Origin of the sequence: Varibaculum cambriense DSM 15806, from assembly GCF_000420065.1 — a bacterium.
GTDB classification, from domain to species: domain Bacteria; phylum Actinomycetota; class Actinomycetes; order Actinomycetales; family Actinomycetaceae; genus Varibaculum; species Varibaculum cambriense.
The window spans coordinates 1-55821 of the sequence record NZ_ATUF01000002.1 but is presented as its reverse complement, the minus strand read 5'-3'; the positions used below and the strand labels follow the sequence as shown (position 1 = coordinate 55821).

General features: G+C 53.4%; 58 protein-coding genes, 4 tRNA genes, 2 pseudogenes and 1 riboswitch (1 of these 65 only partly in view). Of the genes and pseudogenes, 37 read left to right on the top strand and 27 right to left on the bottom strand.

What is annotated here, in order from left to right:
* On the top strand, positions 1–638 hold the 3' portion of the coding sequence (locus tag F605_RS0100375; protein WP_022863933.1) for an FAD-dependent oxidoreductase. It extends 457 nt beyond the left edge of the window; the window shows 638 of its 1095 coding nt (coding positions 458–1095); its start codon lies off the left edge, out of view; the stop codon is at positions 636–638.
* A 38-nt stretch (positions 639–676) separates the two neighbouring features.
* Positions 677–1090 (top strand): hypothetical protein, encoded by a 414-nt coding sequence (locus F605_RS08975; RefSeq protein WP_022863932.1) that lies wholly within the window; start codon positions 677–679, stop codon positions 1088–1090.
* Positions 1091–1106: 16 nt separating this feature from the next.
* Here the strand turns inward: F605_RS08975 and F605_RS0100365 are convergent, their stop codons facing one another.
* On the bottom strand, positions 1107–2042 hold the full coding sequence (locus F605_RS0100365) for an aldo/keto reductase (protein WP_022863931.1): 936 nt from the start codon (positions 2040–2042) through the stop codon (positions 1107–1109).
* Positions 2043–2284: 242 nt separating this feature from the next.
* Between F605_RS0100365 and F605_RS0100360 the strand changes: the two genes are divergently transcribed.
* Both F605_RS0100360 and F605_RS0100355 read left to right on the top strand, forming a co-directional pair.
* Positions 2285–3115, top strand: coding sequence for an undecaprenyl-diphosphate phosphatase (locus F605_RS0100360; protein ID WP_027723465.1), 831 nt, complete (start codon positions 2285–2287; stop codon positions 3113–3115).
* A gap of 16 nt (positions 3116–3131) precedes the next feature.
* Entirely contained in the window at positions 3132–3773 is a 642-nt protein-coding gene (locus F605_RS0100355) for an HAD family hydrolase (protein WP_022863929.1), read from the top strand.
* On the opposite strand, the gene F605_RS08970 is transcribed toward F605_RS0100355, so the two are convergent.
* Complete coding sequence (locus F605_RS08970) at positions 3765–4631, bottom strand: RecB family exonuclease (protein WP_022863928.1); 867 nt, start codon at positions 4629–4631, stop codon at positions 3765–3767. The genes F605_RS0100355 and F605_RS08970 overlap by 9 nt on opposite strands.
* 63 nt (positions 4632–4694) lie before the next feature.
* Between F605_RS08970 and F605_RS08965 the strand changes: the two genes are divergently transcribed.
* The 12 genes from F605_RS08965 to F605_RS0100290 all read left to right on the top strand — a co-directional run bounded on the left by F605_RS08965 (position 4695) and on the right by F605_RS0100290 (position 16722).
* The gene (locus tag F605_RS08965; protein ID WP_022863927.1) at positions 4695–5801 is read left to right on the top strand and encodes a tRNA (adenine-N1)-methyltransferase; all 1107 of its coding nucleotides are present in this window, start codon (positions 4695–4697) and stop codon (positions 5799–5801) included.
* A 77-nt stretch (positions 5802–5878) separates the two neighbouring features.
* Positions 5879–7420: a proteasome ATPase gene (gene arc / locus F605_RS0100340; RefSeq protein WP_022863926.1), complete on the top strand. Its 1542-nt coding sequence runs from the start codon at positions 5879–5881 to the stop codon at positions 7418–7420.
* 8 nt (positions 7421–7428) lie between these two features.
* On the top strand, positions 7429–9030 hold the full coding sequence (gene dop, locus F605_RS08960; protein WP_022863925.1) for a depupylase/deamidase Dop: 1602 nt from the start codon (positions 7429–7431) through the stop codon (positions 9028–9030).
* 27 nt (positions 9031–9057) lie between these two features.
* Positions 9058–9240, top strand: a complete 183-nt coding sequence (locus tag F605_RS0100330) for a ubiquitin-like protein Pup (protein ID WP_022863924.1) — start codon at positions 9058–9060, stop codon at positions 9238–9240.
* 3 nt (positions 9241–9243) lie between these two features.
* The gene (gene pafA, locus F605_RS0100325) at positions 9244–10626 is read left to right on the top strand and encodes a Pup--protein ligase (RefSeq protein WP_022863923.1); all 1383 of its coding nucleotides are present in this window, start codon (positions 9244–9246) and stop codon (positions 10624–10626) included.
* A 5-nt stretch (positions 10627–10631) separates the two neighbouring features.
* Positions 10632–11675 (top strand): hypothetical protein, encoded by a 1044-nt coding sequence (locus F605_RS0100320; RefSeq protein ID WP_022863922.1) that lies wholly within the window; start codon positions 10632–10634, stop codon positions 11673–11675.
* A 122-nt stretch (positions 11676–11797) separates the two neighbouring features.
* Positions 11798–12568: an imidazole glycerol phosphate synthase subunit HisF gene (gene hisF, locus F605_RS0100315; protein WP_027723464.1), complete on the top strand. Its 771-nt coding sequence runs from the start codon at positions 11798–11800 to the stop codon at positions 12566–12568.
* On the top strand, positions 12565–12942 hold the full coding sequence (gene hisI / locus F605_RS0100310; RefSeq protein WP_027723463.1) for a phosphoribosyl-AMP cyclohydrolase: 378 nt from the start codon (positions 12565–12567) through the stop codon (positions 12940–12942). Before hisF ends, hisI begins: the two co-directional genes overlap by 4 nt.
* 52 nt (positions 12943–12994) lie before the next feature.
* The gene (gene trpC / locus F605_RS0100305; protein ID WP_022863921.1) at positions 12995–13837 is read left to right on the top strand and encodes an indole-3-glycerol phosphate synthase TrpC; all 843 of its coding nucleotides are present in this window, start codon (positions 12995–12997) and stop codon (positions 13835–13837) included.
* 11 nt (positions 13838–13848) lie between these two features.
* Positions 13849–14730, top strand: a complete 882-nt coding sequence (gene lgt, locus F605_RS0100300) for a prolipoprotein diacylglyceryl transferase (protein ID WP_022863920.1) — start codon at positions 13849–13851, stop codon at positions 14728–14730.
* Between the two features lie 67 nt (positions 14731–14797).
* Positions 14798–16222 carry a pyruvate kinase gene (gene pyk, locus F605_RS0100295; RefSeq protein ID WP_022863919.1) on the top strand — a complete coding sequence of 475 codons (1425 nt, stop codon included), beginning with the start codon at positions 14798–14800 and terminating at the stop codon, positions 16220–16222.
* A 293-nt stretch (positions 16223–16515) separates the two neighbouring features.
* Positions 16516–16722, top strand: coding sequence for a hypothetical protein (locus F605_RS0100290; RefSeq protein ID WP_022863918.1), 207 nt, complete (start codon positions 16516–16518; stop codon positions 16720–16722).
* Positions 16723–16910: 188 nt separating this feature from the next.
* On the opposite strand, the gene F605_RS0100285 is transcribed toward F605_RS0100290, so the two are convergent.
* Positions 16911–17432 (bottom strand): nitroreductase family protein, encoded by a 522-nt coding sequence (locus F605_RS0100285; RefSeq protein ID WP_022863917.1) that lies wholly within the window; start codon positions 17430–17432, stop codon positions 16911–16913.
* Positions 17433–17530: 98 nt separating this feature from the next.
* Entirely contained in the window at positions 17531–17722 is a 192-nt protein-coding gene (locus tag F605_RS0100280; protein ID WP_022863916.1) for a hypothetical protein, read from the bottom strand.
* A 215-nt stretch (positions 17723–17937) separates the two neighbouring features.
* Here F605_RS0100280 and F605_RS0100275 point away from each other — a divergent pair, with 215 nt between their 5' ends.
* The 11 genes from F605_RS0100275 (at position 17938) to F605_RS0100225 (ending at position 28717) form a co-directional block, all read left to right on the top strand.
* Positions 17938–18456, top strand: coding sequence for a DUF4418 family protein (locus F605_RS0100275; RefSeq protein ID WP_022863915.1), 519 nt, complete (start codon positions 17938–17940; stop codon positions 18454–18456).
* Between the two features lie 6 nt (positions 18457–18462).
* On the top strand, positions 18463–19683 hold the full coding sequence (locus F605_RS0100270) for an ABC transporter permease (protein WP_022863914.1): 1221 nt from the start codon (positions 18463–18465) through the stop codon (positions 19681–19683).
* Positions 19684–20388, top strand: a complete 705-nt coding sequence (locus F605_RS0100265) for an ABC transporter ATP-binding protein (protein WP_022863913.1) — start codon at positions 19684–19686, stop codon at positions 20386–20388.
* 125 nt (positions 20389–20513) lie between these two features.
* Complete coding sequence (locus F605_RS0100260; protein ID WP_022863912.1) at positions 20514–22223, top strand: FTR1 family iron permease; 1710 nt, start codon at positions 20514–20516, stop codon at positions 22221–22223.
* Positions 22223–22867, top strand: coding sequence for an iron transporter (locus tag F605_RS0100255; protein WP_022863911.1), 645 nt, complete (start codon positions 22223–22225; stop codon positions 22865–22867). The genes F605_RS0100260 and F605_RS0100255 overlap by 1 nt, the downstream gene beginning before the upstream one ends.
* Before the next feature lie 10 nt (positions 22868–22877).
* Positions 22878–24152 (top strand): DUF2318 domain-containing protein, encoded by a 1275-nt coding sequence (locus F605_RS0100250; RefSeq protein ID WP_027723460.1) that lies wholly within the window; start codon positions 22878–22880, stop codon positions 24150–24152.
* A 21-nt stretch (positions 24153–24173) separates the two neighbouring features.
* Positions 24174–25475, top strand: a complete 1302-nt coding sequence (locus tag F605_RS0100245; RefSeq protein ID WP_022863909.1) for an ABC transporter permease — start codon at positions 24174–24176, stop codon at positions 25473–25475.
* A 6-nt stretch (positions 25476–25481) separates the two neighbouring features.
* Positions 25482–26645: an ABC transporter permease gene (locus F605_RS0100240; RefSeq protein ID WP_231725802.1), complete on the top strand. Its 1164-nt coding sequence runs from the start codon at positions 25482–25484 to the stop codon at positions 26643–26645.
* Between the two features lie 7 nt (positions 26646–26652).
* The gene (locus F605_RS0100235) at positions 26653–27393 is read left to right on the top strand and encodes an ABC transporter ATP-binding protein (protein WP_231725803.1); all 741 of its coding nucleotides are present in this window, start codon (positions 26653–26655) and stop codon (positions 27391–27393) included.
* Complete coding sequence (locus tag F605_RS0100230) at positions 27386–27814, top strand: FMN-binding protein (protein ID WP_022863906.1); 429 nt, start codon at positions 27386–27388, stop codon at positions 27812–27814. The genes F605_RS0100235 and F605_RS0100230 overlap by 8 nt, the downstream gene beginning before the upstream one ends.
* Before the next feature lie 6 nt (positions 27815–27820).
* Positions 27821–28717 carry an FAD:protein FMN transferase gene (locus F605_RS0100225; protein ID WP_022863905.1) on the top strand — a complete coding sequence of 299 codons (897 nt, stop codon included), beginning with the start codon at positions 27821–27823 and terminating at the stop codon, positions 28715–28717.
* A gap of 32 nt (positions 28718–28749) precedes the next feature.
* On the opposite strand, the pseudogene F605_RS11585 reads toward F605_RS0100225, so the two are convergent.
* Both F605_RS11585 and F605_RS0100220 read right to left on the bottom strand, forming a co-directional pair.
* Positions 28750–29079: pseudogene (locus F605_RS11585) on the bottom strand (AAA family ATPase); the annotation flags it as partial.
* A gap of 271 nt (positions 29080–29350) precedes the next feature.
* Positions 29351–29424 (bottom strand) — tRNA-Pro (locus F605_RS0100220).
* Positions 29425–29545: 121 nt separating this feature from the next.
* On the opposite strand from F605_RS0100220, the gene uvrB reads away from it, so the two are divergent.
* From uvrB to F605_RS0100205, 3 genes are all read left to right on the top strand, one after another.
* Positions 29546–31639 (top strand): excinuclease ABC subunit UvrB, encoded by a 2094-nt coding sequence (gene uvrB / locus F605_RS0100215; RefSeq protein WP_022863904.1) that lies wholly within the window; start codon positions 29546–29548, stop codon positions 31637–31639.
* Positions 31636–34176 (top strand): HAD-IC family P-type ATPase, encoded by a 2541-nt coding sequence (locus tag F605_RS08955; RefSeq protein WP_022863903.1) that lies wholly within the window; start codon positions 31636–31638, stop codon positions 34174–34176. Before uvrB ends, F605_RS08955 begins: the two co-directional genes overlap by 4 nt.
* A gap of 127 nt (positions 34177–34303) precedes the next feature.
* Positions 34304–35347 (top strand): TerC/Alx family metal homeostasis membrane protein, encoded by a 1044-nt coding sequence (locus tag F605_RS0100205; RefSeq protein ID WP_022863902.1) that lies wholly within the window; start codon positions 34304–34306, stop codon positions 35345–35347.
* A gap of 82 nt (positions 35348–35429) precedes the next feature.
* Here F605_RS0100205 and F605_RS0100200 read toward each other — a convergent pair whose 3' ends face one another.
* The 5 genes from F605_RS0100200 to F605_RS0100180 are packed head-to-tail and all read right to left on the bottom strand — an operon-like array spanning position 35430 to position 40040.
* On the bottom strand, positions 35430–36344 hold the full coding sequence (locus tag F605_RS0100200) for an ABC transporter substrate-binding protein (protein ID WP_022863901.1): 915 nt from the start codon (positions 36342–36344) through the stop codon (positions 35430–35432).
* Between the two features lie 9 nt (positions 36345–36353).
* Positions 36354–37145 (bottom strand): ABC transporter ATP-binding protein, encoded by a 792-nt coding sequence (locus F605_RS08950; protein ID WP_081639073.1) that lies wholly within the window; start codon positions 37143–37145, stop codon positions 36354–36356.
* Complete coding sequence (locus F605_RS0100190) at positions 37142–37891, bottom strand: ABC transporter permease (protein WP_027723457.1); 750 nt, start codon at positions 37889–37891, stop codon at positions 37142–37144. The genes F605_RS08950 and F605_RS0100190 overlap by 4 nt, the downstream gene beginning before the upstream one ends.
* Positions 37888–38919 carry an ABC transporter substrate-binding protein gene (locus F605_RS0100185; protein WP_022863900.1) on the bottom strand — a complete coding sequence of 344 codons (1032 nt, stop codon included), beginning with the start codon at positions 38917–38919 and terminating at the stop codon, positions 37888–37890. Before F605_RS0100185 ends, F605_RS0100190 begins: the two co-directional genes overlap by 4 nt.
* Entirely contained in the window at positions 38907–40040 is a 1134-nt protein-coding gene (locus F605_RS0100180; protein ID WP_022863899.1) for a phosphotransferase enzyme family protein, read from the bottom strand. The genes F605_RS0100185 and F605_RS0100180 overlap by 13 nt, the downstream gene beginning before the upstream one ends.
* Positions 40041–40058: 18 nt before the next feature.
* Positions 40059–40160: riboswitch (TPP riboswitch) on the bottom strand.
* Positions 40161–40225: 65 nt separating this feature from the next.
* Between F605_RS0100180 and F605_RS0100175 the strand changes: the two genes are divergently transcribed.
* A tRNA-Val gene (locus tag F605_RS0100175) sits at positions 40226–40300 on the top strand.
* A 7-nt stretch (positions 40301–40307) separates the two neighbouring features.
* Here F605_RS0100175 and F605_RS0100170 read toward each other — a convergent pair.
* From F605_RS0100170 to F605_RS08945, 5 genes are all read right to left on the bottom strand, one after another.
* Positions 40308–41585: a M18 family aminopeptidase gene (locus F605_RS0100170; RefSeq protein WP_022863898.1), complete on the bottom strand. Its 1278-nt coding sequence runs from the start codon at positions 41583–41585 to the stop codon at positions 40308–40310.
* Positions 41586–41674: 89 nt separating this feature from the next.
* Positions 41675–42730, bottom strand: coding sequence for a DUF6308 family protein (locus F605_RS0100165; RefSeq protein ID WP_022863897.1), 1056 nt, complete (start codon positions 42728–42730; stop codon positions 41675–41677).
* Between the two features lie 217 nt (positions 42731–42947).
* Positions 42948–43532 (bottom strand): serine O-acetyltransferase, encoded by a 585-nt coding sequence (gene cysE, locus F605_RS0100160; protein ID WP_022863896.1) that lies wholly within the window; start codon positions 43530–43532, stop codon positions 42948–42950.
* A gap of 8 nt (positions 43533–43540) precedes the next feature.
* Positions 43541–44476 (bottom strand): cysteine synthase A, encoded by a 936-nt coding sequence (gene cysK, locus F605_RS0100155; RefSeq protein ID WP_022863895.1) that lies wholly within the window; start codon positions 44474–44476, stop codon positions 43541–43543.
* Between the two features lie 387 nt (positions 44477–44863).
* Entirely contained in the window at positions 44864–45493 is a 630-nt protein-coding gene (locus F605_RS08945) for a YigZ family protein (RefSeq protein WP_022863894.1), read from the bottom strand.
* Positions 45494–45710: 217 nt separating this feature from the next.
* On the opposite strand from F605_RS08945, the gene rpmF reads away from it, so the two are divergent.
* Positions 45711–45893 (top strand): 50S ribosomal protein L32, encoded by a 183-nt coding sequence (gene rpmF, locus F605_RS0100145; RefSeq protein ID WP_022863893.1) that lies wholly within the window; start codon positions 45711–45713, stop codon positions 45891–45893.
* Between the two features lie 130 nt (positions 45894–46023).
* On the opposite strand, the gene F605_RS0100140 is transcribed toward rpmF, so the two are convergent.
* From F605_RS0100140 to F605_RS0100125, 4 genes are all read right to left on the bottom strand, one after another.
* On the bottom strand, positions 46024–46851 hold the full coding sequence (locus F605_RS0100140; RefSeq protein ID WP_022863892.1) for a hypothetical protein: 828 nt from the start codon (positions 46849–46851) through the stop codon (positions 46024–46026).
* Positions 46848–47657, bottom strand: a complete 810-nt coding sequence (locus F605_RS0100135; RefSeq protein ID WP_022863891.1) for an ABC transporter ATP-binding protein — start codon at positions 47655–47657, stop codon at positions 46848–46850. Before F605_RS0100135 ends, F605_RS0100140 begins: the two co-directional genes overlap by 4 nt.
* Positions 47650–48021, bottom strand: coding sequence for a GntR family transcriptional regulator (locus F605_RS0100130; protein WP_022863890.1), 372 nt, complete (start codon positions 48019–48021; stop codon positions 47650–47652). The genes F605_RS0100135 and F605_RS0100130 overlap by 8 nt, the downstream gene beginning before the upstream one ends.
* Before the next feature lie 164 nt (positions 48022–48185).
* Positions 48186–48259 (bottom strand) — tRNA-Pro (locus F605_RS0100125).
* Between the two features lie 75 nt (positions 48260–48334).
* On the opposite strand from F605_RS0100125, the gene F605_RS0100120 reads away from it, so the two are divergent.
* Positions 48335–48408: transfer RNA gene (locus F605_RS0100120), tRNA-Gly, on the top strand.
* 244 nt (positions 48409–48652) lie between these two features.
* Here F605_RS0100120 and F605_RS0100115 read toward each other — a convergent pair.
* The 5 genes from F605_RS0100115 to F605_RS0100095 are packed head-to-tail and all read right to left on the bottom strand — an operon-like array spanning position 48653 to position 51609.
* Positions 48653–49432 (bottom strand): hypothetical protein, encoded by a 780-nt coding sequence (locus F605_RS0100115; RefSeq protein WP_022863889.1) that lies wholly within the window; start codon positions 49430–49432, stop codon positions 48653–48655.
* Positions 49429–50262, bottom strand: coding sequence for an ABC transporter ATP-binding protein (locus F605_RS0100110; RefSeq protein WP_022863888.1), 834 nt, complete (start codon positions 50260–50262; stop codon positions 49429–49431). The genes F605_RS0100115 and F605_RS0100110 overlap by 4 nt, the downstream gene beginning before the upstream one ends.
* 2 nt (positions 50263–50264) lie before the next feature.
* Positions 50265–50591, bottom strand: a complete 327-nt coding sequence (locus F605_RS0100105; RefSeq protein WP_022863887.1) for a PLD nuclease N-terminal domain-containing protein — start codon at positions 50589–50591, stop codon at positions 50265–50267.
* Positions 50591–51283 (bottom strand): DUF5808 domain-containing protein, encoded by a 693-nt coding sequence (locus tag F605_RS0100100; RefSeq protein WP_022863886.1) that lies wholly within the window; start codon positions 51281–51283, stop codon positions 50591–50593. The genes F605_RS0100105 and F605_RS0100100 overlap by 1 nt, the downstream gene beginning before the upstream one ends.
* On the bottom strand, positions 51283–51609 hold the full coding sequence (locus F605_RS0100095) for a PadR family transcriptional regulator (RefSeq protein ID WP_022863885.1): 327 nt from the start codon (positions 51607–51609) through the stop codon (positions 51283–51285). Before F605_RS0100095 ends, F605_RS0100100 begins: the two co-directional genes overlap by 1 nt.
* Before the next feature lie 229 nt (positions 51610–51838).
* Here F605_RS0100095 and F605_RS0100090 point away from each other — a divergent pair, with 229 nt between their 5' ends.
* From F605_RS0100090 to F605_RS11190, 4 genes and pseudogenes are all read left to right on the top strand, one after another.
* The gene (locus F605_RS0100090; RefSeq protein ID WP_026420983.1) at positions 51839–52222 is read left to right on the top strand and encodes a GntR family transcriptional regulator; all 384 of its coding nucleotides are present in this window, start codon (positions 51839–51841) and stop codon (positions 52220–52222) included.
* A complete protein-coding gene (locus tag F605_RS0100085) occupies positions 52209–53054 on the top strand; it encodes an ABC transporter ATP-binding protein (RefSeq protein WP_022863884.1) in 846 nt (281 codons plus the stop codon). The genes F605_RS0100090 and F605_RS0100085 overlap by 14 nt, the downstream gene beginning before the upstream one ends.
* Positions 53051–53680 (top strand): ABC-2 transporter permease, encoded by a 630-nt coding sequence (locus tag F605_RS0100080; RefSeq protein ID WP_022863883.1) that lies wholly within the window; start codon positions 53051–53053, stop codon positions 53678–53680. Before F605_RS0100085 ends, F605_RS0100080 begins: the two co-directional genes overlap by 4 nt.
* A 177-nt stretch (positions 53681–53857) precedes the next feature.
* Positions 53858–54250: pseudogene (locus tag F605_RS11190) on the top strand (3'-5' exonuclease); the annotation flags it as partial.
* A gap of 356 nt (positions 54251–54606) precedes the next feature.
* On the opposite strand, the gene F605_RS08940 reads toward F605_RS11190, so the two are convergent.
* Both F605_RS08940 and F605_RS11450 read right to left on the bottom strand, forming a co-directional pair.
* The gene (locus F605_RS08940) at positions 54607–54990 is read right to left on the bottom strand and encodes a hypothetical protein (protein WP_022863879.1); all 384 of its coding nucleotides are present in this window, start codon (positions 54988–54990) and stop codon (positions 54607–54609) included.
* A 167-nt stretch (positions 54991–55157) separates the two neighbouring features.
* Positions 55158–55349 (bottom strand): hypothetical protein, encoded by a 192-nt coding sequence (locus F605_RS11450; protein ID WP_162138262.1) that lies wholly within the window; start codon positions 55347–55349, stop codon positions 55158–55160.
* Positions 55350–55821: the final 472 nt, after the last annotated feature.

Below are 55821 nucleotides of genomic sequence, written 5' to 3'. Positions count from 1 at the left end.
CGGATATGAAAATCATCATGGTGGACAAGGAGCCCTATATCCTGGGAACTCCTGGTTACCTGGATTCTTTGCGGGAAACTATTACCGCTCAGTTAGAAGATCGCGGCATCGACCTAGTACTCGGCTCGCCCTTAGCCTATATGCCACCTACGGATGTGGGGATGCTCTCCACCTTCCAGGTAGAGACCCTGGCGGGGGTGCCCGTGGAAGCTGATATGTGGTTCCTGTGCTACGGGGCTCAAACCTCTTCCGGTTACCTGCACGGGTCGTATTCCCAGGTCATGCATGCCAATGGCACAGTTATGGTTGATGAGCACCTGCGCGTTAAAGACATGGAAAATGTTTACGCCGTGGGCGACATTACCGATGTGCCGGAATCAAAGCGCGCAGATGCTGCTCGCGCTCACGCCCGGGTGGTGATCGCGAATATTCGTGATCAGCTTTCCGGTCGGCCTCCTTCGACAACCTATGCTCCGGGTAAGGAATGGGTTATTTTGCCGTTAGGCCCTGATGGTGGTGCCTCACAGCTAGTAGACCCGGATGGTACGACGCGGATCGTCGGATCGGAAGAAACCGCGGAAATCAAGGGTACCGATTTGATGGTGACCATGATTCGCGGACAGCTTCACCTACCCTAAGCATCCAGGTTGATTCGGAGCCCAGGGGGTAGTGTATCGTGGCTGACCGTTTACAAATAACGTTCGATAACTTTGTGGGTGCGCTGCAGGCACATTTAGAGGCGGCGCGTGGTGCGGAAGATCCAGATTGTGATCCGCAGGTAGCCCGCGCCGGAGAAAAACTAGAAGCCGCGTTTTCCGCCTACGACGAAGCCCTCTATTCCCAATTAGGCTGCGACCTGCCGCTAGATATTTTCGAGGATGAAGATATCGATTCGGAAAGTCTTTTCGACCATGTAGATCAGGTACTCCAAGCAGACGGATCGGGGTATCAGGACGAGGATGAAGACTACGATTTCGACGATGACGACGAAGACGAAGAAAATGGTGACGATCTCCTAGACGAACCAGAAGAAATCCTCGACGAAGAATACGACTTTGACGAGGACGATGAGGACGACGAAGACGATTAAGTCTTCCCCGGTTTCCTTACTCGCTCGCCTCATTCAAAGCTACTCGTATCTGGTGGGGCACATGCGCATCTGCTGCTTTTAATATCGCGGCAAATTGCCCAGCGCTGCGCGCCCCCGTTAAAGCACTGGTGACCCCAGGAGCATCCTTCACCCAAGCTAATGCCAGTTTTAAGGGCTCCCACTCTAAGCCTTCAGCTCCCGCTAACACGGCCTCGATAATCGGCTGATATTCGGCAGACAGGTAAGGGGACACAAAACCCTGTAAATGTGGGGAAGCTGCCCGCGAATCTGGCGGAATACTAGTTTGATATTTTCCGGTTAAAACCCCGCGCCCCAGGGGAGACCAGGCGATAAAGCTGGAGTCGAAATGCTCGGCTGCTCCCAGTACCTCGTCTTCCACCTGACGGTTGACTAACGAATATTCCCCTTGGACCGCGGCAACTTCATAGCGATCCTGCCCCAGTAATACCGCGAGTTCTGCCATTGCCCAAGCCGGGTAATTCGATACCCCCACGTAGCGGGCGCGCCCGGAACGCAGTGCCATCTCTAAAGCGGTTAAAGTCTCTTCTACCCGTACAAATGGGTCGTAGTGGTGGACAAACCATACATCAATATAGGCGGTTCCCAGCCGCTCCAGAGTCTGGTCCAGACCGCGTAATAGATTCGCCCGGGACGCATCAACCGAAGGAGGATCGCCTGCTCTTACTCCTGCTTTTGAACAGATCACCAGGTCATCGCGGGAAAACTCCTCGTCCAAAAGGGTGCCGATGAGTTTTTCAGATTCGCCTTCCCCATAGGTAGCGGCAGTGTCAAGCAGATTACCCCCGGCGTCTAGGAACATCCGCAACTGTTCGCTGGCCTGTTCTAGGTCGGTATCCCGCCCCCAGGTGAGAGTCCCTAGCCCCAAGCTGGAAACCATAAGGCCGGTGCGTCCTAATCTTCTTTTCTCCATACTCCCAGGTTAAAGGGGAAGGAGGTGAGAAGTTTTCAGGCACGGCGCAAGAGCAGAAAAAAGCTAGGCCAGATTGAGTGTTCACAGGGAAGGTCTATTTAGAATTTCGGGTCGATAGCCGAAGAAAATGCATTACAGGTGGGAGGCCGGCAGTACCAGAGCAGAGAGGAACTGGGGGAGGTGAGAGAAAACACCTAGAGGAAAGGCGAGTAGTGACCACTAAAAGGATAGGCTTGGAGGTCGTGAATACCATTGAAGCCATAATTATGGGTCTGGTGCAGGGACTTACCGAGTTCTTGCCAATTTCTTCCTCTGCCCACCTGCGGATTTTAGGGGCGCTGTTTGGAGATGACCCCGGTGCCGCCTTCACCGCGATCACCCAGATAGGAACCGAAAGCGCCGTCCTCATCTACTTTTGGAAAGATATCTCTCGGATAGTGCGTAAATGGTTCCAAGCTTTCGTGCCCACTCGCAGTGGGGTTACCCAAAGTGACCCAGATGTGCGTATGGGCTGGATGATTATCGTAGGTTCGCTGCCGATCGGGATCTTAGGGTTGCTCGGTCAAGATTGGATTGAAAAAGAGTTCCGCAATATGTGGATTACGGTGGCGATGCTAATCGTGTTTGCCTTGTTCTTGGGCGCGGCAGACCGCTTTGGGAAAAAAGAGAAAACCCTTGATCATCTTTCCTGGGTACAAGCAATTATTTATGGTTTCGCGCAGGCTTTAGCGCTGGTTCCCGGGGTTTCCCGTTCGGGCGGAACTATTACCGCTGGTCGGCTGATGGGCTTTACCCGGGTAGCTGCTGCTCGCTACTCGTTCCTGCTGGCGATGCCGGCAGTTTTTGCTTCCGGGTTTTACGAGGCTGCTAAATCGGTGGGTAATAATCCTGCCGGCTGGGGGCCAACGATCCTGGCAACGATAGTGGCTTTCGCCGTAGGCTACGCGGTAATCGTGTGGTTCATGCGCCTGCTGGAAACCAAAACTTTCACGCCGTTCGTTATCTATCGGTTAGTCTTGGGCTCTGCGGTAGGAGTTGCCCTTGCCGCCGGAGCTCTCTCGGCTTTCGCTTAAAGTAAAGGAGTTAAATATGGGGGCGGTTCTTTTCGATATGGACGGAACCTTAATTGATTCCGAACCGCTCTGGCAACGCACCGAGGAAAAAATAGTTGCTAGTTTCGGAAAAGTTTGGACCGAAGAGGACGGGGATACCCTAACTGGACATTCACTTTTCGATAGTGCCTCTCTCATGATTGAGCTAAAGAATCTGCCACTGGAGCCAGAGAAAGCTGTGGAGATGATGGTCGCGAATATGCACGAGCTCTATGCCTGGGAAGGGGTTCCCTGGATACCGGGAGCACAAGAATTGCTAAGGGACTTGACCAGGGCCGGAATCCCCACTGCGTTAGTCTCCGCTTCCTATGAAATCTTGGTTCACGATGTGTGTGCCAGCGCTCCGGAAGGAGCTTTAGAAGTGATGGTGACTGGTTCGGAACCGAATATGCGGCAAAAACCTACGGGTGATCCCTACCGCCTGGCGGCGCAGCGATTAAAGGTACCGATAGAAAATTGCCTGGTAGTAGAGGATTCTGCTCCCGGGTTGACTGCTGGCCAAGATGCCGGGGCGCGCCTGGTACTTGTCGGGACTGGGGAAGTGCCGGGCATTCCAGCGGCAAAGTTTGATTCGGTGGGACAGCTACACCTGAGTGATATCCGGGAACTATTAGCTTAAATTCCCGGTTTCCGCTGCGCTACTTTCTTGGGCAGTAAGTAATTGCTGTACTCCCTCGCTAGAAATCTCGGGGGCGACTCCGTCCATTAGGGGGCAATAGGCACGATAATCACACCAATTACATAGCGGGGAGCGGCGTGGGGGAAAATATCCCGAATGAGCCTGTGTAGAGATTTGCTCCCAAACTGCCAGGATTTCCTCGGTGGTGGCATCAATATCCGCGGGAGTGGGGGTGTAGGTGTAGACCTGCCGGTTCTTTAGGAACAGCAGCTGCAAGCGAGTTGGCAGCTGGCCTTGCGTCAAGTGCCACAGCAGTGCATAAAAACGAATTTGGAACTGGTAGGGACCGATATAGCGTTCGGCGGGAGCTTTGCCAGTCTTGTAATCCACGATCCGTACCAACCCGGTGGGAGAGATATCTACTCGATCAATATATCCATGCAGGTGCAGATGATTTTTATCGGTTACGCGCAGATATTTTTCCCGGTGCGCAGGGGCGAGGCGATCGGGGTTTTCCATTTGGAAATAGTTAGCCAGCAATTGGCGAGCGGTTTCTAAGAACTGGTTTTCTTCAGTTTTATCTTCCTCAAAAAGCTCGGCAAGTAAATCCGGTTTTTCGTTAAGAGTTTTGTCCCAGGCTTCCCCCATCTTGCTGTCGGCGGCGGCAAAAGTACGTTCTTGAGCTGGTAGGTCAAATAAATTTTCTAGAGCTGCGTGTACTAAAGTTCCCCGTTGGCGCACCTGAGATTCTTTAGTGGGTAGTTTATCTATCACTTGGAAACGGAACTGTAGGGGACAGTTACGGAAAGTACCAATCCGAGAAGGGGAGAGGGCAGCGGCGCGCGTCGAAATACTCATAAGAGTATTGTAAGGCGCTACCTGATACCCGGAAGCGGGCAAGAAAAAGCTAGGATTAGGGGGATGAATCAGATAGAACCAGGAAAAAGAAGCGGACGTGCTCACCCAGATGTCCCGGGCTTATCGGTGCGTCCGCGCGGATCCTTTAGACTCGGTGATCGGGTGCAGCTCCAGGGGGCCTCTGGGGATTTACATACTGTAACTATTACCGAAAAGGGCTGGTTCAACACGGCAAAAGCTTCTTTCCCACTCGCCGACTTATTGGGCAGGGAAGAAGGCAGCCTGATTCGTTCCCGAGAAGGGCGCGAATTCTTGGCTTTTCGTCCTCGCCGCCTGGACTATACTCTATCCATGCCGCGGGGAGCAGCGATTATCTATCCCAAGGACGCGGCGCAAATCCTGCAATCTGCCGATATTTTCACCGGTGCTCGGGTTTTTGAATGTGGAGCCGGTTCCGGGGCGCTTACGATTTCGCTCCTGGAGATGATCGGGGAAACTGGACAGTTGGTTTCGGTGGAAGAACGCGAAGACTTCGCCGATATTGCCCAGGCGAATGTGGATTTATGGTTTGGTCGTCCTTATCCCGCCTGGCAGCTGCAACGCGCACGCCTAGGGGATATGGATCTCGACGCCGTTTACGGTTCCCACTATTTCGATCGCGCCGTCATCGACCTGCTTGATCCCTGGAGCTACCTGGATATCCTGCACCAGTTACTAATTCCCGGCGGGGTGCTCTGTTGCTACGTAACCACTGTAACTCAAGTGTCTACCCTGGTAGAAGCACTTAGAAAAGATGGGCGCTTCGGTTTTACCTGCACCGAGGAGACTATCCAAAGACAGTGGCATACCGAGGGGTTATCGCTGCGCCCCGAGCATCAAATGGTAGGACATACCGGGTTTCTGGTTACCTGCCGAGTACTGGCAAGGGAGGCACGGCGACCGAAAAAACTTGGAAATACCCCTAAGGCGGCCAAGATAAACGGTGGGCAGTGGAGCTCAGAAGATGATTGGGAACAAGTGCGAATCGGACAGCGTAATCCCGCGGAGCGGAAGACCCGCCGGGTGCGGCGTGACGTAGTTAAGCGCGCCGATTATTGGGTGCGGGGAAACAGCGCTGCAGTAGATGCGCCCCCGCCAGAGCCGGAAACTAGCCCAGGTGCGCCCTCCTAAAATCTGTAATCATGGACATTTAAGTTAGGTAGTGGGGCAAGCTAATAGGCTGAAAGAGGTTTACGGAAAGGAAACTGATGTCAGATCCTCACGAAGAGCAGTTGCAGGACCTCAAGAGAGAAGTGACCTCCTTAAAGGGAAAAAATAAGCGTCTCTCCGCAGCATTGGGAGCTGCTCGCGAACAAGTGGTGGCGATTCATCAGCAAATAACGGATCTAGCTAAACCTCCGGCAACCGTGGCCGTGATTGCGGAAAACCCCCAAAGCCCCGGTAAAGTGCGGCTGTTTTTAAATGGGAAACCAATGGTGCTCCGGGTACACCCCGATATCAAACCTGAACATTTACAGGTGGGGATCGAAGTTTTAGTAAACGAAGAAATGGTGGTCTCGAAGATTCTGTCCTATCCCCGCACCGGAACCTTGGTGCAGGTAGGGGAAGTGATGCCGCATGGCCGGGCCCTGGTGCGCCTTTCAAATACCGATAGTGAAATCGTGTCTCTAGCTGCCCCCCTGGTTGGGAAAATCGAGGTAGGAGACTCGTTGCTGCTGGAAGGTCGCAGTGGGATCGCGGTGCAAAAAGTACAAAGAGGAGAGGTCGAACAACTACTGGCTCCCCAAGTCCCCAATGTTTCCTATAAACAAATCGGGGGACTTAAAAAGCAGATAGAAACCATTCGGGATGCAGTCGAGCTCCCCTTTATTCATCCGGAACTTTACCGGCGCTACGGGTTGAGTGCTCCGAAAGGGATTCTGCTTTACGGTCCGCCCGGATGCGGGAAAACTCTGATAGCCAAGGCGGTGGCTACTTCTTTGGGGGCTAACGCCCACGGGAAATCTTCCTATTTCTTGTCGATAAAAGGACCAGAATTACTTTCGAAATTCGTAGGTGAAACCGAGCGTCAGATTCGGGCAATTTTTTCGCGGGCACGCCAATTAGCCAGCAGCGAACACCCGGTAGTGGTTTTCTTTGACGAGATGGAGGCGTTGTTTCGCACCCGAGGATCCGGAATCTCCTCCGATGTGGAAACCATGATTGTTCCCCAACTACTTTCCGAAATAGACGGGGTGGAAACCCTGTCGAATGTGATTGTGATTGGGGCGTCTAACCGCGAAGATATGATTGATCCGGCAGTGCTGCGACCGGGGCGCCTAGATGTGCGGGTGCGCATTGAACGACCTAATTTGGAAGAAGCCGGACAAATATTTGATATCCACCTAGGGCAAAACGTGCCGGTAGAAGCGGAGGCCGGAACTTCGCCGAGGCAGGGGCGCGAAAAGCTACGAGAAAAACTAGTGGCGCTGTTAGCGGAAGAATCTACCCGCACCCAGGTCTATGAAGTTGTCTATGAGAATGGTCAACACGAAATCATCTATGCGCATGCCTTGCTTTCGGGGGCAATGATTGCCTCGATCGTAGAACGGGCTAAAAAAGCTGCGATTAAAGATTCGCTGCAGGATCCGGCGAAAATAAATGGTTTGAGTTGGAGGCACGTAGAAGCAGCCGCCGGGGAAGAAATTCGCGAAACCGCAGCTCTGGGGGCTTCTACCGATCCGGGAGAGTGGGCGCGTACCCTGGGGGTCAGGGGTGCGCGGATTATCGATGTGCGTAGCCTGCAATAGGAGGAACCGTGAGTCAGAGCGCTATTAACCGACCGCTGGGAACCGAAACCGAATTCGGGATTATCCAAGTAGGAAACGTCTACGCTAACCCGGTTGCACTTTCTACCCAAGTGGTGGCGGCCTATCGGGATCATTCGCGCCCCGCAGAAGCCGTTACCTGGGATTATGAGGGTGAAAATCCCTTGCAGGATATGCGAGGATTTTCGCTTAATCCCCGGGAGGCCGACCCCTCGCAGCTCACCAATAATCCCGAGCAGCTGGCGCCTGCCGGCCCGGGAGTGCAAGCGGTTGCCCGCCCTAGTGCCCAAGAGTCCGCGATGCCCAAACCCAGCGCCTGTGTACTGACGAATGGCGCCCGCCTGTACGTAGATCATGCCCACCCGGAATATTCCTCTCCGGAAACTCTGGGTCCCAAGCAAGGGGCACTCTATGATGCAGCCGGTGACCTGATTGCCCGCCATGCCATGGAGCTGGCAGCGGAAAATGGTAACCAGATTGAACTTTTCAAAAACAATGTGGATGGTAAAGGCGCGGCCTACGGCAGTCATGAAAACTATTTACTGCGGCGCGACTTAGAATTTTTTGATCTCGCCCAAAACCTGATTCCCTTCCTAGTTACCCGCCCACTTATTTGCGGGGCTGGACGCGTAGGTATTGGACAACGTTCTGAGAAAACAGGTTTCCAGATTTCCCAACGCGCCGACTATGTGGAAAACGATATTGGGTTAGAAACTACTTTCAACCGGCCGATAGTTAATACCCGCGATGAACCCCATGCGGATGCTAGCCGGTGGCGGAGACTCCATGTTATTGGCGGGGATGCGAATCGTTTCCAATACTCGACTTACCTGCGTCTAGGCTCAACTGCTGCCTTGCTGTGGCTATTGGAAAACCCCGATTGTTCCCAGATAAAACAGTTGGAAGAACTGCGAATTACCTCCGATCCGGTAGAGGAAACCTGGGCGGTATCACATGATCTTTCCCTTACTCACCGCCTGGAAACGGTATCGGGACCGCTGAGCGCCCTCCAGATTCAAAGCGCCATCAGATCCGCCATCACCGAGGCCTTAGAAGAACGCGGCGGGGCGGACGAGGCTACCGCCGAGCTGCTTAAAGACTGGCAACAGGTGCTAGATTCTTTAGCTACTGACCGCGAGCTGGCCGCCCGCCGGGTGGAATGGGTAGGGAAATATCAACTTTTAGCACGACTGCGGCAGCGTCTAGGTTGCGACTGGAACCACCCCAAAATTCAGGCGCTAGATTTGCAATGGGCAGCGTTGCGGCCAGGAATATTTGAAAATCTTTGTGCCGCTGGAATGGTGGAGCAACTGTTATCAGTGGAAGAAGTCACGCAAGCGGTTTCCCTACCTCCTCGGGGAGGAAGATCTTGGGTGCGGGGGATGGCGGTAGCGAAACTACCGGAAGTTAAGAAAGGTTCTTGGCAGTCGCTGCTCCTAGATTTAGGAGGGGAGCAGCTTTTGCGCTTCAGCTTAGGGGATCCAGCTCGACCCGCCTCGGCAGCCGAAGCCCGCGCCCTCGAAAACGGGGATGCAGCCGCTTTTGCCCGCGCCCTTAGCGGAGAAAAGGAAAAACCGGCAGAAAAATTTTAGGCTTAACCCTATTAGGAGGAAACAACAGTGGTACAGGAACAAATAAACGCTCCCGGTGGGAAAAATACTGGCCTTGACGAGGGGATAGAAGCCGCGCAGGCACAAATCAATGCACCCGCAATTGACGCCCTCTTAGAGCAGATAGATACGGTAATGGAAACCGATGCGCAAGCCTTTGTGGAAGGTTTCGTACAAAAAGGTGGGGAGTAATCCTTGCGCAGGATTTTCGGGATCGAAACCGAGTACGGGATTACCTGCGCCGCGCCAGGAAGCAGGCCGCCCCTGGATGCGGAACAGGCTGCTCGCCGTCTCTTTATGCCGGTAGTCAACCGTCATCGCTCTTCTAATGTGTTCCTCGCCAATGGGGGACGGCTCTACCTGGATGTAGGCTCGCATCCCGAATACGCTACTGCCGAATGCGACTATTTAGCGGATCTATTGGCGCAAGACCGCGCGGGGCAAGAAATTTTTTCCGATCTGGTAACCACCACTAATCAGCAACTAGCTGCTGACGGTATCAACGGACAGATTCACCTGCTAAAGAATAACCGCGACTCCCAGGGAAACTCGTGCGGCTGCCACGAAAACTATCTTTTGCATCGCTCCGCGGATTTTATGGGAATGGCCGATGCGCTGATTACCTTCTTTATTACCCGGCAAATCCTGGTGGGAGCGGGGATGATAGACGAAGAGGGCGGCTACCATTTTTCCCAACGTGCGGACAAAATGTATGACCCGATTTCGGCGGCCACTACCCGGGCGCGTCCCATTATTAATACTCGCGATGAACCGCTGGCAGACTCTAGTCAGTATCGCCGTATGCACGTGATCGTAGGGGATTCCAATATTTCTGAAGCCACCACCGCCTTAAAAGTGGGAATGACCATCGCCTTACTAGATGCGATTGACTGTTCTTTGACTGTGAGCGATTTGGCGATAGCTGACCCCATGAATGCGATCCGCGAAATCAATGCGGATCTAACCGGCAGGGCGCCGCTAAAACTAAAAGCGGGCGGTCACCTAGACGCGGTAGAAATCCAAAACCGTATCTACCAGCGGGTGATGAATGCTTTAAGCGATGCGGGAGAGCTGGAGGCTACTCGGGAGCGGGTAAGGGTTGGCGATTTAGATCCCCTGGAACTTTGGGGAAGAACCCTCAAGTCTTTCGAGGACGAAGACTTCCGGGCGGTGCAAACCGAGATAGATTGGGTGATTAAGCAAAATCTTCTCGAACAAAGCGCACGGCGGCACCAAGTTCCCCTGAATTCTCCGCTAATAGCGCGCCTAGATTTGGCTTATCACGATATTACTGCCGCCGGTCTAGCACCGGCGCTGGGTAATGCCGGGTTAATGCGGCAGGTGCTAACCCGCGAAGAAATAGAGTCCGCAAAAAGCAATCCTCCCCGTACCACCAGAGCTAATATGCGGGGCAGGGTTTTGCGGGAAGCGCTGCGGCTACGCAGAGATGTTTCGGTAGACTGGATACACGTGCGCATCGATGAATCGAAAATGCCGACGGTGATGCTGGGGGATCCTTTTGCCTCTGAAGGCGAAATTCTAGATAAACTACTGGCAGAGTTGCAAGAGAGGTCGTGAACTAGATGGACGCTAACGCGGGAAGTCACGGTGACGATCTGCAAAAACCTGTTCCTGCCACGCATTCTCAGCGGAAAACAGAGACCGGCGGAAACAGTGGGGTTATAGCTACCGATTCCAAGCGGTACTTTCCTCCCCGGAAAGCAGCAGCTCCGGCGAAGAAAAAGCCTGCCCCCTGGCGTATTTTGCGGTGGTGGCCGGCCTTAGCAGCCGTGCTCGCAGTGGCCGCCGCGGTAGTTTTAGGGTTTTATCTGTGGCAAGCCAGCCGTGGGCAAGAAATGAACGGCCTATCTACTCAGGTGAAAGTCAGTGGTCAACTGGGAGAACAGCCGGTAGTACAGTTCCAAGGACGGATGCCTTTTACCTTGCCTAACTCGCGGGTAGCTATCCGTGGCCTGGGCCCGCAAATACAGGAAAATCAAGACGTACGAGTGATGGTGAGTGTCTACGATGGTAATACCGGAAAACTGGTTTCCCAGGGAGGAAAACCGCAGCTCTTTGTAGGCAAAGCCAATGCGTCAACTTTGCCCGGCGGATTGTTGACCGAGGTTATTGGCAGGAACGAGGGGTCGCGTCTGATTGTGCATCGCCCCGCTACCGCTAGTGACGGTAAAACTTCCATGGAAGTAGACATTATCGATGTTCTCCCTACTGCAGTTTATGATTCGCAGTTGCAGATTCCGGAAGCGGCGGGAGTCAGTTTCACCTTCCCGCAAGGATTACCGCATTTCGAGTCGGCAGCGAATACTCAACCCCAAGAGGCTGCTACTTACGTATTGGTGCCTGGCAAAGGGGAACAGCTAGACCCGCGTAAGAAAATTTTGGCGCAATATGGGGTTTGGGAACTGGACTCAGGTAAGAAACGTGCCTACACCTGGGGTAATATAGGTCCGCAAAAGATTGTAGGCGGAAGTACCTTCCAGTCGCTATCCCAACAGCTAACTGCTTTGCGTGCCAACTCGCGCATCTTGGCGATTATCCCCGCTGATCAAGCCACTGGAGATAGTGCCTTAGCGGTAGTTATGGATGTCTTGGCCTGTGCAAAATAAGGTAGCAGTTATTTAAATGCCCGCGATCGTCCTAACGGATCCAGTCCACCTAACGACATCGGGAACCACCAATCACCCTAGTTTTTTACACTGAGGGTAGAGAACCTATTTCGGAGGGCTAAATGACGGTAGCGATCAGGGTGATTCCTTGCCTAGATGTTGACCAAGGGCGAGTAGTCAAAGGCATTAATTTCCAGAATCTGCGAGATGCGGGAGATCCCGTGGAATTAGCGGAACGCTACAGTGAGGAAGGCGCAGATGAAATCACTTTCCTAGACGTGTCAGCCTCTAAAGAGGGGCGTGCCACCATGGTGCAAACAGTGCAGCGCTGCGCTGAACAAGTCTTTGTGCCGCTAACCGTAGGCGGGGGAGTGCGTTCGGTAGGGGACGTAGAACAACTCCTGGGGGCAGGTGCCGACAAAGTGGGGGTTAATACTGCGGCTATCGCCAACCCGGAACTCATCGATCAGATAGCTAAGCGTTTCGGGAACCAAGTGTTGGTGATCTCGGTTGATGCCCGTCGTTGCCCGGCCGGGGTGGAAACTCCCAGCGGTTTTGAACTTACAACCCACGGGGGGACTCGCTCTACCGGTATAGATGCCTTGGAGTGGTGCAGCGAAGTCACCGCGCGCGGTGCCGGAGAAATTTTGCTCAATTCGATGGATGCTGACGGAGTGAAAACTGGCTTTGACCTGGAAATGTTAACGCAGGTGCGCTCGCGGGTATCCGTGCCTTTGATCGCCTCTGGGGGAGCCGGGAAAGTTGAACATTTTGTGCAGGCAGTGCGCGCCGGGGCAGATGCGGTGCTAGCGGCCAGCGTTTTCCATTTTGGGGAGGTCGCGATTTCAGCGGTAAAAGCCGGACTCAAGGAAGCGGGGTTTGAAGTTCGGTGAGTGCGCAAACTTTAGATCCGCAGGTAGCTAGCCGTTTGAAACGAGACGGGGCGGGACTGGTATGTGCGGTTATCCAAGACTGGCAAAGCGGACAAGTGTTAATGGTCGGGTATATGGATGACGAGGCCTTGCGGCGCACGCTAAGTACTGGTCGGGTCACTTTCTGGTCGCGTTCACGCCGCGAGTATTGGCGCAAGGGTGATACTTCCGGGCACGCGCAATATGTAAAGCAAGTCCAGATTGATTGTGACGGGGATGCCCTGCTGGTTCAGGTAGATCAGGTGGGCGCGGCCTGTCACACCGGCAAGCGCAGCTGCTTTGAATCTGGAGGTGAACTGGCTGCTTGCGTGGGGCAACGCCCAGATAGTAACTAGATTTTTACTGAAGGTGACAAAACCATAACATAGCCTTGGAGGTGATACTCAGATGAATGCTCTCGAACGGTTACTGGCGGGCGTGCGGCAAGAAGTGGCGCGGCGAGAATCTGAGGTAAGCCTGGAAGAAATCAAACGGATCGCTGCCCAGCGTCCTCGTCCTCGAGACGGAGTCCGTGCCTTACGCAGCGAGGGCGCGGTTTCAGTAATCGCGGAAATAAAACGAGCCACGCCCGGCAAGGGTTTTTTACGAGATGTATCCGATGTAGCGGCGCTAGCACGATCCTATGAGGCAGGCGGAGCTTCCGTAATTTCGGTATCGACTGAGAAAAACTTTTTTTGTGGCTCCATCGAAGACCTCCGGCAGGTGCGGGCAGCAGTAGAGGTGCCGGTGCTTTATAAAGATTTCGTGATCACCCCCTACCAAGTTCATGAAGCTCGGGCGTTAGGTGCTGATCTAATTTTGATCCTGCAAACCTCGGCAGAACCAATGGTAGTTACCTCTTTGGTAGAGCGGGCTCACTCTTTAGGTTTGACTGCGATCGTGGAGGTACATTCAAGACTCGAAGCTTTTCGGGCTTTGGAAGCGGGAGCTAGGGTGATCGGGGTAAATGCCCAAGATCTGCGCACTCTCGATTTTAATATGGATACTTTCGCCCAGATCGTGGACGTTATTCCCGAGCAGGTGGTGGCGGTGGCCGAATCGGGGGTGGCTGGTCCGCACGATGTGTTTAACTATGCCCAACAAGGAGCGGATGCGGTATTGATCGGTTCGGCTTTGGTACAGTCAAGTAATCCGCAATCTTTAGTGGCTGAAATGGTGGCGGCAGGAGCACATCCAGCTTTGGCAACTTCCCGCAAATCCCGGATCAGCCGCGAGAAGCACCACGACTAGAAAGTTAAGGGATGAACCCGTTTTTTATTCCCTCCCCCTCGCAAGGTGTCTGGTATTTAGGGCCGATTCCTTTGCGTGCTTACGCTTTAGCGATTCTCTTCGGTATTTTTTTGGCCTGCCTGTGGGCTTCCCGGCGTTATAAAGCCCGGGGAGGTGATCCGGAGCTAATCGTAGATTTGGCTATCTGGGTAGTTCCCATCGGCATTATTGGAGCCCGGATCTACCACGTTTTGAGCAAGTGGCAAGACTATTTTGGCCCCACGGGGGATCCCAAAGAAATTCCGTTGATTTGGCATGGTGGCCTGGCTATTTGGGGAGGGGTGATTGCCGGAACTATTACGGCCTGCTTGGTATTACGTCATCGCCAGTTGAAAATTGCTCCGGTAGCCGATGCCATTGCGCCAGCAATCTTGGTGGGACAAATATTTGGGCGTTTAGGAAACTACTTCAACCAAGAACTTTTTGGCAGACCGACTACTTTGCCGTGGGGCTTGCAAATTGATCTGCAACATCGCCCGCTAGGGTTTGAACAATATGCGACTTTCCATCCCACGTTTCTCTACGAAATGTTGTGGAACCTAGCAGCAATCGGGGCGCTGCTGTGGATCGAACGACGTTTTCGGTTGCGTGGCGGCATGATGATGGGATTTTATCTGTGCGCCTATAGTCTGGGGCGTTTTTGGGTAGAGAATCTGCGGATGGATCAGGCTAATCAGTTCCTCGGTTTGCGGATAAATGCTTGGACTTCGTTACTGATGTTTGCCTTGGGGGTAGTGCTGGCAGTGTGGTGTCATCGCCAAAATTTCCCGCGGCGGCAAGGGAAAGAAGCTAAAGAGGACGCAGCGGAAAAATCAGATATCGAGGCTAAATCAATATCACAATCGCGGCATTAGTGCTGGCTCAAGCCGGTTAGCCCCTAAACGGGGTGGAAACAATGCCTGAACTAGCTAGGATAGAGGTATGCGCAGAGCAAAAATTGTATGTACGTTAGGGCCGGCAACAAATTCCCCGTCCCAAATTGAAAAACTTGCTGAAGCTGGGATGAACGTGGCGCGGATTAACCGCTCACACGGCAGCCAAGAAGATGATGAGGTTACGATTGGCAATATCCGGCGAGTGGCGCTGCAAACTGGCAAAGCTATTGCGGTGTTGGTGGATTTGCAAGGTCCTAAGATTCGTTTAGAGACTTTCGCTGCTGGCCCGCAGACTTTAGAAAAGGGCGACACTTTCACGATTACCACTCGCGATGTTCCCGGGGATAAAGAAATCGTGGGAACTACGTTTAAAGGATTGCCGGGGGATTGCACTCCCGGGGATGCCCTCTTGATTGATGACGGAAACGTGCAGGTGCGGGTGAAAGAGGTCACCGATACTGATGTAGTTACCGAGGTTGAGGTACCCGGGGTGGTTTCCGACCATAAGGGGCTCAACCTGCCGGGAGTAGCAGTCTCAGTACCGGCACTGTCAGAAAAAGACGAAGACGATCTGCGCTGGGCTTTGCAAGAAGGCGCCGATATTATCGCGCTGTCGTTTGTGCGCAGCGCCGATGATTTTGCTGATGTGAAGCGGATTATGGATGAAGAGGAAGTCCACGTCCCAGTTATCGCCAAGATTGAAAAACCGCAGGCAGTTGAACGCCTAGTAGAGATTGTGCAGGCTTTCGACGGCATTATGGTGGCGCGTGGTGACCTGGGGGTAGAGATGCCGCTAGAGGCAGTGCCGCTGGTGCAAAAGCGAGCGATTGAGTTGGCTCGTCGCTATGCAAAGCCGGTCATTGTGGCTACGCAAGTTTTTGATTCTATGATTCATAATCCCCGTCCTACCCGCGCGGAAGCGTCTGACTGCGCCAACGCGATTTTGGATGGTGCCGATGCGGTAATGCTGTCTGGGGAGACTTCGGTGGGGGCATACCCAATTGATGCGGTACGCCTGATGGCTTCGGTTATTACGAATGTGGAAGAAAATGGGGGAGACCGAATCGCTCCCCTCACTACCTATGATCATGATCGCGCGGGGGTACTTTCAATCGCGGCTGCCAGAGCAGCTGAAATGCTGGATCTGAAATTTATGATCGCGTTCACGCAGGGAGGTACTACCGCGCGTACCATGTCGCGTTTACGTTCCCCCATCCCCATGGTGGCGTTTACTCCACTAGAGGCCACTCGGAATCAGCTGGCGGTTTCCTGGGGGATTCACACTTACCGGGTTCCCTATGTAACTCACACTGACGATATGGTTTGGCAAGTAGATCAGGTGCTGCAAGCACAGGGATTAGCTAAGCGAGGGGACCAGGTAATTATCCTCGGCGGGATGCCTCCGGGGGTGCCGGGTTCTACCAACTCGATGCGGATCCATACAGTAGGGATGGAAACCGACTACCGCTAGGGCTTTTCCGCTTATTTTTGAGGGCGGGCAAAGAGTTTTATTCGTTACCTTCAGGTATCTTGCCTCGTGGCACGCAGTGAGTTAGCTAACCAGGGTTGACAATATCTGAATGGTAAAATAAAGTTGAACGCTTGTTGAAGTTTTCGGGTTTTCTCGGAAATTTGGTTGACTGCCTGCCACCTATATGGTGTGCTGAAGTTAGCCACGACAGGCAGGGTTCTTTGGAACCCCGGGGTTACCGGTACGAACCATGTGCCAACCCCGTGAGATGAAGAAGTGAATGGAGTATCAAAATGGAAAAATTCAATATTGTTGAAGCAGGCACTGGCCGTCAAGCAAACAATCTGCTGATTAATACGATTTCGGATGCGATCAGCCCTTGGTTTGCGGACGTTAGCCAAGACCGTCGGGTACGGGAAGCAATTGCGGCTCTGGCAGATGAGACTCTGCGGGCTCGTGCCGCCCAGTACTTAGGTCTGCAGCTACGTCCGGCAGCTTAAGAAGGTGCCGGTAGCGACCTTAGGAACCGAGTTTCTAAGGTATCGCCCTAAGCAATCAGATTCCCCCCGCGAGACTATCGCGGGGGGAATCTGTTTTTCTTTTAAGATCTTGCTGGTGAGCTACTAGCCCCTGGTTTCGGCTACGCCGATCCTAGTTTCACCGGTTAAAGCGGGTATTGTTCTACGCCCTAAGCCTGGTGATTTTCCCACAGTAGCTGTTCCAACGGTTTGCGTTCCCGCTCTTTAGTAAGGCCGGCGGGGGCTTTTCCTACAGTACACATAGTAAAAGACACATAGGGAGGGGCGATCTGGAACACCTGGCTAACTAGCTCCCGGTCAAAAGTGGCAAACGGACGCATATGTAGTCCCATAACCTCGGCTTGCAAAAGCATATTCTGCACTGCACTGCCTAGGTCGTAGGGGCCGAAATCTAGGCCGTGGCGAGACGGATATTCCTGATGAATATTGAGGATCAGCCCGGAAGCGTCGAGTGCCCAGTCGGAAAAACCAGCTACTGCCCGGCGCAACACTTCATAGTTTTTATCGCCGCGAATTCCCGGAACAAACCACCATTCTTGGGTATTCATTGCCGAGGGCGCCCAACGCGCTGCCTCTAAAATCTGATTCATTTCTTCGCAGCTAATCGAAAAGTCAGGATCATATTCGCGCGGGCTCCAACGGCCGCGAATGATTTTAGAAATCTCAGTCATGCTTCTATCATAACCAGCTGCCCATGGAACGGTACTAGCAGCAAAAATAAATGGTCGGGCTGACAGGATTTGAACCTGCGACCCCGTGGTGCCTCATGTCAATTTGAGCGCGAAACTTTTTGGGCAGCGTGGGTTTTGATGCCGATGGTGAGTTTGTTTTTTCGTTTCTCGCGTGTTTCTTCTGTCTTGGCTAGTAGTTGCTCGGTCGAGGTTTTGGCTAGACCGGTGAGGATGCTTTGATAGCGCAGGATATCGCGGGTGAGTTCAGCGGGATTAGTGATCTCACGCAACTGGCGTAGTTCGAGTGTTTGCGTCCTTGAAAGTATCCCGGGAGTAAGCAAACGGTTTAAGGGGGTAGCAGGGGTATCGTAGATACGTTTGCGCCTCCGGGCACTGTCCTGACACCCTCCGATAATTTCTTTCTAATTAGGTAAAGCTAACCTTGCTAATTGTTTTGAGCTGTGTGATGATTGGCGTTGTCTTTAAATCTTAAGGAGAAAATCGCATGAAGGATAGAATCATTGGTTCGCTGCCTACCGTAGTGTTAGGCCTGCTCATTGCCATCGCGCCGCGGACTTTTGCACCGGTATGCGAGTTCGCTGCCAAACACAGCTCCGGTAAGGAACATATGTCCGGGATGAAAGGCTCCGGCGGCATGGACCACATGAACCACATGGGGCAGGCTGGCAAAGCGATGGGTGAGGCTCATCAGCATATGGCGTGCTACTGGACCGCTCAAGCCAGCTTGGGGATTGGAATCCTCCTGCTGGTCATTGGGCTGCTGGCATTGTTCATGAACTCCCAGATTCGCACCGGTTTGAACCTGAGCGCGGCGCTCATCTATGTGCTGGAAATTTCTATTGTCACCGTGCTTATTGGAACGTGCAAAAACGAGGAAATGTCTTGCAATGTTTACGCTATGCCCACGCTGTTGGCGCTGAGCTGTATAGGGATCCTGGCAATCGGTGCGGCGATATTCCTGGATCAAAGGAAGCGCCCGGAGCTTCAGAAAGCCGCGGCATAAACTGCAATGCAAAGCAGCCAGATAACCTGGGGCAAACTCCCTTTTCGTAATCTCAAATATTACCGTTATCGCAGCTTAGGGCTGTTCCTGGTGGCAGTCCTGCTCAGCGCGATAACGTTCGGTGCAGGGATGGTTTCGTTGAACCTCAGCCAAGGTTTGGCATCGGTCAAGGAACGCTTGGGGGCGGACATAATGATTGTGCCTTCTCAGTTTGAGCAATCCGCAAAGGATATTTACCTCTGCGGGGGAAAACCGAGCGGGTTTTTGCTGCCAGATGACGTTTCAGATTCGGTCGCCAATGTTGCCGGAGTGGAACAGGTCACCACGCAAACCTATATTGCTTCCCTAATGGCGAGTTGCTGCGAGGTGCGGTTGCAGATTATCGGCATTGATCCGGACACCGACTTTGTTATTAAACCCTGGATTCAAGCCACTTATTCACGTGGTCTGCAGGATGGTGAGCTGGTCGCGGGCTCCAAAGTTCAGATTAATGCCCAGGGCAAGATTCGCCTGTTCAACTATGAATTCCCGGTAAGCGCGCGGCTGGCGCCGACGGGCACGAACCTGGATTCGTCTGTGTTTGCCAATCTGGCGACCACGAAAATCCTGGCTCGCCAAGCTGAAAAGGTGGGGCATCCGGTCTTGTCCGCAGATGAGATTGGACACCGGGTTTCCGCAGTTATGGTAAAAGTCAAGCCCGGTTACGCCCCGGAGGAAGTGGCGCAGCATATTTCTAAATCTCCCCAGCTGAAGGGCTTGGGCTTTGTATCTGCGAACGGGATTAGTTCCCGGCTCAAGGAGGGTGTGGGTCACATTGTGGGCGCCCTGCAGGTCTTTCTGGCTGTCTTTTGGGCAGTAGCGTTGGCGGTGATGGTGACGGTCAACTGGGTCAGCGTCATGTCTCGGAGCAAAGAGTTGGGCTCGTTGCGGATAATGGGTGCCACCAAGCGGATGCTGACCGCAATGTTGCTGAAAGAGAATCTGCTGGTCAGCCTGACGGGTGGCGTGCTGGGGCTGGGACTCAGCGCGGCGCTGCTGCGACCCTTTGGCGATGCCATTCAAAGGGCTTTGAAGCAGCCCTATCTGCAAAGCGATCTGTGGAGCCAGTGTTCTCTGGGCGTTCTCATCTTGGTGACGGTGTGCCTCAGCGCCGTCCTGGCCAGTGCTATCTCGGCGATTCGCCTGCTGCGAAAAGAAACTTACCAGGTCGTGCGGGAGGGGCAATAGATGTTGTTGGAACTGTGCGAAGTGACCAAGAAGTTTTCGCGGCGGGGACGCGAGTTCAACGCGGTAGACAGTGTGAGCTTGAGTGTTGACGCCGGCCAGTTTGTGGGTGTTTCAGGCAAATCGGGTAACGGAAAAACGACCCTGCTGAACCTCATGATGGGTTTGCTGCGTCCCAGCTCAGGAACGGTTCTGGTGGCAGGAGAGGATCTGTCTGATCTCTCGGATCGGGAACTGTCCCAGCTGCGCCGGTTTCGTCTGGGAATGATTACGCAGCAGCAAACCCTGGTCAGCTCCCTCAACGTCTTGGATAACGTGGTGCTGCCTGCTACTTTGCGGTCAAAAGGGCGGTCGTCGGGGAAGTCGTCGCCGGTGGGGGTGGGGTCTTTGCCTGTCAATCGCGCGTTGGATTTGCTGGAAAAGCTCGACATTGCGGATCTATCCCACGCCTGGCCCGCAGAACTTTCCGGGGGAGAGATGCGTCGGGTTGCCATCGCCCGAGCACTCATGGCCCAACCGGAAGTTTTGTTGGCGGATGAACCGACCGGCGACTTGGACGACGACAGCACGGCGGCGGTGCTACGGCTATTTCACGAGCTCGCACAAGGCAGTAGCGCGGTCGTGATGGTCACGCACGACGCGGCCGCTTACGAATACTGCAACCGTAGGTTCAATATGCTAGACGGCCACTTGGAGGAGCTGTGGTAGGGCGAGGGGATTTTGTTCAGAATCAGCCTTTAATAGCTAGATTTGCTATAAGGTAAGGCTTGCCTTGTTAATTGTTTATTTGTAGCCTTGTTATGTATTTGATTTAGAAAGAAGTTGAGAGAATCGTGAACGCAACCAGAAACCAGCCTTCTCTGTGGGCACGAGGACTGCGGTTTATCGTAGGTTTTTCCGCTTTGGTGGTGGCGCTGTCCTTCGGAGGGGTGGTCTGGTCTAGCGCGGCCGCAGCCCAAGATTCCGATCTGGGTGAATGGTCTGAGGTCGTGTCGGTAATGCAGGAAAAGCTCGCCGCGGTTCCGGAAGCTGGCGATCCGAGCGCGGTCCAGACTCTGATTCGTCAAGCCTACTATGAGAACTACCAGACGAGCGGCCTGGAAGACCAGGTCAAACATGCTTTGGGGCGTGACGTAAACGATAAGTTTGTCGCCGAACTATTGAACTTACGCAATCTCAGCCGTGACGGTGCGAGCCCGGAGGCACTGCGAGAAGACAGCGACAAAGTCGCAGACCTGCTCACAGAAACGGTAACTAAGCTGGTCAAAGCCCCTAAGGTGGCGGATCAGTGGAGCAGGGTTGCCGACACGATTGCGCAAGTTATCACCGATGCCCAAAGCGCCTACATCAAGGGACAAGCCGACCGGGCATTCACCTTGGCTACCGAAGCGTACCTGGGGCATTACGAAGCTGACGGGTTTGAAAACAACACCATTGTGCACAAAGGTTTCAATCGTGTGACTGAGATTGAGGGTATGTTCAGTGACTTGCGACAGGGCTACAAAGACGGTCGTGACCAGGCTCAACAGGAAAAACTTGGCAAGGACCTGATTGCGAAGCTGGCTGAGGATGCGAAATTTTTAGACTCGAAAACGCAGGACACGGGACCGCTGGGGATTGCCGGTTTCTTTTCCGCTTTTCTGATTCTGCTACGTGAAGGCGCGGAGGCGCTGCTGGTCGTGGCGGCGTTGGTCACCTACGCGTTGAAAGCGGGGCGGCGCGACCAGCTGCGGGGAATCTTAGCTGGCGTGGTTATCGCCGTGGTCATTTCCATCAGTCTGGCTATTCTGTTTGGGCAGCTCAGCGCCAGCGTGCAGAGCGGAATGGGTCAGGAACTGCTGGAGGGGATTACCGGCCTAGCAGCCGCCCTGATGCTGATTTATGTGTCTAACTGGATACTGAGCAAGTCCGGTGGCAAACGCTGGGAGGAATATATTAAGGCCACCGCGGGCGAAAAAACCGTGGCGGGAGGCGTTTTTGCTCTGGCGTTTGTGTCCTTCCTCACCGTGGCTCGGGAGGGTGCTGAAACTATCCTGTTCTTTTACCCGATTGTCTCCGGGGCGAAAACACACAGCGATTATTGGTTTATCGTTGCGGGTGGCGTAACGGCGGTAGTCATCCTCGCGATTCTATTCGTGCTGGTCTGGCAGTTCGGGGTACGCCTGCCGCTCAAGCCTTTCTTTAAGTGGACTTCGATATTGCTGGCGTTACTGGCGATAGCCATCGTGGGCGGGGCGATTAAAGAGCTGCAAGAGGCTGCTTTGGTCGGGGCACATATGGTGTCTGGCGTTCCTACCGTGGTGTTCCTGGGAATCTATCCCACTGCGGAAACCCTCGGTGCCCAAATTATTACCGCCGCGGTATTGGGAGTCTTGGCTCTGTTACAACTCCGCAAGGCAAAAGCTGACCAGCCCGAGGCGGGCGGCTCCGAGATTCGTTCCGACACCCCTATCTCGGAAAGTAATGATAAAGCTTTCGAAGAAAACTCTTCGAGGGAAGATAAAAAAGACGCTGTCGAAGCGAACAGCGGAAAGGAAGAATAATGAAAAAGAAGCTACTGGCTTTGGCAGCTGTCCTGGCGTTGGGCATGAGCCTCAGCGGCTGTGGCGGAACTTCGTCGGGCGGTCAGGCTAAGCCGCAGGAATCCAAGTCGGCGACCGAGCAGAAGCAGCCGGAAAAGCCCAGCGATCCCAATGTTGTGGGTATCAAGGAAATTCCGGTTGGGGATTCTGGCGAACAAACCAACGGGCCGCTGAATGTAAACGTTGTTTATTTCCAGGCTGTCGATATGGAGCACGGCTCGATGAAGATGCCTCCGGCTTCCGAGTCCGATATGCACTTCGAGATTGATGCTTCTACCAACAAGAAGGCAGAAGAATTCGGGTACCCGGCGGATACTTTCATGCCTTACCTGGACGATATGAAGGTTACAGTTAAGGATCAAAAGACCGGTGAGGAAACTGACCTGGGCACCATGATGCCGATGATTGCCTCTGACGGTCCTCACTACGGTAACAACATCAAGCTCAAGCCCGGCCTGTACGATGTGACCATCACCATCCCCTCTCCGGAAGACAAGTTCATGCTGCACACGGGTAAGGATTCCTCCGGGGTCAAGGGCCGTTTCTGGAAAGAACCGCTGAAGTTTGAGTTCAAGAACTGGCAGTGGGACGGGCAGGTTCTCTAAGTAGGTTTCATTGCTCAAGTTATTTGTTGTCGCCCTCCGCTACGGGCTGCCGTTATTCGTGCCGCTGGCAATCTTGCTGGCAACGCGACCGCACACCCCGATGGAACGCCGAGTCGTGGCTCGGATTACCACCGTGGTGTTGGTGGTGGCAGCCCTAGCGGCGGCGACACTGGCATGGCTTCGGCTGAACACGAATCTGATAGATGTTCCGACCATGAACTTCTATCTGGTTCCAGTCATGCTGATTTGCTCGCTGGGCTTCCTGGGAATGTCTTGGTGGTTTGGTGCCGCCGACCTCTATGACATTAAACAGAGCGCTAAACATAGGGCGCTGCTGGTGGCCTCGCTGTTGACTGCCGTCAGTATCATCATCAATTTCGGCTTTGAATACGCATTTTCTACCGACGAAATTGTGCTGATGGGGTCCTCTCCGTTAGAAACAGAATCGCTGGCGCGCTTTTCTGGATTCGCCTTCGGGTCGCTGCTGGTGGTCATCGCCGGCTGGGCCTACGTGCGCGCCACCAGGCTGGTTCCCGCCATGGTGCGTTTGGCAATCACTACCGCGGTATTTTTGGTAGTTATCGGTCCGCGTTCCATTCTGTTGTATCAACAACTCGCCATACGTGGTTTCCTGCCACGGTCACGGACCATCTTTGAACTCGTGTTGTGGATTCAAAATGCCAACACCGTCATACTGCTGGCTCTGGTGGTGCTGACCGCCATTCCTGGCATCATCGCCATTTGGTTCGGTTCCAAATCCGTCAATGTTTCTGGCCCCGAAGCGCGTATAGCGAAAGCGGATCGGATTACTCGCCGACACTTTTTAGAGCTGGCCTTGGGGGGCACGGTTGTTTTCGTTTCTGCCTTGACCGTTGGCAGGCGCGTGGCGGAGACTGTTCCGGAGTTATCCCCGATAGAGCCTTCCACGGTGAAAGGAAATGTGGTTTCCGTCAGTCGGGAGCTGGTGTCTGATGGACACCTGCATCGTTTCGCCTATGTGACCAAGGACGGGACGCAAGTTCGTTTCATCGTCATTCAAAAGAACGCCGTAGCCTACGGTTGCGGTCTGGATGCCTGCGAAATCTGCGGCGAATCCGGTTATTACGAAGACGGCGGGAAAGTCATTTGCCGGCGCTGCGGGGTCATGATGAATATTCAAACTATTGGCTTTCCCGGTGGCTGTAACCCTATTCCGATTAAGTATGAAGTGGGCCCGAAAGAATTACGGTTTTTTGCTGACGAGCTGAGTGGGCACGCCAAAATCTTTAAAACCAAAATAATCTAAGGCTCTAAGGTATAAGTTTCCATGTTCTTTTTCAGGATGATTTTCAAGGCGTTACGTCGGCAGGTCGGTAAACGCCTCATGATTGCGCTAACGATTTTACTAGGGGCAGGTCTCACAACTTCCATGCTGGCGGTCATGCTGGATGTCGGGGATAAAATCAAGCAGGAACTTGGCTCTTACGGTGCCAATATCCAAGTGCTACCGCAAGGAAAATCCGTAGTTTCCCAACTCTATGATTTCGAGGATACGGGTAGCTCGGCGAATTCCCAGTCCGGAGCGTTGCAGGAATCCGAGCTGGCAAAGCTGAAAACCATATTTTGGGCTTTCAACATCGAAAACTTTGCTCCGTTCCTGGGAACCAAGGCTGCTTCCTCAGGCCAAGACGTTGACGTAGTCGGGACCTGGTTTCGCAAGAAGCTAGCCATCCCCACTGGGGAAAAAGTCGATACCGGCATGGCGGATATGCGCGACTGGTGGGAAGTCCAAGGCAACTGGCCAAAGGCTGCCGATGAAGTCATGGTCGGATCGAAACTGGCTCAGCAAACCGGCTGGCATCTGGGGGACTCTCTGACCTTGAAACCCCGGCCCGGATTAGCTGGCTCCGCACCCAGTCCAACTTTGACTATCAGCGGTATCTTTACTTCCGGTTCCAATGAAGACCGGCAACTGTTTGCGGATTTGAGCGTAGCTCAGAGCCTCTCGGGTCGTCCGGGCCAGGTCGACCGGGTAGAGGTGCGTGCTATCACCACGCCGGAAAATGACTTGTCCCGCCGCGCTGCCCGCGATCCCAGCTCACTATCTCTGGAGGACTGGGAAACCTGGTACTGCACCGCTTACACGTCCTCAATCGCCTATCAGATTGAGGAAGTCATGACTAACGCCGTAGCCACCCCCGTCCACCAAATCGCCGACAGTGAGGGCGCGATCCTGGAAAAAACCCAGCTCATTATGACTTTGGTGGCGATTTTGGCCATGGCGGGTTCCGCTCTGGGTATTGCTAACCTGGTGACTGCCTCGGTGATGGAACGTTCCGCCGAAATCGGGCTGATGAAAGCTTTGGGGGCGCGTAATCTGTTTGTGGTGCTGATGATTTTGACGGAAACCTTCATCGTGAGCCTGGTTGGGGCCGCGTTCGGATGTGTGGGCGGCATCGGTCTGGCCCAACTGGTCGGACACCTGGTATTTGGGGTCAGTATCAATATCCGCCCAGTGGTGTTCCCCTTGATGGCGGTCATCGTGGGGCTGACGGTTTTGCTGGGCTGTTTACCTTCAATCCGGGCGCTGGTGACTTTGCAACCTGCGCGGGTTCTGCACAGAAAGTAGGCGGGAATGAACTCACACAAACGCATGTTCGTGCGCATCATTTGGAAAGCCTTTGCGCACCGTTTCTCCCGGGTTCTGATTGCTTCCCTGGCAATCGCAATGGGTGCCTCCATCCTGTCCGGGTTGGGGCTGGTGGCGGTGACAGTTCCCAATTACATCGCTAAGGAACTGCGTTCGTTTGGGGCAAACCTGGTGGTGCTGCCGCAAGGTTCCAATGTAATTACTCGGGAAACGGTGTCTGCCATCGACCGGCAGTGCGGCGAGAGTCTGTTGGGGCGGGCCGGCTACAGTTACGGTAACCTGCTCTACGGTCAGCAGCCCGTCCCCGTCATGGTGACGAAATTTGCCGACGCCCGGTCAGTCCGACCCTACTGGTCAATCGACGGGAAAGTGCCGCAGGGCAGCGAACAGATCCTGTTAGGGGTGAATCTCGCAGAAAAATTCCGTCTGCACGTCGGTGACCTGATCGGCCTCAAGGTGGCGCAGCTGCGGGAAAACACCGGGGGGGACGAATCGGGGGATGCCAACCGGGCTGGCAAACAGCTGGAAATCTCCGGGCTGCTGCGCACCGGCGGCCCCGAGGACGACCTGGCGGTGTTAAGCCCGGACAGTTACACCGCTATGGGTGGGGTTGCCGATGGCTACAGTTTGGTGGAATATTCACTGAAAGGCGATACTTCCCAATTGAGCGCTTTAGCGAAAACCATCGGAAAAAAGGTCAACGGGGTTGACGCTGAAGTGGTGCGTCGAACTACCCAAAATGAAACCCGCATTGCCCATACTCTAAGCAACCTAATTTGGTTGGTCAGTATTATTATTTCCGCACTAATGCTGATTGCGGTATCCGCGACACTGAGTTCGATTGTCTCGGAACGCGCTCGCGAGATTGGGCTGAAAAAGGCATTGGGGGCTTTGAGCAAGGACGTATTCACGGAACTTATCGGGGAATCGATAATGTTAGGGCTGTTCGGAGGCTTCTTAGGGGTCTTGCTGGGAATCGGTCTGGCCGATTACATATTGCAAAAAGTTTTCCTGGCACGAGTAGAAATTAACTGGATAATTTTAGTCCTCACGATTGTTTTTTCGGTAGCGGTAGCGGTTATCGGTTCTCTGTGGCCGGCTAAACGTATTGCCCGGATTAATCCTATAAATGTTCTTGGTGGAGAGTGAGAATGCTATGGCAGATAATAATGATGAGCAATTGATTTATCGAGTTGAGAAGGTGTCTCGAAAATACGGCGAGTTGGCGGCGCTGGATAATGTCAGCCTCGACATAACTCGCGGCGAGTGGCTCTCGGTAGTGGGGCCGTCCGGTTCGGGCAAGTCAACTCTGATGAACATTCTGGGCTGCCTGGATTCCCCCACCGAAGGACTGGTTTACCTGGAGGGCGAGCGTCTGGACAAAATGGGTGAACTGGAATTGGCCGCGGTGCGTCGCCGCAAGATTGGCCTCATCTTTCAACAGTTCCACCTGGTAAAACACCTCTCGGCGGTAGAAAACGTGATGATGGCTCAGTACTACCATTCCCTCCCCGATGAAGCCGAGGCGATGGAGGCACTAGACCGGGTGGGCATGTCCGCTCGCGCCACCCACCTCCCTCATGAACTGTCTGGAGGGGAGCAGCAGCGCGTGTGCGTGGCTCGTGCCCTCATCAACCACCCCTCCGTCATCCTGGCCGACGAACCGACCGGAAACCTCGACGAGGCAAACGAAAACATCGTTATCGACTTCTTTTCGCAGCTGCATCGGGAGGGCACCACCCTGCTGGTCGTCACCCATGATGCCAACGTTGCTCGGCAAGGGCAGCGCCAAATCATTTTGGAACACGGGAAAATCGTCAGAGAAGTCCACAACCAATCGCAAACCGCAGAAAAATGTGACCCACAAATGCTTGAGACGGGAGGAAACGATGCGTAAAGCGACCGCGGGAGCGCTACTCGCAATCGGCATGGTCGCCCTCAGTGGCTGCGGGTCTTACCCAGCGGCATCGACCTTGCCGGACGGGCAATACGCGGGCAGCTCGCTGCCCGACGAGGACGGTACGGTCGGTAAAGTTCAGTTTACGATTAAGAACGGTCAGGTGGTTGACGCTAAGTTCCGTCTCTATGACAAAGACGGGACGGTACATGACCAAAATTACGGGAAAACCGCTAGCGGCGGGATAGACACGGAATTTTACCAGCGCGCCCAAGCCGCTATCAGCGCTGAACAGCGTTATGTGCAGCAGTTCCAGAAGACCGGGGATCAAAATAAGGTCGATAGGGTGTCCGGGGCATCGTTGTCACATCGGCTGTTCCTCGATGCGGTTCAGACGGCTATGGAAGCAGCGCAAAAGTAGGCGTTCGTGTACCTCGCGCCGACTCCACCAGGAGAAACCACGATTACCTTTGCGGCGATGGGGACGCTGGTGTCGGCATCGTGGCGCAGCACTCCCCAGGTCGCGGAGGTCCTCCGGGTGAGTCTGCCGAAACGGGCGGCGCAGTTGGAGGATGACCTGTCGCGGTTTCGGGCGGATTCTCCCGTGAGCCGCTTGGATACCGAGTGGAGAGATGTCGGGCCGCACTGTGCCGCGGTGTTTGGGGCTGCTCAGGAATGGGCGCAGCGTACCGGGGGTTTTTTTAAACTATTTCCGTGCCTGGGCTGGGACGCCGAAACGCTGCAGTTGCGGGGCGAGCAGGCTCGTCTCACCGACGGTGTGGGGGCTGGGGGCCTAGATTTGGGAGGTATCGCGAAAGGTTACGCGGCTGCGCAGCTGGCTTCTCTCATTCAAGAATCAGGGGGTAGCGGCATCTTGGTGTCCTTCGGGGGTTCGTCGATTGTGGCGCCGGACCGCCGGGCCATCATCAGAGTGCAATCTCCCTGGACAGGCCGGGAATTCTTGGGAGACCTGCAGATAGAAAACGAGTCCCTCTCTAATTCAATGCTGCCGCAAACCCAGATTGTCCCCAGTCTGGTGCGCAGCCACATTCGCGGTCTGGACGGGCAGCTCGCGTTTACCGATATTTGTGCGGCACTTGTGGTGGGACCTGACGCGATGAGTTGCGAGGCTCTCTCTACCGCGCTGATTGCGGGAGGAAGCCCCCTGCTGCACGATTTGACTCAGAAGGGCGTTCTGGGTGGGGCGTATCGCGCCCTCGCGATGACTTCCAACGGGAGGGTGTTTGCCGACCCCGCGCTACAGTTGAGTATCACACTGGAGTTGCCCGAACCGTTGCCGCTGAGCCCCGTGTTGCCGGACTGACGCCGCAACGGGCTTGTGCGGTATTCCCCTAGAGAGAGCGGTAACACGTCCACAGCAATATAGCGACCTGCCAAATAGGTGAGGCTCTCTCCTGCAAACAGAGAAGCGTTCGAGCCTGTCACCGTAATTCTGAGAGCGTACTTTTCTCTCAGTGAGTTCAACACTCGCGTCCAATCATCGAGTTCCGGGGCTTCGCCTATATGCAAAAAGCGGATACTTTGTTGCTCGACCGCGCGCTGCACGGAGCTGTGGAACGTCCTAGCGTCGCGCATCCGGTCATGTGATAGATCCTCGAAATGCTCGCTCATTATCTGAGCCGGTTTGATTCCTTGCTCGACTAGGTAATCTTCGTAAAGCGCCAGCAGGAAGAACTTTCACCCGAGGAAGCCGCTTATGAGATGGCTAGGGACGAGGCTCTAAACGTCATTCGGAGGGGTGAGACGAGCCTGTTGGTTGTGTTGGGTACGTGGATGAACTGGAGCTGTAATCATCCTCCAAAATCACCCACCCATAACACCCGCCATGTGGAGAAAAGCATCTTAATTTTCCGGGTAATGAGAGTGGTTTTGAGAGTAGATTTACTATTTAGCTGGAAATCCTGTTGCCCTAAACAGTACTTTACCAGCGCATTTGTCGGGCTGACAGGATTTGAACCTGCGACCCCTTGACCCCCAGTCAAGTGCGCTACCAAACTGCGCCACAGCCCGTTACTTCCCCGAGTTTATCGGTGGCAGCTACTTTCCAGCAAATCACCAAGACGTGATTCTTAACGCTTACCGCGTCCTCGCAAATAAGATTATTGTCTAAGCCCCTAGTAGACTGGGGGACGTGAGTGAGCAACTGGATCTACGCCGCGCTAAGAAGCCGTTTAAAGTGCAGGCGCCCTATAAGCCGTCTGGGGATCAGCCGCAGGCGATTGCGGAGCTCACGCAGCGGATTAACAATGGGGAAAAAGACATTGTTTTGCTGGGGGCAACCGGAACCGGAAAATCGGCGACCTCCGCCTGGCTGGTAGAGAAGGTGCAGCGCCCCACCTTAATAATGGAGCCTAATAAAACTCTGGCTGCCCAGATGGCGGCGGAGTTGCGCGAACTTTTCCCTGACAACGCCGTGGAATATTTCGTTTCCTACTATGACTACTATCAGCCAGAAGCCTACGTACCCCAGTCTGACACCTATATCGAAAAAGATTCTTCTATAAATGACGAGGTCGAGAGGCTGCGGCACTCTGCCACTAACTCTCTGCTCACCCGCCGGGACGTAATCGTGGTGTCTTCGGTTTCCTGTATCTACGGCCTCGGTACCCCCCAAGAATATGTGGCGCGGATGGTGCCCTTAGAAGTGGGAATGCAAATAGAGCGTAACGAACTACTTAAACGCTTTATCACCATGCAATATACCCGTAACGATATGGCCTTTACCCGGGGAACTTTCCGGGTGCGCGGCGATACCATCGACATCATTCCTATGTACGAGGAAATGGCGATCCGGATCGAAATGTTTGGGGATGAAATTGATTCCCTGGCCACTCTGCATCCCATCACCGGGGAAGTAATCGACGAGGAAGACTCGGTGTTTATTTTCCCCGCCTCCCACTATGTGGCCGGGCCAGAACGGATGCAACGCGCCATAGACGGAATCGAGGAAGAGTTAGGACAGCGGCTGAAATACTTCCGTGAGCAAGGCAAGCTCTTAGAAGAACAGCGCCTGCAGATGCGCACCACCTACGATCTGGAAATGATGCGGGAGATCGGTACTTGTGCGGGCATCGAAAACTATTCCCGCCATATTGATGGGCGCGGGCCCGGCAGCCCTCCCAACACTCTCCTCGATTATTTCCCCGAAGATTTTCTGCTGGTAATCGATGAATCCCATGTGACGGTTCCCCAAATTGGAGCCATGTTCCATGGGGATATGTCCCGCAAACGGACCCTGGTGGATTACGGCTTCCGCCTGCCTTCGGCGATGGATAACCGGCCTTTGAAATGGGAAGAGTTCCAGGAACGGATTGGGCAAACCGTTTATCTGTCGGCGACCCCTGGCCCCTATGAGTTAGAACGCTCCGATGGGGTGGTGGAACAAATTATTCGCCCCACCGGGCTGGTTGATCCGAAGATCGTAGTTAAACCGACTGCGGGGCAAATCGATGACCTGATGGAAGAAATCCTCCTGCGCAGTGAAAAGGACGAGCGCGTCTTGGTCACTACCTTGACTAAGAAAATGGCCGAAGACCTCACCGAATACCTGGCGGAGCGGGAAGTATTGGTGGAATATCTGCATTCCGATGTGGATACTTTGCGGAGGGTGGAGCTCCTGCGGGAACTGCGGATGGGCAAATTTAACGTGCTAGTGGGGATTAACCTGCTGCGAGAGGGCCTGGATCTGCCGGAAGTGTCGCTAGTTGCGATCCTGGATGCCGATAAGGAAGGGTTCTTGCGCTCGACTACTTCCCTGATCCAAACCGTAGGGCGCGCGGCGCGTAACGTATCCGGGGAAGTACATATGTATGCGGACCAGGTGACTGATTCTATGCGGGCGGCGATTGAGGAAACCGAGCGGCGGCGAGAAAAACAGCTGGCCTATAACCGCGAGCACGGGATTGACCCCCAGCCGCTGCGTAAGAAGATCGCGGATGTCACCGATATGTTGGCGCGCGAAGAAATTGATACCGAGTCCCTACTAGGTACCGGGTATCGAGGCGCGGGTAGTGGACCCGATGCGCAGACCCGCCGGCAGACCGGGCAGGACGTGCGTGAACGGCTGGCAGATCAAAATGAATCCAGCCTAGTGGAGCTAATCGCGGAGCTCACCGCGCAGATGCAAGAGGCAGCCCGGCAGCTACAATTCGAGGTGGCAGCGCGGCTGCGAGATGAAGTGCGCGATCTTAAGAAAGAATTACGGCAAATGCGGGAGGCGAATTGAGCGAAACCGAAAAAGGTCACGGCCCCTCTACTCAGGGTGACGCGATAACTCCTCCCTTTCCCGCGTCGGGAAATACACAACCAGCATTAACGCCCTCGGTAAGTGGGGAAGAGCTTAGCGAACTACCGGAAGGCGCTTTGGCAGGACTCAGCGAGGACGAGGTCGCTAAACTTAAGCAGGCCGGATTGGTTAACCAGTTCACCCCGCGAGCTACCCGTACAGTCTGGCAGATTCTGCGCGCCAATGTGTTTACTTTATTTAATGCGATTTTGGCGAGCTGTATCGTAGTCACCTTGATTTTCGGTCATTGGGCAGACACCGTTTTTGGGATCGTGATGGTGGTCAATGCGCTCACTGGCATCATTAGCGAACTCAAGGCCAAAAGGGTGCTGGAAAAAATCAGTATTCTGCAAGAAAACCCGGTAATGGTGGTGCGAAGTGGGGCAGAAAGAGAAATCTCTCCCCGCCAGATTGTGCAGGGGGACTTGTTGCATTTGCGACGGGGAGACCAGGTGCCTGCCGATGGGACCGTGGTTGCCACCAGTGGCCTCTATCTGGATGAATCTAACCTCACTGGGGAATCAGTTCCGAGAGCGCGAGCCAAGGGCGAAGAAATTTTTTCCGGTGCCGCGGTGGTAGCCGGAGATGGATACGTAAAGGTTAGCGCGGTTGGTAGCCACTCTTGGGCGAACGAGATGGCGCTGCAAGTTAAAAAATTCCAGATGGCACATTCGGAATTGGAAGAAGGAATCAACAAAATTCTGAAAGTCATCACCTATTGTTTACCGCTGGTGATTGTCCTCCTGGGGGCAGCGCAAATTCGTAACCTGGGGGGACTTAACCAGGTCAACTGGGGGAATATCGGACCGGTAGTAGTGGCGGCAGTAGCGGGAATCGTGGGGATGATTCCTCAAGGTCTGGTGCTGCTCACCTCTATAAACTTCGCGGCGGCCTCCTTAAAACTGGCGCGTCAAGGGGTGCTAATCCAAGAATTGCCGGCAGTAGAAGTCCTGGCCAGAGTAGACACTCTTTGTCTAGACAAAACCGGCACCCTTACTACTGGGGAGATTGCGGCGCGCGGCTTCGCCCTCCCCGGTGAAAATAAACTAGTGTCGGCTGGTGATTTAGCTGCAGGGGCGCCCGCCGCCCTGCAAGCTTTGACCCGCGAGCGCGAAAATGACACTTCGGCAGCTATCTATGATCGGATAGTTAACGATTTGGAAACTATGCCGCCGGCTTTGGAGAACCCGCTGCTAGTGCCCTTCGATTCTGCTCGTAAATGGTCAGCGGTGGTCAGCGGGGGTGATACCTGGGTGTTGGGAGCGCCAGAAATTATATTGGCAGCTGACGGTCCCGCGCTAGAACAAACCGCGACCTGGGCTAGGCAAGGGGTACGAGTCCTGGCGTTGGCACAGGCTAAAAATCAGGAAATCGACCCGGAGCATCCCGCTATACCATCGGGATTGCGGCTGAGCGCGTTAATAGTGCTCGCCGAACGCCTGCGCGAAGATGCGGCGCAAACCTTGGACTTTTTCCGCCAAGAAGGGGTAAATGTTCTGATTATTTCGGGGGATAACCCGCAGACAGTAGCCGCTTTGGCAGGACGAGTGGGGATTAAGACCGAAGGCTTTGACGCTCGAAAGCTACCGGAGGACGCCCCCGGGATCACGCGAATTCTGGAAAAACATCGGGTATTTGGCCGGGTTACTCCGGAACAAAAACGCGCCCTGGTGCAAGCCTTACAGGCCGCGGGAAAAACCGTGGCGATGACCGGAGATGGAGTAAATGATGCTCTGGCTTTAAAGGATGCAGATTTGGGGATTGCCATGGGAAACGCTGCCCAAGCCACCAAGTCCGCGGCGAAAGCAGTCCTGCTAGATTCTAAATTCGCGGCCCTGCCCCAAGTGTTAGGGGAGGGACGACGCGTACTGGGAAATATGGAGCGGGTATCTACCTTGTTCCTGTCAAAAACTACCTATGCGGCCCTGCTAGCACTCTTAGTCGGGATTTTAGGTATTCGCTACCCCTATCTGCCCCGGCACCTGACCCTGATCTCCTCTAGCACTATCGGAATCCCCGCGTTTTTCTTAGCCCTTGCGCCCTCCAACCGCCGCTACCGTCCCGGTTTCTTGCGTAGGGTGGGCCAGCTATCCATACCGGCGGGGTTGCTGTGTGGATCCACTTCGATTGGCGCCTACCTATGGTTGGGGCGCACCGAGGCCGCTACTTCGGCGGCTACTATTGTGTTGGCAATCGGGGCACTGGGGCTACTGGCTATCCTGTCTCAGCCGCTACGCAGTTGGCGCGGAGGTCTAGTTGTAGCCATGATCACCCTAGTAATCGCGGCGATTACGATACCGGTGGTGCGAAACTTCTTCGCCCTAGAAATCCTATCTTTCGCACAATGGCTGGTAGTGGTTACCTGCAGCGCGATTTCCCTGACCGGACTAGCGATTATCGGCACCTATTGGGAGAGGCGTCATTGGCCAGATCACGGTTCGGGGTTACGTCTAAAACACGTTAGAATAAGAAAGTAAATCCGGAAGGGGAGTACTTCCATTAACAGGCCAGTCGTCATCACGGCAAACTTGCCCGGCTGGTTGGGCCTGAAAAGGCGGAAGAAGACCTGAGCATAGACAACGCCAACGAAATGGAGAACGCTGCATGGGTCTGATGCCTGAGCTTAATGCCACCCCTGGACACGAGGTAATTCACTGGTGGAACTGGCTGTTGCTGGCAGTGATTATTCTGGCGCTGCTGATAGTTGATTTCCGCGGACACGTCAGCAAAGCTCACGAACCCACTATTAAAGAGGCCGCTATCTGGTCCGGTATCTATATGGCGATTGCGGCCGCCTTCGGGTTAGTAGTTTGGCTGCAATGGGACCTGAATCTAGCCGCACAGTATTGGGCCGGTTGGATCACCGAATGGTCGCTTTCCCTGGATAACCTGTTTGTATTCATTATTATCTTGAATGGTTTCAAAGTTCCCCGCGCCTATCAGCAAAAAGTGATCATGCTAGGAATCATAATCTCCATGGTATTGCGCCTAGCATTTATCCTGATAGGCGCCGCTTTGATCAACGAGTTCGCCTGGATCTTTTACCTCTTCGGTCTGTTCCTGATCTACACCGCGATCAGTCAGGCGCGGGAAGGGATAACCAAAGAGGACGAGGGGGAATCTGCAGAAGGGTACCAGGAAAATAAATTCACTACCCTGGTGCGGCGGGTGCTGCCGGTCTCCGAAGGCTTCCGGGAAGCTAAACTGCTCTACCGGCACCGCGGAAAGACCTACGTAACCCCCATGTTCTTGGTGATCATCGCGATCGGGTCTGCGGATCTAATGTTCGCCTTTGACTCCATCCCCGCGATCTTCGGCCTAACTAAACACCCCTTCATTGTTTTCGCCGCTACCGCTTTCTCATTGATGGGGCTGCGACAATTGTTCTTCCTGGTAGATGGGCTCTTAGAACGCCTAGCGTTCCTACATTACGGCCTGGCCTTAATCCTGGGATTCATCGGGGTGAAACTGATAATCCATGCCGCCCACGAAGCCCCCTTCTTGGGCATAGAAAAATGGGCGCAGGTGGTCCCGGAACCTTCTATTGGCTTTTCGATGGGCTATATCCTAGTTGTCCTCGTAGGTACCGCGCTGTTGTCTATTTGGTACTCTCAGCGCCACCAGAAAGCTAATCCACAACAGGACTAAGGACCAAAAAGTTTCGGCTCGGATACCTGCTAGTTTTGCTAGCAAACTTAGGTACCCGAGCCGAAAACTCTATTGACGATGCTTACTTTTCGGGCAGGTAATCGTTAGTGTAAGCGTCCTCCACGTCCGCTAAGGTAGCGGTGGTAAAGCCGTTTTCGCTCATCCACTTAGTGTAGGAACGTACTATTTCGGCATCCATCTCTCCCCAACGCCCCGAGGGTGCATGCCAGGAGGGAGCCATATAGGCCAGGGAAGCAGTGAGCACGTCCTCTTCACTCGCACACATAGTTGAAGCTAGAATATCGACGGTTTCTGCCTGATTGTCGCGAGCAAAATCGTATCCGCGGCTGGTAGCCGCCAAGAATGCTCTCACCTGATCTTCGTGGCTACGCAGATAACTTTCCTCCACACACAAGAAATAGGCATGGTGAGGAGTAACTCCCACCTCGTCGAAGGATAGTTGCACAACCCCGGAGAAGGGTTTACTGCCCTGGTAAGCTTCCCAACCCAACACATTGAAGAGGGCGTCGTATTTGCCCTTTTCAATTGCGCGAATATCCGGTTCGAATACTCCGGGGTCTACGACATTAACTTTGGAAAAATCGCCACCATCTTTCTCTACCGCTTCCACCACCATCTGTTTGAGGCGTTCAACCGGCGGAATAGATACAGTTTTACCTTCTAAATCTCGAAAACGATGGATTCCGTTCTCCTCGCGAGTAATCACCCCGCCTAACTGGTTTTGATTGAAAGTAGCAACGGCTACGAAGGGATGCTCGCTGTGACGAGTTTCGAGCAGTTCCCCTAACCTAATGGAAGCAAACTGAAACTCTCCTTTGGCGGCTAGTTGTGCCGGTGTTCCCCGATCAAAACCATCCCAAGAGATGTCAACATCTAAGCCTCCCTCTTGATACCAGCCTTTTTTGCGAGCCACGAATAGACCCGCATGATTAGGCCAGGTAACTACATATTCCATGCGAATTCGGGTTAATTCCATTTCTACTCCCTATTTTTTTTCTTTGCCCCACAGGGCACTTTCAATTTCTTTATAGGCTTTAACAAAATTCGGGGTGGTGCGTAGCCCCGCCCCATGACTTAATGCAGTCGCAGCTTTCGGTGACTCTGTCGATAAAAATTCTGCACGTTCGGGAATTTCAATCTCAATATCAGCCGTAATCCTGCCTGGCCGCTCTGACATCACCAGTACCCGGTCAGCTAGGGTTACTGCTTCAGCAATATCATGGGTTACCAATAGCAGAGTTAATCCTTGGGTACGGGTGGCTTGCCAGAGCCAACGTTGCATTTGAGCCCGGGTTATCTGATCGAGAGCCCCGAAAGGTTCATCTAAAGCGACTAAGGTAGGTTCAGCCAGCATCGTGCGTAAGAAGGCTACTCGCGAACGCATCCCTCCGGAAAGTTGTGCCGGGTAGGCGCGACAAAATTGTTCCAGCTCGAACTGGGCGAGGAGGGCGTGGGCGCGCTCGCGGGCTTTCCGGCGGGGCACTCCCCGGATACGTAAGGGCAGGGCCACATTATCTTCGATAGTGTTCCAAGAAAATAACCCATCGCGTTGCGGCATGAGCGCAACCAGGGGATTCGGTACTGACCAAGAGATTTTTCCCTGATTGGGGGAGGTGAGACCGGCTATTATGCGCAGTAGGGTAGATTTACCACAACCCGAGGGACCCACCAGGGCAGTTACTGTTCCTTCGCTGATGCTCATCCCCACCTTCTCCAGGGCGGTCAGCGGCGGGGTGGTAAATTTTTTAGTTACTGCTGATATTTCTAGTAGGCTCATTTTGCCTTCTTCCAGGGGATCAATACTAGTTCAGCCAGTTCTACCAGCAGATAGGCTGCCAAGGTCATTAGGGTCAAGATTCCAGCTCCAAAGAACACTAGTTCTGTCCGGAAAGATCCTTGAGCGGTGAGTAGATAAATCCCTAAGCCATTTTCTGCCCCTACAAACTCGGCGGTCGCGGCGGTGGCTGGCCCGTAGGTGACCGCGATGCGCAGTCCGGTCATAAAATCCCCAAGAGCTGCCGGCATTCGCAAGTGGGAGAAAATCCAGGCGGGGGAGGCGCCTAAAGAGCGCGCGACATCAATCTGGTCACGAGAAGGAGCGGTAAGTCCTTTAGAAAAAGCCACAATAATCGGAAAAATCCCGAATAATGCTACTAGCAAGATTTTAGAGGTTGCGCCAAAACCGAACCAGATGATCAGCAGAGGAGCGATCGCCACTATCGGTATGGTTTGCGAGATTACCAACAGGGGCATTACCGCTTTCCCGAAAGTTTTTGCACTCCACAGGAGGAAAGAGATAACTACTCCGCAAATAATTGCTAGCGAGGTACCTGCCAGTACCTCTATTAAGGTTACTTGCGTGGCTAGCGAAGCCGCCGGCCAATCCTCTATCCCGGCTCTAAAAATTACGCTGGGGGCAGGCAATAGCTTGGGGTTAACTTGCCCTAGGCGGCAAATAGCTTCCCATAATGCCAGGGATAAGAGGACGAGGCCGACGGCAACTAGACGCGAGTGATTTTTCATTTACTGCTGGTCTTAGCTAGGAACTCGTTGGTTACTACCTCGGGGGCGGAAATCTTTTGCGTGTAAGGTTTTCCATCCCCGTCGTAAACTAGCTTTTGCTCGATAATGAAGTCCAGGTAGCTCTGCCACTTATCCATATCGGCATGGCCAACCCCGCCAGTGGCATCTGGCCAATAGTCTTTAGATAGTAATGCCTGTGAGGCCTCAGCTAGTTTTGAATCTAACTTTGCCTGCGGGTTCGCTTTGACTAAAATCTGGGCAGCTTCTTGGGGATGATCAATAGCCCACTGGTAGCCTTTCTGGGTAGCTTGCACGAAAGCACGCACCAGTTTCGGGTTTTCTTTTATGAGGTCTTCCCGGGTTGAAACCCCTAGGAGAGCTGGGGTGGTGGGGATACCAAACTTTCCGTAATCAAAGTAGCGGAGCTTATATCCGCTCTGTTCGGCCTCGATCCCTTCCCAGGTAGAGAGGAGTTCCGCAAAGTCGGCGCGTTCTTGTTCTACTGCTTGCAGGGTTTGGGCGCCGGCGACTACTTTCTTGAAATCTCCTTTGCCGCCGTCCTTTTGAATCAGCATCCTGGTGGCAATGTGTTGAAACCCGCCCCCAAAATCAGCGAGGGTTTTACCATCCAGATCCCGGGGACGTTGAATATCAGCTTTATCTAAAAATCCCACCATATAAGAGGATTTTGGTTGCAGGTTGAATACCATTTTGATGCCCAGGTTAGAGGCTTTCGCTGAGGCAATTGAGTCGGTGCCGGAGAAGCCGAAATCGGCACCTTTGGCGGCCATTACCGATTCCACACCGCTCTTAGAAAAAGGCACTACCTTTACATTTAATCCGGCTTCCCGATAAAAACCTTTTTCTTGGGCAACATAGATCCCGGTGTGGTTAGTGTTCGGGGTCCAGTCCAGAATAACCGAAGTGTTTTTTAGTTCGGGATCTCTAGTTGCGGAACTAGATCCCGTGGCACACCCCGCCAGAGTTAGAGCCAGGGTGCAGGCTAAAGCGGTAGCTATTTTTCGCATGCTTTTTCTTTCGCTAGTTGGTTGATAAGGGACAAATATTTTTTGCCAGGTTCGGTCAGGAACCACTGGCTATGACCCTGGAATCCGATATCCCAGGCCCAGTTTTTTAGCTGTGGCTCAATCGGAGCCAGCAGGTCATATTCGATGGCAGAAAGGGAGAACTCGGCGTTACAAAGAGCAATCAGAGGACCGAGCATCTCGATTTCCTCCGCCGGCAGGGGGAAGATCTGTTCGTATCCGGTTAGTAAGTCGCAGGCTACCTGCGGCCAGTAACTATCGGTTTTCCCTTCGGTAATACTGATCCAGTCGATACTGTGGCGTTCCAGTAATACTGCCAGGTCAAAAAGTGGGGGATTGGGGCAAGCGAGCCCGAAATCAATTAGGGAAGATACGCTGTTTCCTTCCCAAAAAGCATTAGAAACGTGCAGGTCACCATGGGTAAAGTAGCGGGGAACCTGTGCTAAGGGAGAAAGCGTGCACGCAAAAGGACGCAAAGGCTCTAGTGAGGTCGCTAGATCGTAGCCACTGTCTTGCAGATAGTTAGCAAGTACCGGGTGAGCTTTTAAGAAGCCTGCTAGCTTGGGCCGGGGATCTCCCAGTAGGAGTTCTATCCGGTTTTGATAGGGGCCAGGCTCCAGTTGAGGAGGCTGAATTTTTTGGCTAGCGATACGGAGTCGGGCGGCAACTCTGCCCAGTTCCACGGCTTCTTCCCTGGTTTTTGGAGGTAACCAAGAGCGCAGGTCGCGGTAGCGGTCTTGCCCGGCAGCGCCGGCGGAGGCCTCGATAATCCACTCTCCGGTGGTCAGGGTGCTGTCGCCCTGGTTAAAACAGAAGAAACGCGGGGTGGGAAAGCCTTTGTTGGCCAGTTGATTGACAAAGGAGTGCTTAGCTTCCAACTCGGCGGAGCTCACGAGATTTTGGTGGTAGCGCTTTAAAAATACTTGCTTGCCGTTAGCGGTAGTTACTAGGCAAGCGGCCGCCATAGGGCGGGCAGAAGGGCAGAGGCTTGCGATTCGCTCCTCGCGAAAATCCGGGATTTCCCTCAGGACTTTGGCAGCTTGACTGGCGGAAAGAGGTGGCCAGGAATTATTGACCACTTCCAGTTGCTGTTCTCGATCCATCTGCGCCTCCTATATCCGTGCACAGGTGAACCAGCTTCCTGCGCCAGCATTACCTGGATCAGGTGTAACGGTCGAAGCGTTTTGCTTCCTCTCAGCTCGAAAGCTCCCGTGCTAAAAGAAGCGTACCAGAAGATTGGCGGATTTGGATTGCGCCCCCAAAATCCGGTAACGTGGTTTGAGTTCAAGGGCCATTGGCGCAGGGGTAGCGCGCTTCCTTCACACGGAAGAGGTCACTGGTTCGAAACCAGTATGGCCCACCACTAATAGTTATTTTTGCAGGTAAGACCGCATTATCTTCGTCATTTCTACCTGGTCGCTAAGGGCACACATTTCCCGGGCAGCATGCATTGACAAAATCGGGACTCCCACATCAATAGTGGTGATTCCGAGGCGAGTCGCTGTCATGGGGGCGATAGTTGACCCACAGGTGACTGTATTCTTTGACACAAAGCGTTGAGTGCTAACCCCGCTGCGTCTACCTGCGTCCTCCCAAATATGCCAGCCCGCCGCATCAGTGGCATAGCGCTGGGAGGCGTTGAGCTTGAGTACCGGACCAGCTCCCATTACTGGTCGGGTATCGGGGTCGTGTTTTTCGGGGTAGTTGGGGTTTACCGAGTGGGCAACATCGGCAGATAGGCACGAGGACGCAGCTAACATCCGTTCAAAGGCTTCCGATTCACCCGTGGCGCGGGCGCAGCGGCGCAGCACCTGTTCCAGTAGCGGACCGGCAGCCCCAGTTTCGGTATGGGATCCTACTTCCTCATGGTCAAAAGCCGCGCTAATTAAAATATTTTCTCCCGCAAAATCCGCGTCAGCGAGGCTCAATAGTGCCTTCGTGGCGCTGTAGACCGACAGCAGATTATCTTGCCGGGCGGAGGCTAGAAACTCTCCATCGGTTCCCAGCCGCTGCGGGGCATGGGTATCGAAAGTGTAGAGTTCGTGGCTAGAGATTTCAGCGGAGCTGCTAAGTCCCGCCTGTTCAGCAATTAGGTCCAGAATTTTCCTTGGGGATCCCCCTACATGCCAGAGGGGACGCAGGTGTTGCTGCCGGTCTAATTCCAGGCGGTTAGCGGATTCTCGATCCAGGTGGGGAGCTAGTTGGGGGATAGTAGCGATTGGCCCGGTGCTCACCTGGTGGGTTTTCCCAGTGCAGTCATAGATGATCCCGGCGATTCCTAGTTCCCGGTTTAACCAAGAGTTAGGGAGCATTCCTCCATAAACTTCTACGTTCAGCTGTCCCCAGCCATCGGGGCTGAGGCTATCGGGGGTGGGCTTTAGTTTGAAGGCCGGGGAGTCGGTGTGGCTACCAATAATCCGGAACCCCTGGGGGGAACCGGTAGGTATAATCCAGGCAATGAGGGCTCCTTTACGGCGTAAAAAGTAGCGTCCCGGACTTTTTGGCCAAGCCCTGGTGGGGTCAACTGGTTTAAACCTCTGGGAGCTGTAGATTTCGGCCAGAGTGTGGGCAGCGAAACTGGCGCAGGGAGAAGCACTAATAAAGTCAATTAAACCTTGGGAGTAGGTTTCCAGATCAAAACTCGTCATAGTTTCATCTTAGGGGGAGGGGTAAAAAGTTGCTGCCCCTTAGCTGCAACGGCGAGCTAAGGGGCAGGAAAAAGATTTACCTAGCTTGGTTAACGCGGTAGGGAGACCGGGTCAGTAGAGATGAAACCATCATCGCTGTCCTCGCCGCGTACGTGGCGGCCCCGTCGGCCACGAGCTGCGCGCGAATTCCCCAGATCCGTAGGTTCTTCAGGACCCAAGTGGAGGGGATCTAAGCCCGTTTTTACTCCCTGGCGTTCCTTCTCGGTTTTTTCATCCTCTTCGCGCTGCGCCTGCTGGGCTTTTTCCTCGGCCAGCTTTTGAGCTTTGCTCCGAGCATCCTGCTGCTTCTCGAGTTTCTTAAGCTGTTTCTTGGTGCGCTTAGCCAGTTTTTTACGGAGTTTTTCCTCCGCCTTTTCCTGGCGGCGAGTAGCTTTTTCTTGGCGGAGCCGCTCTTTTTCGGCTGCCCGCTGCTCCTGCGAAGCCGCGAACACCAACGCCTGTAAAAGCTGTACCTGAGAAACCCACGCGGGCAGCTCTAAAGATTCACGCAGATAGTAAAGCTGGTGAGCCAATCGGCCGCGTTCGGCTAGCAGTAATCCTTGAAGATCTTGGCAAAATTGCACATAATCTGTGACTTCTCCCCAGGGGCGGCGGTCATCCTTAGTAAAGAGGGGGAGTGCCGCGGGACGTAGCCGAGCCAAGAGCGCCGCTGCCGCCTTGGGCTTTAACACCAGTGGATCTTTAGTTAGTGCCGCCCAGATCTGCGCTAACGGTCCGGTCTCAGTTTCTAAAACCTGATCGGCAATATCTACTAGTTGGGTGTCGGCCGGGATCTGAGCCATTAATTCCGGCAAAGGCTCGGAAGTAAAAAGTTGATCTAAGCCCTTGCTGTCTAGCTGAAGGTCTAGATTCGCCAGCGCTAGCAGATCGCAATCTCGCAGATTTAAGCCACCCTCCCAAGAGGCAGCCGCCATTTGCGGTTGCAGGGGGAAACTAGGAGAAAATTTTGAGGTCAGGGAAAACAAAGTAATCCGGGGATTGTCTCTTTGACAGTAGTAGTCAGTGAGCAGGGCGCGAGCCTGTTCCCAGGTGTCGGCGTCTCCGCGAGTTATTCCGGCGACTATTTCCGGAACCGTGTTAATCATTTTTCCTCCGCAGGTAGCTGGTTGCCTAAATTGTAGTGGAAGACCGTGGTTGCCGGGTCGATATGTTCACCATGAAGAACTTTTTAATCCACTGTTAAACCGGTTAATGCCGATGCCACTATCCTTACGCTCTGGGGGAAACATGAGCGGGTGTCAGCTGGTTGCCTAGCTGCGGCATCCTCGCAAGGGTGTTTTTCGCGGACGCCGCCGCTAGCCGCTAAATAAACAAGGTGGGGTCAATAATCAGTTCCGCGGCCTTTTGCTGTTTGCAGCCGGGGGAAACCCGCGCGGGAACCCCAATCGCGGAACATCCGGCCGGTACATCGCGTACCACCACCGCATTGGCGGCGATCCTGGCATCGGATCCCACGTGGATGGGGCCGAGTACTTTGGCGCCAGCTCCCACCATCACCCGGTCTCCGAGGGTGGGGTGTCGCTTGCCTTTCGACATCGATACCCCACCCAAGGTGACCTGGTGAAAGAGTACACAATCGGTGCCAATCTTGGTGGTTTCCCCGATTACTACTCCGTTGGCGTGGTCAATAAAGAGGCGGCGCCCCAGGCGCGCTCCCGGGTGAATATCTACCCCGGTATAGCTGCGGGAAATTGAAGAAACTATCCTGGCCAGAAGTTTAAAGTTTTTCTTAAACAACATATGCGCCAGGCGGTACGCCCAAACCGCATGTACTCCCGGATAAGTTAGTGCCACCTCTAGGGCATTGCGGGCAGCCGGATCCGAGTTAATAGCTGCTGCTAGGTCTTCTTTGCACAGTTGGATTAAAGTCGGTTCCGGCTTCGCCATGGTTGCTCCTAGTCCATCAAATCTTTAAACAGCGGGGTAGTTAGGTAACGCTCGCCAGTATCGGGTAGCAAAGTCACGATACGTTTACCTTTCATATCAAGGCTTTGCGCTAAACGCAATGCTCCCATCAAGGCTGCACCAGCGGAAATTCCTACCAGCAGTCCCTCCTTAGCGGCAACTTTCCGTGCCATGGCGATAGCGTCCCCAGTTTTAACTGTGAGAACTTTAGTCAGCACTTTCGAATCCAAAATATCCGGCACAAAGTTTGCTCCGATACCTTGGATGCCGTGAGCGCCGGCCTCTCCCGTAGTTAGCAGAGCGGATTCGGCCGGTTCAATCCCGAAAATTTGGATATTGGGGTTTAGTTCCTTTAGACGCCGCCCCACTCCGGTGACGGTGCCTCCGGTTCCGATTCCGGCAACGAACACGTCAACCTGGCCGTCGGCATCTGCCCAGATTTCTTCGGCAGTGGTTTCAAAATGAGCTTGGGGATTGGCGGGATTGGTGAACTGGGAAGCCAAAATGGCTCCTTCGCGTTCGGCCACTACTTTTTGCGCCGCATCCACCGTTCCTTGCATGCCTGCTGCGGCCGGGGTTAATACCAACTCGGCTCCGAAGGCACGCATCAGGGCGCGGCGCTCTTTGGACATAGATTCGGGCATAGTGATTACCACTTTGTAGCCGCGGGCCGCTCCCACCATTGCTAAGGCCACTCCGGTGTTTCCGGAGGTGGATTCCACCAGAGTGCCGCCCGGCTTTAACTTTCCGGAAGCTTCGGCGGCGTTTATCATCGCTAGCGCCACTCGGTCTTTAACTGAGGAGGCGGGGTTGAAGGATTCAACTTTGGCTACCACTTCGCCCTCAAAGTCTGCCGGTAGCAAGTGATTGATTTTAACTAGGGGAGTGTGGCCTACTAATTCGGTTACGTCTTTTGCGATATTCATGCTTTTCCTTTAAAAGATTTTTAGTGCTGAAGGATGCTGGGAAGCCAGCTATAAAAGTCGGGAATCGGGGCGAAAATAGTTTTCTGCCCCGAGGGACAACCCGCGCCTTAGCGGTCGGCGGGGTGCCCCTAGATACATAGACGACAGCGAGAGATGGCGGGAAAACGCATTTGCCTCTCCGATCTGTCGTGAAAACTTGCTTACTTCAAGTTCTAACATCTTAACTTTTGAGGGTGCAACTTTTATGCGCTCAGTAAAATCTGAGGATTGCTGCTAGATGCCAGGGTTCTCCTGCCCAGGGCATGACGGTTTGCTACCCGAGGCTGGCGTTATAGCCAGGTTAAGCAAGGTAGCGTCAAGGCCTAATAAACCCGCTCGCTAGGGCGATTATTCTCGCACTTCGCGAGTAATATCCGGCGCCATCTCTACGCTGATTTCTCGCCCGCTAATGCTTGATAAGTAGCTTTCAATTTGCGATTGGGTAGTTTCCAGCGGGGCCGAAAAGCGCAAGGTAGCATCCTGGGCAAAGTCGCGCGCCAGGATCTGGTAGCCGTTTTGGGTCAGTTTTGCCTCGATCTTTCCGGCTTCCCCGATCGGTAAATGCAGCTGGTAGGAAGGCTGGGTAACTATCCGCACCGTTTGGGCGGCCTCCAATACTTGTTGCACCGCCCCGGAATAGGCGCGCACTAACCCGCCCGTACCCAGTTTGGTACCCCCGAAATAGCGGGTAACTACGCAGGCTAAATTAGTTAGTCCCGATTCGGTTAACACGTTTAGCATCGGGCCTCCGGCAGTACCTGCCGGTTCCCCGTCATCACTACTGCGGGTGGTGTCGGGGCCAATATCTTGGTGAATGATAAAAGCGGTGCAGTGGTGGCGAGCATCGGGGAACTCGCGGCGAATCTGGGCGATAAACTCGCGGGCGGCCTGCTCAGAATCGGTGCGCGCTAGGGAGGCGATAAAGCGGGAACGCTTAATCTCGATTTCGCTGTGGGCCGGGGCGTAGATAGTGCGCATAGCTTGATCTTATCTATTAGTAAGGCGGGTCAGGGCAAGCTTTTAGGATTACGACGAGGGCTTCCTCGGCAATAAAAATAGCTTTTCTCGATTCTGTCTGGGGTAGATAAAGCGTGCTCGCGGTGCAAATCACATGGTTGAAACTGGAATCTTTCCGCCATAAATGGCACAGTTGTAGAGGTTATTTTTCTATTTGTATTAGTTAGAGGAGTCCGTGATGGCAGTACCAAAGCGCAAAATGTCTCGTGCGAATACCCGCACCCGGCGGTCTGCTTGGAAAGCCAAGGCACCCCAGCTTACTTCGGTCAAGGGCAATGATGGACGTTCCTATGTGGCACCTCGTCACCTGGCCAAAGCCGTAAAGCTGGGGTTGTACAGCCCGGCAGACGATTTCGAGTAAAACTCGAAGTTAAGAAAAAGCCCCTAGCAGAGTTTCCTGCTAGGGGCTTTCGTTTATGGTTTTAGGTTTTATGCTTCCCTGAGGAAGATCCCTCGGAGGATACCGAGGGATCTTCTGTCCTTCACTTTCCTTAGCGTAGGGAAGTGCCTTTTTTCAGGAGTTTAGCGGTGATATAACCCGCGACTATCGTAAGGACGGTGGTGACGAGTAGCCACCAGATCGAAATTACCGCTGGTTCCACGATCTGGGCGTCATTAGAGGGGAGTACCTGGTCGAAGAGGGGGCTTCCCCAATCGAAAGAGATAAACGGGGAGTTGGGGGCGAAAAATATCATCTGCCCGGGGACTAACAGTAGTAGGAAGCTAATAATTTGTATTCCCACGTAGAGCAGCACTGCCACTAGTATCGGGCCGCCAATTTTTCCGAAACGATCCAGGAAAGGTCTCGCGTTGCCAGCAGTAACTATGAACTGGTAGGAGAAAACACCGACAATGGAGGATAGTACTAGAGCCGTTAGAACCAGAAAAGCTACTTGCCAGACCTCTGTGGTGGTAAAGAAGGATTTAAGGCCGGAGCCAGTAGCGTCACCCAAAAATACAGCTGTGATCAACAGTAATCCTCCGCCAAAAAACAGTAGTGCAAAGAAGCAGAGAGTTAAGAGGTTGAAGATACTTTTTGCCCAAAATAGCTCGATAGGACGAGCCGGGATCGACATGGTGAAATACCCGGTTTTTCCGTACATCGAACGGTAATAATGAACCAAAAGGATTATTGAATAAACCAGGTAGGCGGCTAGTAGTCCTAGGAAAGCTAGAAATACTAGGAAGATCCCGATGCCGTTACGTAAGATCACCATGGCTATCGCGGATAACAGGACGGTACCTATTGCCACAGCTACAGTGATTCCTAACGGTTTACGTAGCGCCAGGAAATCATGTTTCATTATTTTAGTAATCATCGGTACATCCCCCTAAAGAGTCCATCCAGGCTGGTTTGATAGGTACTGCGGAGTTGGTCTGCGTCTCCGGTTAAAAATACTTGTCCTGCGGACATGAATACCGCAGTAGAGACTATGGATTCCACGTCGTTAATCAGGTGGGTCGATAGCAGCATTACTGCCTGGGGGTTAAACCGGGAAATAACTGCCCGCAAGATCACGTCCCGGGCCGCTGGATCGACTCCGCTAATGGGCTCGTCTAGCAGATAGACGTGCGCATTTCGTGACATAATTAGCGCGACTTGTAGCTTTTCGCGCATACCCTTGGACATGGCAGATAGCTTCCGCTCGGCTGGTAGGCGGAAAAAATCTACCATTTCGTAGGCTTTCGCGGAATCGAAGTCAGTAAAGAAATCTTGGTATTGGCGGATTGCCGCGCGCGGGGTGAGATTATCTGCCAGCAAAGAACTGTCGGGGAGGTAGGAGGTAAAAGCTTTGGTCTCAGCTCCGGGAGTTTTCCCGAAAAGCCGGACTTCGCCCTCGTAATCCTGCATAACCCCAGCCAAGATTTTCATTAGGGTGGTTTTTCCGCAGCCGTTTGGCCCCATGAGGCCAACTATGCCCCCGGAGGGCAAAGTTAGGTTGGCGTTAGCCAGTCCGATTTGGGATCCGTAGAACTTCGATACTCCCTTTACTTCAATGGCGGGAGGAGGTGTCTGCGTTTGCGTATGGTTGTTCGCAGGGTTTGCCCTGGTGAATTGTTCGGGGTTTGCGCCTGGGCTGGAGGCCGGAGGCGTTGGGAACTGGTTTAACTGATTTTCAGTCATGAGATTTTCCCTTCTTCCATTGTTTTTCTACTAAGTCGAGTGTTTGGGGTAGGGTAGCGCCAGCTTTTTTCATGGTGGCGGCGAACTGGTTGGCATGCTCCAGGAATATTTTTTGGCGAGTAAGCCAGATCTTGTCCTGGTCTTGGGTTACGAACCGTCCGGCGGTGCGCTCTGATACTGCCAGTCCGTCGCGCTCTAGTTCCGATAGAGCACGTTGCACCGTATTTGGGTTGGCTCCTACCATTTGCGCGAGGTCACGCACGCTGGGAATTTTGCTCCCTGGCGGCCAGCTTCCAGAAGTTATCCGACGAGAAAACTCATCACGCAATTGGCTCCAAATCGGAATCGCTGAGTTTAGCTCCATGCCTCCTCCTTTCCTTACTGTATTAGTGTAGTAATACAGTAACTCTGCTGGGGTGGCTGTGTCAAGCGTTTAATACAGATATCTTTTTTGTGCGGGGTGAATTGGGGTGTAAATAGAGGAAATCTCGCGGCCTATGCGGATATGGGTCGCGGGAGATCGCAAAGTCGGGGCGACAGGATTTGAACCTGCGACCCCCTGCTCCCAAAGCAGGTGCGCTACCAAACTGCGCCACGCCCCGTCAGTTTTATTTTCTGACCTCTAATAGGTTACACTGTTTTTCGCGGCTTCCGTTAACTCGAAGCGAAAGCCACTTGCGAGTGTAGCTCAATGGTAGAGCCCCAGCCTTCCAAGCTGGTCATGCGGGTTCGATTCCCGTCACTCGCTCCACTTAGACGTCGGATTTGATAAGTACCCTTTTGCGTTAGCGAGTATCGCTTAGGGGGGTGTGAAAAATCGCCTGCGTTAGCGGGTTTGGATTTTGCGTTACCTAGTATCGTGTTTTCCCTGTTCAGATAGGGGTTTAGGGTTTAACTCGCTAACGGATGATAGGTGGCGTTCGCTGTAGTGCTTGTGATGGTGGTTCTATTTCTACTTTTGAATCGGATCTATTTGCGTTGCCCGTGTTTGGCTTTTAGTTAAGTTCTACTCTGTTGTATACGTAAGTGGCGGTGAAAAGCAGCGCAATGATTAGCAGCAGGCTGCTGGTGATTGGCCAGAGCCAAGGTGCCTGGAGTGTGTCTTGAGCGAGGTTGTTGATTATGGGGGCGAGGCCAAGGGGAGTTTTGTTGCCCTCCTGGATAAATATCGCTGACATCGTTATTAGTAGGTAGGCTCCAAATCCGGCCGCAAGGGGCATGCCGATGCCTGGTTTAAAAGTGGCTGCGACCGTTTGGGTTGCGTGAATGAGAATGATTTGTAGCGCCCATACCAAACTAGCCAATATTATCGGGGCGGGATTAGCGCCTGGGAATAACAGTGATGTTCCTGCCCAAGCCAGGGTAGCGCTGAAGACTGCAAGGAATAGGGTAGATATCCAGCTGCTGATAGCAAAGCTGATGAGGTAGTGAGAGCGCTGCACGCTACCAGGGAAAATAAAAGGAATGTCACCATTGCCGGTAAGCACGCTGCAACGAAATGAGTTCATTGCAACAAGGATTACGGTAAGAATTTGGGTAAGGTTCTTTATCCATCCCGCGTAGGCTTGCTGCCAGGAGGGTTCTGGTAGTGACTGTATTAGCGTGGTTACTTCTGATCCAGCCAGAAATCTGATGATTCGCGGCGTGTATTGGGTAAACAATCCTTGGGTGAGAGCAAGGATAACGAATACCCCACCTATAATCCATGTCCCATAGGAGCGTAGGAGCCATACAGCTTGATAGCGCCAGATCAATCTGAAACTCGAGGTATTCACGATTTTTTACCGCCGTCCTTAGTTAGTTTGGTGAAAAGTTCATCTAAGCCGGTAAAGGTGGGGTGAATCTTTGCGGCAGAATCGAGGCTATAGATAGCCTTAGCCACGGCGGTGGCAACGTCTGAACGCACCGTGACATCAAGGGTAACGTGTTTAGTTTGCTGATTGACCAGCTCGCCTAACTGGCCTTGGGCTAGCAGGCTACCGCGATGCAAGATCCCCACGTGGGTAGAGACTTTAGCGACATCGCTGAGGATGTGGGAGGAAAATACTATCGTTACCTGCCCGGTTAACTCGCGTAGTATCCCCAGGACATCTGCTCGCCCGATCGGGTCAAGAGCACTGGTTGGTTCGTCTATCAGTAGTAGTTTCGGGGCAGTAACGAGTGCTGCTGCTATTCCCATCCGTTGCTTCATGCCTCTAGAAAAGGAGCCGATTCTTCCGGGGGCTTTGTCGAGGTTAACCAGATTGAGTAGTTCGTCGCTTCTTTCGGCTGCAAGGTCTGGGGAGATTCCACCAAGGCGGGCGAGAGTGATGAGCGCATCCTTGGCTTTAAGCCAGGGGCTAATCTGGGGGACATCAGTCAGGTAAGACACGCCAGGGATCGGTTTGACGGGAAGTTTGCCCCGGCTAACTCCCAGCACGGTGGCGCTGCCACTACTGGCTCCGGCCAGTCCTGCAAGGATCCTCATGGTGGTGGTTTTGCCAGCCCCGTTCGCTCCCACAAACCCATAACAGGAGCCGGTAGGAACTCGAAGGTTTATGTTGGTTAGTACTTGGTGCTTACCGAAGGTTTTGGACAAATCTTTAGTACAGACTGCTAAATCCATGTTCATTCCTTCGGATACAGCTTGCTTACCACTGAACTCGCATCAACCTGGTGATGCTTGGCTGTAGCTTTCTGTTCATATTCACGCTGTACCTTAAGCTGTCTTTGTTCGTGAAAGTACATAACCAAAAAGACGATTGGCCCAATCAGTTGGCCAAAGAGGATAACCAAGAGCCACACTAGGCGATTTAAACCGGCAATGTGAGTTCGCTTATCGCGCAGCAAGCAAATCAAAGACCAGACCACCGCTATCAGTTGCACTCCTATAAGGATGCAAACTCCTATTAATGCTGGGGTCGGCAGATCCAACAGTTTATCTATAGGGTTCATTACTTGTCTCCTGAATTATGTAGCCGGGTTTTTACCCTGGTTAACGCGGTTTTTACATAAGCGAGTTGGCAAGCGCCAGCAACGAGGGGCCATAAAACAACAATGGGCACCATCGACCGGCGGGTCATTTTCCGCTTGTCGCCAGCCCGACGCATTGCTGCAAGCCAGGCTATGGACATGGCTTCAACGCCCATCAGATCAGCCTGATTAGCCAAACGCACGGCATCTTCGGATTCGGGGTCATCGCGTCGGAAGACCTGTGGTGCTAGTGCTGCAACGGTCGTTAAAACCACTGGAGCTAGCGCAGCCTGCCTGCCGGTAATAAATCTTTCAGACCCTCTGCGTGTTGAGCGCTGGAGGAGGACCTGCTCCTTGCGACTAACGAGTACCGCCAAGAACGCAACCCCAATCCCACCAGCAATAGTGGTGAGCCTAATGCCTCGCTTTAGACGTGTGGGGACATAGTTGGCCAAGTCCGGTAGAGAATCATCGGGTCGAATTAGCCCTAAACGCACACCAACAGCACCCAGATTAATGTCCCAACCCAGTCCGTATTTTCGAGGAATGAACAAGCGCGGATTCTCTGGTTCAAAACCATCCAACGCAGCATCAGAGCGCCCTAACCATAGCCCGGAGACAGGCATCCCCAAAACTCGCGCCTGCCCTTCTGCGTCCTTATCGAACCACTTCATTACTGTATTCCTTTCTGCGTTGTTCGCTTCACAGCACAATCAAGCGCCTCCCACTCGCGGCGCATCTGCAATAAGCGATTCTTCCCAGATTTTGCGAGCTTATAAATCTTCCTCGGCGGCCCTATCGGAGACTCCTCCCAAGCCGTAACTACCAACCCTGATTTACGTAGCCGCGCGAGCAGCGGATATAACGTACCCGTAGAAATCTCCAATCCCGCTTCCTCGCGAAAACGCTCTACAAGCTGCCCTCCGTAAGAAGGACGAGACGAAAGTAATCCAAGGACAACCAGTTCAACCGCGCCCTTGCGTAACTGTGACTCAGACACAACCCCCTCCTTGCTTAACCATGTTCCTTGTATAACATACTACCGCGTGTCTAAAAGTCTAGCAACTACTTTTCGCTAGACGTCAGGTATGATAAGTACCCTTCTGCGTTACCTAGTATCATGTTTTCCCTGTTGAGCGTTATGGCGTTTGAAATGTTTCTCTGAATGTGGACTGTTCTACATAATTCGTCCTAGTGTTCATGTACACTATAAACACTAGGAGGTGTTTGTGGATATCATCGTTAGTAATGCAAGTTCTGATCCGATTTACGCTCAGATTAAGAATCAGCTCAAAGCGGCAATAATCAACGATCAGGTAGCGCCCGGCGACAAGCTGCCGTCGATCCGGCGTTTGGCATCACAGCTTCGCGTGTCGGTGATTACTACCAAGCGCGCCTATGACGAGCTAGAGCTAGAGGGTTTCATTGATTCCGTACAGGGGCGAGGTAGCTTTGTCGCTTCTAAAAACACTGAACTGCTCAAGGAAGAGCAGCGTAAAAAAGTCGAAGACTATTTGAAATCCGCCCTCGCCTCGGCTCGGGTTGCTGGCTTGTCTGTTTCTGATCTGAAAGAGCTGATTGATTTATTAGGAGGATCCGATGAATGTGATTGAAATCAACGGACTAGTGAAAAAGTATCCGGGATTCACGCTCGGTCCGCTTAACCTTGAAGTTCCCCAGGGGGCAATTGTGGGTTTCGTGGGCGAGAACGGTGCCGGTAAATCTACAACGCTGCGTTTGATTTTAGGTCTTGCTCACCCCGATGCTGGGACAATAAACCTTTTGGGGCAGCCTGCAGGTGCAGATCACCCACGAGCGCATGAACGAGTGGGGGTAGTATTTGACGATATTAGCCTGCCGGATAGTTTTACTGTTAAGAATGCTGGCGAGTTCGGCAAGCGCCTGTACAAGAGTTGGGATGGGCAGACATACGCTAGTTACCAGCAGCGTTTTCATCTCGCTTCGTCTAAGCGAGTTGGTGAACTCTCTAGAGGTATGCGGATGAAGCTGGGGCTAGCGATGGCACTTTCCCATGCATCGGATTTACTAATTTTTGATGAGGCTACCAGTGGTTTGGATCCGGTGATTCGTGATGAGGTGCTTGATATTATGCTCGAATTTATCGAAGTTCCGACCCACTCGATTCTGTTTTCGTCTCACATCGTTTCCGATATTGAAAAAGCCGCTGACTACGTAGCTTTCATCCGTGAGGGAAAGTTGAAGTTCATGGAACAAAAAGACGAGCTCTTAGATTCTTGGCGAATCGTAGCGTTGACCAATGAGCAGGCAAACCAGCTTGATTCCACGCAAGTATTAGGGCGCCGCCGTCATGATTTTGGTCAAGAAGCAATCGTCCGCACCGAGGCAGTTCCTGCTGGTGCACAAGCTGGTAGACCGACGATTGAGGACATAATGGTCTACACGATTAAAGGAGAAGATCAGTGAGAGCTGCATTTTATAAAGACCTTATTGCCAATCGTACATATATAGCTGTTCTAGCTCTGGTGCTCGTTGCGATCAGCGTTGTGGGGATTTATGCAAACCAGTTGATCATCTTTCCGTTTATTTTTGGCGTGATTGGGATGCTTTATTTTACGGCCACCTTTGCTCGTGATGCTGAATCCAAGGTGAACCGAACGATTCTTGCCGGACCTATCAGTAGAAACGAACTCGTTAATTTAAATTTTCTGATTACACTCGCTCTTGGGATAGTGGCTTTCGCGGTTACAGGTGTTCTTGCCTATTTAATGGTTGAGATGCCTTGGAAAAATACTGTTTTGGTGGCCAGTTTCGCCTTTGCGGTCACTCTGCTTTTGACCATTATTCAGCTACCGTTGTTTTACAAATTTGGTCCAGAAAAAGCCAAGCTTTTTCTAGTCGCGGTATTCATCGTGGTGTTCGCTGGATCATCCTTTGTTGGTTCCAACAAGCAAGCAATCTTCGAATGGGTAGCAAAAGCCTTAACCCTACCCCCACTCACAAACGCAGGAATCTTACTGACCGTGACGATCGTACTTACCGCAGTATCACTATGGATAAGTCGAAAAATCATGGCAGGTAAAGAATTCTAAGTTATTAGAGCCCGATTTTGCATCCAATGTTAGCGCCCTGCCTTCTTTTCAAAGCCCCACCGTGATTTCTTTCCCAGTCCTAAAAATGAACCGGATCTGGTTTGCGCCGATGATGGCGTGGTCGATCAGGGCGCTCCATTGACAGGCCTTGAAATGTTCTATGGGTTTGCCAGTTAGCTGTCTGTACTGCACACCGCTGCCACCACGTTCCGTCAAAGCGAACCGGAGGGAACGTTGGTCGACTACCTCGAACGTGTCTCACTGGTGGCCGACTCCGACCAGGTGCCATCTGATGAAGAGCGCGGCGACTCACTGACACTGATGACGGTCCACACCGTCAAGGGCCTGGAATTCCCCGTCGTCTTTGTCACCGGCATGGAAGACGGCATCTTCCCGCACCAGCGTTCCCTGGGTGAAGAAGCCGAACTCGAAGAAGAACGCCGCCTTGTCTATGTGGCGATCACGCGGGCGCGCTCACGTTTGTACCTGACGAGGGCGGGGCAGCGCTCCGCCTGGGGCACGCCGCAGGAATTCCCACCCTCACGCTTCCTGGATGGATTCGTCGTCGAGGATGTAACACCCCAGGAGCGCGAAACCCCTCCACTTCTGCGTGGCCACTTCAGACAGGTCCAACAGGACGAAGCCCGGAATCTCGTCGAGCAGTGAATGCGTCGTGGTGTCTCGCCACTCCATCTGGCTGAGGTAGCCGGGAACCGACGCGACAGTGATGACTAGGTTCGGCGCGTACGCCGCCTGCCGGGTAGTGCGGTCGTCAGGCGCCGGAGCAGCGATGCAGTCAATTGCCGAGTTGCCCTGTGACCGTGAACCCTCCAGGTTCTCCGGCTCCAGCTGCGCCCACCCCTCTGGAATGAGAGCACTGACGAAGCGTCCGTGAATCCGTGTGGAATTATCAGAAGTCATGCCGCTCATTGCGATTCGTTCCTTTGATCGTTGCGTGATGCCCGTTGTTCCCGCCGTTGCTGGTGCCATTCTGGATACATCTGTTTAGGCAGGTCAAAGTTAAAGAAACTGAGAATGATGCCAATAATGGGGATGAAAATCAGGGCCAGCATCAGTGCGGATACCGGTTTGGTAAGCTGGCTGTCCGGCAGATCACCCGTTAGTGCCAGAACCAGTGAACCAGCGAAGAAGAAAAGAGTAATCGAAGGCTCGCCAAGAGCGATCGAGTTCTTGGAACCGAGCCATTTAGCCTGCTTGCGGAAGAAACGTCCTGCCCATGTGTCAGTGAACATAGCCAAAGCCCACATTACAGCCATCAGGATCCCAAAAATACATCCCAAGGCAATCAAGCCAGTATCCTCCTTTTAGGTCGCTGATCGTCAGTTGTGAGCTCAATGGAACAATTTGGAGACGAGTGACATTGCGCCATCTCCCAGCGCATCCCCAAATTTTGATGCCGCGAATCAGCCGAGTGCGCCGCCGACAAGGCTGCCTGCGAGAATTCCAACGGGTCCACCTAACGCTCCGATTGTACCGCCGATCTTCGCGCCAACGGTAGCTCCAGCCCAAGTGCTGGTGGGAAGCGACTCTTAATAAAATCTGCGAGCCAATCAAGTCGGTCTTCGCAGGCACTGTCCATTGTCTCGTGCGCTTCCTGCTCACTTTGCCGCCGCTGGTAAGCAGTTTCCCAGGCAGCGTTGTACGCCATGACCTTCCTGTTGTACTCGGCACTTTCAGTGGGACTGGGGTCGCCAACGGGTGGGATCGGTTCAAGGATTTCCTCGGCTGTGAGGATCAGCCCATTGCTGGCTGCCGCGCTTCGTGTTTGATTAAAGCCGTCACAAACTGCTTGGATTGAGCCAGAAAACGCTTTCAGTGCAGCTACGAAATTGCCCAGGGAATTTGCGCACTCGTCCAGAGAATCTATCGCTGTGCTGATCATCATGACAGAGGTGACGTGTGTGTCGCCTTCCAGTGCATCACTGGTGGAGCGACGAACGTGTAAGAGGTCGTCGACATAGTCATCCAGCGAGTCTTTTGTCGACTCCAGAGTTGCCGCAGACGAACTGATGAAGTGTCCTGGGTTTTGTTCCTACTCGTTTTTGAGAGGATTAGGGATATGTCTAAGAGGTATTCTCAGGAGTTTAAGGATCGTGCGGTGCGGTTGCTTTCTGATCGGT

Excerpts from the sequence above, each read along its gene's own strand:
- F605_RS0100105 (WP_022863887.1), bottom strand. The coding sequence starts at position 50,591 with ATGAACCCTATAGATAAACTGTTGGATCTGCCGACCCCAGCATTAATA.
- F605_RS0100180 (WP_022863899.1), bottom strand. The coding sequence starts at position 40,040 with ATGGATCGAGAACAGCAACTGGAAGTGGTCAATAATTCCTGGCCACCT.
- F605_RS0100205 (WP_022863902.1), top strand. The coding sequence starts at position 34,304 with ATGGGTCTGATGCCTGAGCTTAATGCCACCCCTGGACACGAGGTAATT.
- F605_RS08970 (WP_022863928.1), bottom strand. The coding sequence starts at position 4,631 with ATGAGTATTTCGACGCGCGCCGCTGCCCTCTCCCCTTCTCGGATTGGT.
- F605_RS0100240 (WP_231725802.1), top strand. The coding sequence starts at position 25,482 with ATGAACTCACACAAACGCATGTTCGTGCGCATCATTTGGAAAGCCTTT.
- F605_RS0100355 (WP_022863929.1), top strand. The coding sequence starts at position 3,132 with ATGGGGGCGGTTCTTTTCGATATGGACGGAACCTTAATTGATTCCGAA.
- F605_RS0100230 (WP_022863906.1), top strand. The coding sequence starts at position 27,386 with ATGCGTAAAGCGACCGCGGGAGCGCTACTCGCAATCGGCATGGTCGCC.
- F605_RS0100235 (WP_231725803.1), top strand. The coding sequence starts at position 26,653 with ATGGCAGATAATAATGATGAGCAATTGATTTATCGAGTTGAGAAGGTG.
- F605_RS0100110 (WP_022863888.1), bottom strand. The coding sequence starts at position 50,262 with ATGGATTTAGCAGTCTGTACTAAAGATTTGTCCAAAACCTTCGGTAAG.
- F605_RS0100365 (WP_022863931.1), bottom strand. The coding sequence starts at position 2,042 with ATGGAGAAAAGAAGATTAGGACGCACCGGCCTTATGGTTTCCAGCTTG.
- F605_RS0100165 (WP_022863897.1), bottom strand. The coding sequence starts at position 42,730 with ATGATTAACACGGTTCCGGAAATAGTCGCCGGAATAACTCGCGGAGAC.
- F605_RS0100285 (WP_022863917.1), bottom strand. The coding sequence starts at position 17,432 with ATGACTGAGATTTCTAAAATCATTCGCGGCCGTTGGAGCCCGCGCGAA.
- F605_RS08945 (WP_022863894.1), bottom strand. The coding sequence starts at position 45,493 with ATGCGCACTATCTACGCCCCGGCCCACAGCGAAATCGAGATTAAGCGT.
- F605_RS0100190 (WP_027723457.1), bottom strand. The coding sequence starts at position 37,891 with ATGAAAAATCACTCGCGTCTAGTTGCCGTCGGCCTCGTCCTCTTATCC.
- F605_RS08950 (WP_081639073.1), bottom strand. The coding sequence starts at position 37,145 with ATGAGCCTACTAGAAATATCAGCAGTAACTAAAAAATTTACCACCCCG.
- F605_RS0100170 (WP_022863898.1), bottom strand. The coding sequence starts at position 41,585 with ATGACGAGTTTTGATCTGGAAACCTACTCCCAAGGTTTAATTGACTTT.
- F605_RS0100320 (WP_022863922.1), top strand. The coding sequence starts at position 10,632 with ATGGACGCTAACGCGGGAAGTCACGGTGACGATCTGCAAAAACCTGTT.
- pyk (WP_022863919.1), top strand. The coding sequence starts at position 14,798 with ATGCGCAGAGCAAAAATTGTATGTACGTTAGGGCCGGCAACAAATTCC.
- cysK (WP_022863895.1), bottom strand. The coding sequence starts at position 44,476 with ATGAATATCGCAAAAGACGTAACCGAATTAGTAGGCCACACTCCCCTA.
- F605_RS0100085 (WP_022863884.1), top strand. The coding sequence starts at position 52,209 with ATGAATGTGATTGAAATCAACGGACTAGTGAAAAAGTATCCGGGATTC.
- cysE (WP_022863896.1), bottom strand. The coding sequence starts at position 43,532 with ATGGCGAAGCCGGAACCGACTTTAATCCAACTGTGCAAAGAAGACCTA.
- F605_RS0100185 (WP_022863900.1), bottom strand. The coding sequence starts at position 38,919 with ATGCGAAAAATAGCTACCGCTTTAGCCTGCACCCTGGCTCTAACTCTG.
- arc (WP_022863926.1), top strand. The coding sequence starts at position 5,879 with ATGTCAGATCCTCACGAAGAGCAGTTGCAGGACCTCAAGAGAGAAGTG.
- F605_RS0100255 (WP_022863911.1), top strand. The coding sequence starts at position 22,223 with ATGAAAAAGAAGCTACTGGCTTTGGCAGCTGTCCTGGCGTTGGGCATG.
- F605_RS0100100 (WP_022863886.1), bottom strand. The coding sequence starts at position 51,283 with ATGAAGTGGTTCGATAAGGACGCAGAAGGGCAGGCGCGAGTTTTGGGG.
- F605_RS0100275 (WP_022863915.1), top strand. The coding sequence starts at position 17,938 with ATGAAGGATAGAATCATTGGTTCGCTGCCTACCGTAGTGTTAGGCCTG.
- F605_RS0100245 (WP_022863909.1), top strand. The coding sequence starts at position 24,174 with ATGTTCTTTTTCAGGATGATTTTCAAGGCGTTACGTCGGCAGGTCGGT.
- F605_RS0100265 (WP_022863913.1), top strand. The coding sequence starts at position 19,684 with ATGTTGTTGGAACTGTGCGAAGTGACCAAGAAGTTTTCGCGGCGGGGA.
- F605_RS0100270 (WP_022863914.1), top strand. The coding sequence starts at position 18,463 with ATGCAAAGCAGCCAGATAACCTGGGGCAAACTCCCTTTTCGTAATCTC.
- F605_RS08965 (WP_022863927.1), top strand. The coding sequence starts at position 4,695 with ATGAATCAGATAGAACCAGGAAAAAGAAGCGGACGTGCTCACCCAGAT.
- rpmF (WP_022863893.1), top strand. The coding sequence starts at position 45,711 with ATGGCAGTACCAAAGCGCAAAATGTCTCGTGCGAATACCCGCACCCGG.
- F605_RS0100200 (WP_022863901.1), bottom strand. The coding sequence starts at position 36,344 with ATGGAATTAACCCGAATTCGCATGGAATATGTAGTTACCTGGCCTAAT.
- trpC (WP_022863921.1), top strand. The coding sequence starts at position 12,995 with ATGAATGCTCTCGAACGGTTACTGGCGGGCGTGCGGCAAGAAGTGGCG.
- F605_RS0100130 (WP_022863890.1), bottom strand. The coding sequence starts at position 48,021 with ATGGAGCTAAACTCAGCGATTCCGATTTGGAGCCAATTGCGTGATGAG.
- F605_RS0100140 (WP_022863892.1), bottom strand. The coding sequence starts at position 46,851 with ATGATTACTAAAATAATGAAACATGATTTCCTGGCGCTACGTAAACCG.
- F605_RS0100290 (WP_022863918.1), top strand. The coding sequence starts at position 16,516 with ATGGAAAAATTCAATATTGTTGAAGCAGGCACTGGCCGTCAAGCAAAC.
- F605_RS11450 (WP_162138262.1), bottom strand. The coding sequence starts at position 55,349 with ATGGCGTACAACGCTGCCTGGGAAACTGCTTACCAGCGGCGGCAAAGT.
- F605_RS0100135 (WP_022863891.1), bottom strand. The coding sequence starts at position 47,657 with ATGACTGAAAATCAGTTAAACCAGTTCCCAACGCCTCCGGCCTCCAGC.
- lgt (WP_022863920.1), top strand. The coding sequence starts at position 13,849 with ATGAACCCGTTTTTTATTCCCTCCCCCTCGCAAGGTGTCTGGTATTTA.
- hisF (WP_027723464.1), top strand. The coding sequence starts at position 11,798 with ATGACGGTAGCGATCAGGGTGATTCCTTGCCTAGATGTTGACCAAGGG.